Origin of the sequence: Bartonella kosoyi (genome assembly GCF_003606325.2) — a bacterium.
In the GTDB taxonomy this organism is placed as follows: Bacteria; Pseudomonadota; Alphaproteobacteria; order Rhizobiales; family Rhizobiaceae; genus Bartonella; species Bartonella kosoyi.
Genome location: NZ_CP031843.2, coordinates 519,042 through 576,712, shown reverse-complemented (window position 1 = coordinate 576,712; position 57,671 = coordinate 519,042). Strand labels below are relative to the sequence as shown.

Sequence of the window (57,671 nt, the reverse complement as noted above, 5' to 3'; positions counted from 1 at the left end):
CCAAAAATTGTTTTATAGTTTTCTAGAGCATATTCCCCAGGTAAAAGAGGAAGTGTTCCCGTATTAAATGCTGCTGAACTATGGGTTGATGCAATGATAGCAACATAAACTGGAAAACAAATAATGAGAATACCAACAATGAGAATAATATGCGTTAGAAATTTCAAAAGAGGGCGATTTTCAACCATAATTTGTTCCCTAATATTGTACACGACGCTCAATCCAGCGAAACTGGATAAACGTTAAGACAATAACCATCAACATCAATATTGTTGATTGTGCTGCTGATGTACCGATTATTTGATTTCTAAAGCCATCGTCGTATACTTTATAGACGAGAGTGCTCGTTGCACGCGCTGGGCCTCCAGAAGTTGTGTTATCAATAATACCAAAAGTATCAAACATAACATAATTGATATTGACGATAAGAAGAAAAAATGTTGTGGGTGAAATTTGTGGAAAAACAATAGTCCAAAATCGTTTAAAGGGACCAGCACCATCAATGGCTGCTGCTTCTATTTGAGAATGCGGAACGGACTGAAGACCTGTAAGAAAAAAGAGGAAATTGTAAGAAATCTGTTTCCAACTAGCTGCAATAACAATAAGTATCATCGCTTGAGTGCCATTAATACGATAATTCCATAGAACCCCTATTTTTTCGAGAAGAAAAGGGATAATCCCTACAGTGGGATGAAAGATAAACAACCATAATATACCCGCCAATACTGGAGCAACAGCATAGGGCCAGAGCAAAAGTATTGTATAAGCCTTTTTTGCACGGACCACACGATCAACACAAACAGCTAAAAGAAGTGATATTGTCATTGAAACGACAGTAACTGAGATGGAAAATACTACGGTTGTAAGAAGTGATTGCCGATAAGTAGGATCAGAAAGAACGGTGAGATAATTTTCAAGACCAATAAAAGTTGTTGTAAAGCCAAAAGGGTCTTCACGTTCAAAGGATGATTTTATGGCTTCAGCAGCTGGCCAAAAGAAAAACAAAAACGTCACAAGAAGCTGAGGAAAAAGCAGTCCATAAGAAAGCAGACTCTTTTTAAAATATGCTTGTTTTTCTTGCATTCGCAGGGCTCTTTAAATGTAGAGACTTTAAAAAGATAAACAAAAAGGACTCAACTGTTTTTGTTGAGTCTTTTATATTTAACAAAAAAACGAAATTAATGATTAGATTTTTCAAATTCACGCAAGAGTTTATTTCCACGTTCAACGGTCTCATCTAAACCATCTTTCGGTGTTTTTGAACCACTAAGAACAGCTTCCAACTCCTGATCAAGAATGGTACGGATTTGTGGTAAATTACCAAATCTTATCCCCTTCGAGTTAACTGTCGGTGGATTAAGGTTGATCTGTTTGATAGCAATATCAGCCCCTGGCGTTTTTTCATAGAAATGTTGTTTTTTGCTCAATTCATAAGTCGCTTTTGTGGTTGGAAGATAACCTGTTCCTTGATGCCATTTTGCTTGATTTTCCGTTTTTGAAAGAAACTTAAGAAAAGCTGCTGCTCCAGCATATTCCTTTGGGGTATGCCCCTTAAACGCCCAAATAGAAGCTCCCCCAATAACTGAATTTTGTGGTGCGCCTTCCGCATCCTTATAATACGGTAACATACCAACACCCACATTAAACTGAGCTTCAGAAACAATTCCAGCATGTGATCCTGAAGATTGCATAAAAATTGCACAGTTTTGTGCCATAAACATTGTTGTTGAATCTAATGCGCCTGCAGGACCACCATAGCGGAAAATACCTTGATCAGACCACCTTTTCAGGTCTGTCCACATACGTACTTGTAAAGGTCCATTAAATGTAAGCTCTGAATCAAGTCCTTTAAAGCCATTTTCTTTCGTTCCAAAAGGAACATTATGCAACGCTGAAAAATTTTCTATACCAATCCATTGTGCTGCATAAGCCATGGTAAAACCGCACGTCGCTGCTTTAGCCTCAAGGATTTTTTTAGAAAAATCTTCTATATCTTGCCATGTTTTAGGAGGCTGTTCTGGATCAAGTCCGGCTTTTTTAAAGATATCTTTATTGTAATAAAGGATTGGTGTTGAAATATTGAAGGGCATAGAGATTATATGCCCCTGTTCATCAGAGTAATAGCCGCTAATAGCAGGAAAATAATCGGTAGGATCGAATTCTTGTTTTGTATCAACCATAAGTTGATAAAATGGATAGATAGCGCCTTTTGCTGCCATCATCGTTCCAGTACCAACGTCATAAATTTGAGCGAGCACTGGCTGTTTTTTTCCACGAAATGCTGCAATCAGTGCGACCAAACCTTCTTCATACTCACCGCGAAATGAAGGCACAACTTTGTACTCAGATTGACTCGCATTAAAGTCGTTAATGAGACTTTCTGTTTGCTTGCCTAACTCACCACTCATAGAATGCCAAAAGCTGATTTTGGTCTGCGCAAAACTCGCTGTTATTCCTGCTAAAGATATTATAATAGCAACCGTAGCCGCTATGAAAAGATAAAAACGACTCATGGTTCACCCTTTCTGAAGTGATGGAATACAAACTACCCCTGAATTTATTATAGTATTACACATGAACATGCTATGACAGTTTTATTTCAGAAATACATTTCCTCATTTAAACAGGAACCACCAAAAGGTCAAATGAATTTGTTTAGGTTTATTCGTTTTCTTTTATAAGCTTTCCTATAGTTTAACGAAATACACGTTTGTAATGGGCTGAAAAAGTGAGATGACTTAAATAAGGATGATTTAAATAAGTAAGGGAATAGGTAAAAAGATATAGATCGTTAATGTCATTTAATGACTTTTGTAATATCTATAATATCTGAATTTCCTTTTTTCAAAAAAGAATTGTTTATTCTTTTGTTATTTGTCTTATAATTTTTGGCTCATAACCTTAACACGATGTTACGACTGAATTTAACGAAAAGACAAGTAGAATTTTTCTTAAAATGAAGAAAATCATTTTGAAACGTTTAAGTGTTTCCTTTCCTGTAATGGAATCACACTCCCCTCATTCAAAATAAAATGATATTGTACGATTAATTTCCATTGTGTTAAAAAAAATCTTTTAATACATCACCTTCCATTTCATGATAGCGCCTAAAAATGAGCCATAAAGACTCTCCGCTAAAGTATATAAAAATTTTTTATGACATCATTTTATACTTTATAAAAGTGCAAAACGACGCCATCATATGATGCCCCTCATCCTTCAATAAGCCTTTCTTTTAAGAAATTTTAAATGAACATTTTATTTTTTCTCAATAGCTTTTTATCACTCCACCACCCCCATTCGTAATATGCAAGCAAATGATTTTAGCTGATTCATTGTAAAAAAATTTGAAGTAAGAAAATCTCCTGATATTAAAAGCTCCCACTCAATATAAAAAGTATTTCATTATCATTAAAAATCAACGTGTTATTATTATACTGCCTGCTTTTTTTCATTCCGCTGGCTTTATGAAAGTACAGGAATTTTGTAGAAGTATATTTTTTACCTTTGTGCACGTAATTGCAATGCAAGATCAGGTTGATCTGTCGTGATATAATGTACAGGCATATTAAGCCAATGCGATAACCGAGCTTTTCCGTTGATTGTCCATACCCCTACAGTAAAACCAGCTTCAAGAGCTGCTTCAATAAAGTTCTGTGAAGCAATAGAACCATCTAAACTTAAATCAGAATAACCCAATTGTTTCCATTCAGAAAAATGACGATACATATCACCTTCAAAATTATCAACACATGGACCAGATGGTATGCCTGCTTCAATAAAAGGGCGAAGGATCAAAGGATCAAAACTAATGGCAGAAACCCGTTCTGATAAATTTCGACTTTTTATGAGTGCAAGCGCTTTTTGGGATAAGATTGTTTCACGCTCCACTTCACCACATGTTTTGATTTCAAGATGCAAACCAACATTGGTTGGTGCTAAAAGATCAAGCACCTCTTCTAGCAAAGGAGGTGCTTCTTGGCTTCCTTTCACACAGAGTTGTTTGCGTGTTTCATTATCAATATCGTGAATATATCCTTTTTTGCCAACCAATTGATCTAGACGGAAATCATGAAAAACAACCACTTCACCGCTTTTCAATAAATGAACGTCGCATTCAACTTCATCAACACCTAACGCTATGGCGTTACTAAATGCCGAAAAGGTATTTTCAGGATAAAGATGCGCTCCACCACGGTGTGCAACAATTTTTTTCTCAGACATGCAAAATTTCACACTTCTTAATCTTAAATGACATTGGTCAATTTTAAATGATATTGGCTCTAAATGATATTAACGTATAGATTTCCAGATAAAGGGCTTATATTCTATAAACGTGCACAATTATTTTTTTAAGATTTTTTCTACATTTTTCGCAATATAAAATCCTCAATCATATTTTATTCTTAAAAAGCTTATCCTTCATTTCAATTATTCCCATTCAATGGTACCAGGAGGCTTTGAAGTTACATCATAAACAACACGATTAATCCCTCTAACTTCGTTAATAATGCGTGATGCTGTTTTACTTAAAAATGCCATATCATAGGGATAAAAATCAGCAGTCATTCCATCGACAGATGTGACGGCACGAAGCGCACAAACAAATTCATACGTGCGACCATCCCCCATCACTCCAACTGTTTGAACAGGAAGAAGGACAGCAAAGGCTTGCCAAATTTCATCATAAAGACCGGCTTTACGAATTTCCTCAAGATAGATAGCATCTGCCTCACGTAAAATTTCTAATTTTTCACGGGTCACAACCCCTGGACAGCGAATTGCAAGACCGGGTCCTGGAAAAGGATGACGACCAATAAACTGTTCTGGCAATCCTAATTCTCGCCCTAGCAAACGGACCTCATCCTTAAAGAGCTCACGCAACGGTTCTACAAGTTTCATACTCATCTGTTCTGGTAACCCACCTACATTATGGTGGCTTTTAATGGTGACCGATTCACCAATAGCAGAGACACTCTCAATAACATCTGGATAGAGTGTTCCTTGTGCTAAAAACTCTGCACCTCCTATTTTTTTCGTCTCTTCTTCAAAAACTTCAATAAAAAGGCGACCTATCGTTTTGCGCTTTTTTTCTGGATCTGTCACACCTTCTAAAGCATGAAGAAATATATCGGCAGCATCAACGTGAATAAGCTCTATGTTATAGTGATCGCGGAATAATGTAACAACTTCATGCGCCTCATTCTTACGCATTAATCCATGATCGACAAAAATGCATGTCAGTTGATCTCCTATAGCTTCATGAAGAAGCACCGCGACAACAGAAGAATCCACTCCCCCTGAAAGACCACAAATCACACGACTTGTTCCAACCTTTTGTCGTATTGTCGCAATGGCCTGCTCACGATAAGACGCCATTGACCAATTGCCTTTAATCGCAGAAATCTTATGAATAAAATTTTGCAAAAGTTTTGTACCATCCGGTGTATGAACAACTTCAGGATGAAACTGTACCGCATAAAAATGTCTTTTCTCATCAGCAATAGCCGCATAGGGAGCGCCTTTTGAGGTTCCTATGACATGAAAACCTTCTGGTAAAGCTGCCACACGGTCACCGTGACTCATCCACACTTGATAATGAGAAGCTTTTTCCCACACGCCATCAAAAAGGGCACTCTCCTCTTGGATTTCCAAAAAAGCACGACCAAATTCACGCTCATGTCCAGCTTCAACCTTTCCTCCAAGCTGAACACACATGACCTGCTCCCCATAACAAATACCAAGAATCGGAATACCGGCCTCAAAAATTTCCATTGGAGCACGTGGTGAACCTTCATCAATAACAGAATAAGGGCTTCCTGATAAAATAATAGCTTTAGGTTTTACGCGGCGCACAGCTTCTAAAGCCAATTGAAAAGGGATAATTTCACAATATACCCCCATTGCTCGCACCCGTCGTGCAATAAGTTGTGTTACTTGTGAACCAAAATCAATAATAAGGACAGTGTCTAGATGTGATATGCTCATAGAAAACCAATCAACAATTGTAAAAGAGAACGTATGAGAGTTATGATTCAATCTTTCTCTTTTCACAAGCCTGTTTTCTTAGGAAAAAGATTATTCTCGTAAAATTTATGATAAAAAATGCAAAAATATCGATCAATGTTTTTTTTGCAACACAGATAAAAAGAAACCATCTGTTTGTGTTGTTGCGGGCGATAAAGTCAGTCCATAATTTGAAAAGACTGGTTGCACAGGAGAAAAACTAAAATGTGTCTGCCAAAGTGCCTGCATATCTATTGGATAAAAATGAGAATATTGTCCCAGGAAATAGGAAATTTGTTCCTCATTTTCATCTGCAAAAAGAGAACAGGTAATATAGACTAAGCGCCCATTTGGCTTAAGATAAGCTATCGCTTCATTCAAAATAGCCCTCTGTTCTGTTTGGCGTTGTTTTACCTGCTCTAATGTTAAACGCCATTTCGCATCTGGACGACGACGCCATGTTCCTGTCCCGCTACAGGGTGCATCTAACAGAACTCTATCCATCTGACCTCTTAATGACTTCAATTCTTCTTTTTGTACTCGCGTTTGTACATTACGAACACCAGCGCGTCGAAGACGATCAAAAATAGGCGCTAAGCGTGCTTTATCGGAATCATAAGCATAAATTTGCCCACGATTGTTCATATCGGAAGCTAAAGCTAATGTTTTGCCACCAGCACCTGCGCAATAATCCAATACTTGCATACTTTCTTGCGCTTCGACAAGATGAGCAACAATTTGAGATCCTAAATCCTGTATTTCAAAGTACCCTTTTTGAAACGCGGGTTCAACTTGAACATTGGGATGACGGTTAAATTTTTCAATCGGAGCAACTCTTAAAGCTTGCCGAAACCATGAAAACGATTGAATTTTGGTTTTTGCTAACTCTTTCAACACCTTTTCTGGTGTTGCCTTTAGGCTATTGACCCGTAGATCTAAAGAAGGACGCGTTGCTAACGCAGCAGCTTCCACGATCCAGTTATCACCAAATAAAGGACAAAGATGTGCTTGACACCATTGAGGAATATCACCACGAATATAGTCTGGTGCATCCACTAATTGCCGCTTTTGCCACGATTTTCGCTGTTTATCCTCTAATAACTGCGGTGCAAACCGATCTCCTTCTAACGCATTGTCAATTTGCGCCAGCGTCATTTTTCCCGTATCTAATAAGGTAGCAAAAACAATATCCCGAATATCATCACTCTCCATTCGCCATTGTAAAGAATATCGTCGTCTTAAAACATCATAAACGATTGTACCAATAGCTGCACGATCACCTGCTCCAGCAAAACGATGAGAAAGCCCCCAATCCTTTAAAGCTTCACCTACGGGACGATGCCTCATTTCTATCTCTTTGAGAACATCTATTGCTGCTTGCAAACGCCCACCTAATCGCATTCACTTCTCCCATTAAAATAATAAAATTCTAAACCGTAAAAAAATAATATTATCTTCTTATTGCCAATGAAACCTGTTTGAAGCTATCAAAAATTTACATTCACTTTTAAAATGAGCTGAGCATACTTCTTTATAAAATCCAATTGAGTGTATCTAGATTTTTCTTTTCATTTTCTGACCATTTGCTTTTTATCCTTCTAAAATACATAAAATCCTCTTACGCGAAAAGATACGCAGCCATCCATAAAGAACTGCTTTCCGCCATGCATTACGAAAGAAACAAACTCTTTATTATTTGCGTAAAATGAAATTTTTTCGATTTATATACACAATAGGAAAAATCAAATATCTTCTATCTTGAAAATATTATCCCACTGAAAAAAATAGAAAAATCTTCTCACAAAATGAGACGAGCTCATTTTCTTCTCAACAAAAAATTAACTTTTTAGAAAATGCTTGGAACCACTATCTGGCATGACCGTTTTTACTATACTGGCAACTGCCAGACAATTTAAAAGGAGAAAATAATGACTTATAATAATGGAAAAACAACTTCATCTAAAAGCCGCCATAATACAATACCCTCAAACAATGGAAAGAAATCCATCCAAGGTGATCAGACAAACACTCGCCAACGTGCGTCAAAGACGGACCGCAAGACAACAAAAAGTTAATTTTAACTTTATATAATTTACTTCACATAGTCTCAAAAGAAAGAATTGGAGTCTTAGCCTCTAATTCTTTCCTTTTCTGGATTATGATACCAAATCATAAACAAAAAAAGAACTATCTCTTCTTTTGTTCTCGGAATATTTTACATCTATGCGACCTTATGCTAGGCTCTTATTCCTTCAAATGGGTCCTCGATAATTTGGACTCTCCCGTGTGATCGAAACGTCATGCGTATGACTTTCATGGAGTCCTGCATTGGTAATACGAACAAACGTTGCTTTTTTACGAAACTCTATGAGATCTTTTGCCCCAACATAGCCCATCGAAGCACGCAGTCCACCAGCAAGCTGATGGAGAACTGATGCTATAGGTCCTTTATAAGCCACTTGCCCTTCCACACCTTCAGGAACCAGCTTCAATTCATCACGAACATCATCTTGAAAATAGCGATCTGCTGATCCGCGTGCCATAGCGCCAACAGATCCCATACCGCGATAGGCTTTAAAAGATCGACCTTGATAGAGATAAACTTCACCAGGACTTTCTTCTGTACCTGCTAAAAGAGAACCGATCATCGCTGCACAAGCCCCACCTGCTAAAGCTTTAGCAAAATCACCTGATGCTTTAATCCCACCATCTGCAATAATGGGAATACCTGCTTTTTCAGCAACTTCTGCTGCATTCATAATAGCAGCAAGTTGAGGAACACCAACACCAGCCACAATACGCGTTGTACAAATAGAGCCAGGACCAATCCCAACTTTTACCGCATCTGCTCCACTGTCAATCAATGCTTGCGTTGCTTGAGCGGTCGCGACATTCCCAGCAATAACAGCTGGTGAAGAAGCCATTTTTTTAATCCGTTCAACAGTTTCTAGCACACGCTGAGAATGTCCATGCGCTGTATCAATGACCAACACATCAACACCTGCGTCAATGAGGCGTTCAGCACGTTCAATCCCATCTTTCCCAACACTACTCGCCGCTGCGACACGCAAGCGTCCTTGAGAATCTTTAGCCGCATTTGGATTTAATTTTGCTTTTTCAATATCCTTAACTGTTATCAGACCGACACAACGATTTTGTTCATCCACAACCAATAATTTTTCAATACGGTGATGATGTAAAAGATATTTTGCTTCACTCAGTTGAACATTTTCACGCACTGTGATCAAATTCTCATGGGTCATTAATTCATAAATTTTTTGTTTTGGATCCGATGCAAAACGAACATCTCTATTGGTCAAAATGCCAACAAGCCGTCCAGCAGTCTCACCTTTAACACTATTTTCAACAACCGGAATACCTGAAATACCATGAAAACGCATTAAAGCTTTCGCTTCTTCAAGTGTTGCATCAGGTCCAATTGTAACTGGATTAACAACCATACCAGATTCAAACTTTTTTACCTGGCGAACTTCTTCTGCCTGCTCTGCAGGAGACATATTACGATGAATAACCCCAAGACCACCAGCTTGAGCCATAGCAATTGCCAAACGCGATTCTGTTACCGTATCCATTGCAGCGGAAAGCAATGGCAAATTGAGCTGAATATCGGCTGCAATGCGCGTCCTAAGATCCACTTGACTAGGCATAACAAGAGAATGACCGGGCTGTAAAAGTACATCATCAAAAGTCAGTGCCAATGCCCCTGTTCCCGTTTCAACAATTTTTGCCATAGCAAAATTCCTTTTATAATAAAATATTATAACAAAACACCGCAAGAAGCTTTAAAATACAACTGCGGTCCTCATAGGGTAGATTGGCAGAAAATTATGCCATGCTACAAACAAAATGAAAAGAAAAATAAATATTTTTTTAAAGTGTGGTTTATAAAAATTTACAATTGCGATTCAATCGGTAACCAACTTATTATTTTTGTAAATGCGCGACGCCAAAAATTGCTTTCTGGCTCATAGTCAATGCTATATTTTTTTTCATTTTCAATAAAATCCCAATAAATACGATTATTCTTACCAAGACGAAGATGATAACTCATTTCGCCCGTCGTTTCTTCGCAAAACAACAAATCTAGCCTTGCTGTAATGGGAGCACATTCAAAAAGAATGCCCATTTCTGTATTGAGTGCTGCTGATCTAGGATCAAAGTTTAAAGATCCAATAAAAGCTGTTTTACGATCAACTAAAAAAGCTTTGGCATGTAAACTTGCCTTACTCGATCGAAACAATCGTAATCCATGGGTATTGCCTTCTGCTTTTAATTCATAAAGCTTAACACCACTTTTCAACAGCGCCTTACGATACGGGACATAACCACCATGCACTAATGCTACATCGGTCGCGGCCAAAGAATTTGTGAGAATTTTGACATCAACACCTTTTGAAACTAAATCGCTAAGATTCTGCGTACCAACCTTCCCAGGAACAAAATAAGGCGATGTAATCTGAACCGTTTTTTGGGCATTTCCAATAACCTTTGAGAGTGCCTTCATAAGCCAATTGCTCGCTTTTTTACGCAATGCTTTTTCTGGAGGGTCAGAAAGAACAACAACTTTATCGGCTAAAAATAACCGCTTTCCTGTCTGGATAAAACAATCAAAGTTAATGTGCTCTTTGACATAATCTAAATAAATTTTTGCAACTTTGGAATCCCGAAATTTTCGTAATTTATCCTTCCAGGAGCTAAGATCGCTTGCGCTTTTAGGAAGAACCAAAGTATGAATTGGCAAAACAACAGCACTATTCCAAAAATCATCAAAGATACTTTCCACCTTTTTAACGGAAGGACCGATTAACATCAAATCTAAATCTCGAAAATGAGATTCTTCAGCAGCATCAAAATAAGAATCTGCAAGATTACGTCCTCCTACAAAAGCGACCCTTCCATCAACAATAAAAGCTTTATTATGCATTCTCCGTGTTACAGTAATTACCCGTAATATAATCTCTAAACCACGGCGTAAACCACCTTTACGCGATCGCCCTGGATTAAACATTCTCACCTCAATATGAGGATGTTTATCAAGCGCAATATAAGCTGGATCACGTGCCTGAGCGTTAATATCATCCAAAAGAAGCCGTACCCGAACACCCCGATCAGCTGCCTCAACTATTTCGCTTAATAATAGGCGTCCTGTTAAATCATCATCCCAAATATAATACATCAGATCAAGGCTACGCCCAGCCTCTGCCGCGCCTATTGCACGAACACAAAACGCATCCAAATTGCTGATGATAAGGGAAAGCGCATCTTTATCAACTCCCAATCCATTTTCTTTCTCAGCTAATTGACTAACGATACGATCAAGCTTGGTTTCGTCTTTCTGAATAGGCAACGCATAAGAAGATTGTCCCCTAGCACTTTTTATAAAACGCCCATAGGTATAAATTGCCAACATAGACGCAATAAAAAAAAAGAAAATAAAACCAATAAAAATCTGTAAAAAATTCAAAGAAGATAAACTTTCTATCTTTAAGATATCGCGTCACCAGTGATACGAACCTCAATACTAATACTTCATCTTAACCGTTCAGTAGATAAAATGCCACTTCTTGCTTAAAAGAGTATAAACTTAATATCCATGATGACAAAATCTTAACTGAAATATTTAAAAGCTTTAAAAAATATCTCTCGGCTTTAATAAATATCAATTTAATTAAAATTGTATAAAATGAAACAAACGATAAAATAGTCAAATAAAGCTTATACTTGATTTATAAATCTACACAATCATCCTCAATAGATAAAATTTATAATAAATGGTTATTTTCTTTTAAGTACATCCTACTGACTTTATAAAAAGCCCTTCTACTTTTTTGCAACTCATGTTGGTCATAAAAAAGATTTGTTATGAATTTTACTTTCGTTCTTGATTTCTTATCGTTCTCAATTCTTCCATTTTTCGATAAAGTGTAGAGCGACCAATATGAAGGCGGCGCGCAATCTCACTCATATGCCCTTTATAATGTTTAACTGCTTTCTCGATAATATCATGTTCCATCTCTGCAAAAGTACGTACATGCCCATCATTATTCAAAAATTGTATTGAATCTTGTTCATTATCTTCTTGCATATTACCCTCAATGATATTGGGAACACTCATTAATGAATTTCCCATCAATTGGGGAAAATCTCGAACTGTTAATAACGGTCCCTCACTGAGTAAAATCGCACGAAATAAAAAATTTTCAAGTTCATTTCTATTACCAGGCCAATCATACTGCATAAGCAAAGAAAGCGCTGATCCTGCTAAACCATGGACATGTGATCGCCCTGTTTCTGTTATGATGCGATCGATCAAACGTTGTGTGATCTCTGGAAAGTCATCCCTTAATTCTCGTAAAGCAGGAACGCTAATAGAAAGATGAGAAAATTGTTCAAACAAACTATGCAAAAAAAAGTTCTCTTTAACTAAGTCCTTTAAACGCGATGTTGAAATAGCAATGATCCGAAAAGGAAAAAGTTCTCCTTTTGTATCCCTTTCCCTTTCTTTAAGATACTGAGCAAACCGCCTTTGCTGTATGGGCTCAAGTCGATCAATATCACAAAGGCAAAGTGTCCCGTTTTCAAGTGAAGAAACCAATGGGAGAAATTCTTTAAACCAATGCTGATTTTCTTCTTCTGGATCAACAATTGCTGAACATTGAAAGCGAATAAAAACGCCCTCCGCGAATAAACCTTCATGATGAATAATCCGTGCTAAGGTCTCACGACCTGTTCCAACTTCACCTTCTATTAAAAGATTTTGTGAAGATGTTGCTGCTGTTTTCGATTGCTCTAAAACAATCTGCATCGCTCTACTTTTTATGCAAAGATCCGAAAACCGTAAATGATTCTCTTTCTTTCTTCGAATATCTTGAACCTCATGCTTCAAAGCAGAAATAAGAGCAAGAATATCCAACGTAACTCTTACGCGTAATAATGTTACTGGATGGATCCAATAATCAATGGCTCCAGCTGTTAAAGCTTTCTGGAGTAAATCTTGATTCTCTTGTTGTGCTATCACAACAAGAGGAACAGAAACACCAGCAACTCTAATCATTTTAATCAAATCGCTTACACTCAAATCACTCATAACGATATCAAGGAGTGCAAGCACAATGTTTTTACGTCTTTGTAAAAGATCAATCGTACGGAGGCCATTTTCTGCTTCAATGACACGGTAACCAAAACCTCGGAGCATAGCAGAAAGCTCTATACGTCTTCCATAATCTTCACTCGCAACAAGAATGGGACCAACCATAATGTTAATAATCTCCTTTGAGATTACTCATGAGACTATTCAGCGGCTTAATGTAAAAATTGTTGTAAACCATAAGAAATATTTCACCTCTTGTGTTTCACTTGCACATTTCATCAAGCTGTTAATTAAATACAACATTAAGGCATTTTTTTCTATTTTTTTTGCTTTTTCATTGATTTTTATCAAATTTTTCATATTGACTCATGGCATAATTTAATAATTTTATAGGGAATAGAGAGCAAAATAATCTAAATTAGAGTGAAATAAATGAAACATACCTATTACATTTTATGTCTTACAATCACTGCTTTGCTATTAAGTGCCTGTGGCTTTTCGCAATATTATAACCCCAATATGTCAACTGGAATTGATGGAAAATGGGTTGATGAGAATGGTATTATTTCTTCTTTCCACAATGGTGTTTTTGAAACGCGTGCGGCAGATACAGAAGAAAAACTATCAGAAGGGGTCTATAGTTACCTCAATGCCCAAAATATAGAAATTGAAATACGCTCTATTCTCCGTGGAACAATTTCTAGAGTCAATTGTACAATGTCATATGATGCCACACAACTTCTCTGCACCTCACATACAGGAGCACAGTTTTTCCTTAAGCGGAAATCTTCAACAGAGTAAAAGGTAAGCTTCTCTTAGTTAAGAACAGAGGGAGCACATATATCAAACAGGAGGTGATCCTTTCTCCTCCTGATAGAAAATCCTCTCTAAAATACGCAGAGAGACTGATATAATCTCTGTATCCGTGGGATTTTCTAAACATGATAAAATGCGTAAAATAATTATTTTTTCCCACAAAAGATCAGCGAAAAGTCCCTTCACAATAAAAACTTGTGACTTTGTATTGTTCCGTCTATTTTCACCTAAAATAACATTTACCTGAATAGAGAGCTTTAATCTAAGCAGCACCGATGCGCAAAAGATCATGAAAATGAACAATTCCTATCGGTTTTTTATCTTCAACCACGAAGAATGCACCAATATGATGATCATTAATAAAAGCCATTGCTGCACCAACAAGTGTATTTGGCTTTACAACTTTAGGATCCTTGGTCATCACCTCATCAACATTAAATTTTGATAAATTAAAATGAATGTTCCGTGCCAGATCACCATCGGTCACAATTCCAATAAGTTCACCTTTGGGGTTAATAACACCAACACAACCAAAATGTTTTTCTACCAAAACATTCATCGCTTCAGTCATCGCTGTTCCCTGCATAACCAAAGGAATATAATCCCCCTCATGCATTATATCACACACGTATTTAAGGCTTGCACCAAGAGAACCACCAGGATGGTATATTTTGAAATCCGTGGCGGTAAAACCACGCATTTCTAAAAGAGAAACTGCTAATGCATCTCCCATTGCCAATTGCATAATTGTTGAAGTTGTAGGTGCTAAACCATGGGGACACGCCTCTTCTATCTTGGGTAATAAGAGAACAATATCCGCTTGTCGACCTAATACAGAGTGCTCACTTGATGTCATTGCAATAAGGGGGATACGAAAACGTGCCGCATAACTCATAATGCCACTTAATTCTTGCGTTTCACCAGACCATGATAAAGCAAGAATAACATCATCAGATCCAATCATACCAAGATCACCGTGATTGGCTTCTGCAGCGTGAACAAAAAAAGCAGGCGTTCCAGTTGAAGCTAAGGTTGCTGCAATTTTTGTCCCGATATGACCACTTTTCCCAAGGCCCGTAATGACCATATGTCCGGGGGCATTTCTAATGGTTTGAACAGCCGCTTCAAAAGAAGATGAAAGACTTCCAAGAAAAGCTGCTTCAAGCGCTTCAAGCCCTTGCTTTTCACTGGCAAGTGTTTTAAGCGCCGATGCAACAGCCCCCTGCAAAGCCCTATGAGGAAATGGTATTGTCATAATCAAATTCAATCAATAAAATTACATGGGAGATCTACATCATTGTTCAACTTTAATGGTTTCTAGTAAATTTTTCAATGAGGCAGAAACATGGCTGTGCATATCAGCACGTGCCAAAGAAAAAGCAACGTTAGCTTCAATAAAACCAGCTTTAGAACCGCAATCAAAAGTGCGCCCTTCTAATTGTAAACCCCAAAAATCCTGTTCGTCCGAAAGCCTTATCATCGCATCTGTTAGCTGAACTTCATTTCCTGCTCCTCGTTCTTGAGTGGAAAGAATATTAAAAATTTCTGGCTGCAAAATATACCGTCCATTGATGTACAAATTTGATGGTGCCGTTCCAAGCGCTGGTTTTTCTACCATTTTTGTGATTTCAAAACCATTGGCAATCTGTTTGCCTTTCCCCACAATACCATATTTATGGGTTTCTCTAAGATCGCATTCCTGAACTGCTATAATATTTCCGCCCCCCGTTCTTTCATAAAGACTCATCATTTCAGAAAGACACCCCTTTTTTGCTTGTATCAACATATCAGGTAACAACAAAGCAAAAGGTTCACCTGCAACTAATTCACGCGCGCACCAAACCGCATGCCCTAACCCCAAAGGGTGCTGTTGTCGTGTGAAAGAAGTTGTCCCTGGCAACGGCTGTAAACGGTATAAATGCGCCAAATCTTCTTTTTTCCCACATTCAGCAAGTGTTGTATATAATTCAACTTGCGCATCAAAATAGTCCTCAATGACTGCTTTGTTGCGTCCAGTCACAAAAATAAAATGCTCAATGCCAGCCTCCCGCGCCTCATCTACAACATATTGAATAACAGGCTTATCAACAACTGTTAGCATTTCTTTAGGTATCGTTTTTGTCGCAGGAAGAAAACGCGTACCAAGACCTGCTACGGGAAATACTGCTTTCCGGATTTTACGCAAACCCACCCTCCTCAATGAATTCATATAACCTTTTTGTTTATCACATGTTTTTATGAAATAATAAAAAAGATATCTTATTATTTTAATTATCCTTATAATGGGCAATCACAAATGTAAAAGAGAATATGAGAATTTATTGAAAGGATTAAACAAATTATTTGTTGCAGTTTTTTCCTCTTCTTGATCATATTATCGATTAAACTAAATACAAAATAAAGTTATTGCACATCTAATAAATTGAACATTAATGGGGATTTCAAAATGCAAAAAACAGAATTGAAGACTTTCTCTTTTTTAGAGAAGTCAATAAATCGCAGAATGCTTATCACTGGCTTTCTCGTTCTTTTATCTGCTTTTTTAATGTTTTTTGTATCCTTTGCATATGCTGATAGCGGATTTAAACACTGGATTAAAGAATTTAAAAAGACAGCTATTGCTCACAATATTACCCCCTCTACGTTTCATATGGCTTTTAAAGGTGTTAATGCCATTGATCCAGAAGTTTTAAAAAGTGCCACATATCAACCGGAATTTGTTGCTCCCTCATGGAATTATTTTGATAATCGTGTCCATGATATTGCAATTGTGGAAGGACGGCGCCAAGCAAAAAAATGGAATCAATGGCTTCTTCAGATTGAAGAATGTTTTGGTGTTGACCGCAATATTCTGCTTGCTATTTGGTCAATGGAAAGCAATTATGGGAAAATTTTATCCAATAAAAGTGTCATGCGTGACACCATTCGCTCGCTTGCAACCCTAGCCTATGCTGATAAAAAACGTACAAAATATGCCCATACACAACTGATTGCGGCTATGAAAATTCTACAAAGTGGTGAGATTAAACGCTCTCAACTCACTGGATCTTGGGCCGGAGCTTTGGGACATACCCAATTTATTCCAAGTAGTTATCTCACCTACGCCGTTGATATGGACAAAGACGGACGGCGTGATATCTGGAACTCTGTTCCAGATGCTCTGGCTACTGCTGCTAATCTTCTCCACAAAAATGGCTGGCAATCACACCTTATTTGGGGAGTAGAGGTGAGAGTTCCCCAAGGAAAAAATCTTCCCAGTGGGTGGTATTCCTTTGAACAATGGAAAAAATTAGGTGTAAAATACGCCAATGGGCATTCTCTTCCCCCATTAACTGAACAAGCAATATTAAAATATCCAGATGGAGCCAAAGGACCTATATTCTTAGTCACAAAAAATTTCTTTGTTCTAAAACGTTATAATAATGCAGATCGTTATGCTTTTGCTGTTGCGCTTCTTGCTGATCGTATTGCTGGACATCCTGGATTAGTGCATGATTGGCAAAGACCTTTTCAGCCTCTTACCTTCCAAGAATGCAAAGAATTGCAATCTCGCTTAAGTGCACTGGGCTATTATAAAGGAAATATTGATGGGAAAATCGGAACAGCCTCCCGCAAAGCAATTAAAGCTTTTCAGTTGCGTCACGGTTTAAAAGCAAATGGATATCCATCGTCTCAAGTGCTTTTTCTTCTTCGTAAACAATAATGGAGCGTTAAGATTTTGTCTCTTTTTCGTCTGATATATTTGATGTTCTTGCTGTTTTCACTTTCTATTGTGGGGATCATACAACCCTCCTCAAGTCACGCAACCAACTTCTTCAAATGGTTGTCACAACAAAACAAACAGACACAACAATCACCGCAAATTATAGAACAAAAAATTAACAAGCCGCAAAGAAAAATCATAACACAAAAAAACATACAAAAGCCAAAAAACGAGAATGCAAAGCGCATTCTGGTCATAGGGGATTTTGCAGCTTCTGCTGTTGCAGATGTCCTTAAGAAGTTTTTTTCGGATAAGAGCGATATCGTTATCATAAACCATACAATGCCCGCTTCCGGTCTCGTGCGAACAGATTATTATTCTTGGCAAAGCAATATTTCTAAACTTATTGATCAAAATACCCCTGATGTTATTATCATGATGATCGGTGCAAATGACAATCAACCCATCAAAGACTCTTATAGCATCATTAACACAGATCAATCAGAATGGATGCGCATCTACAAACAAAGAATTATCGAAATTACTGAAAGTCTTCACGCCTCTGGAAAATCATGGATATGGATAGGTCAGCCTGCTTTTGGAAATGACCTTTTGACACAAAAAATGAAATTTTTTAATGCGCTCTACAAACAAGAAACAGAAAAAGCAGGAGGATATTTTCTTGATATCTGGGGTGGTTTTATTGATGAAGAAGGAAGCTTTTCTTTTTCAGGCTATGATATTCATGGAAAAATAGCCAAATTACGCACCAATAATGGCATTCATTTCACCTCTGAGGGAAAGAAAAAACTTGCCTCTTATTTAGAAAAACCATTAGAAAGTATTTTAAATTTTCATGCCTTTTCTCATGACGATCCATACTCAACCGATCAAACACTTCAAAAACTTATACAAGAATCAGAAAAACAAGAGACAAGTAAAATGATGCGTCAACCTCCGATGAGCCTCGATGATATGGCACAACAAAATACCCACCTTTTAGGCAGAAGAAAATCAAGTTTTATAAAAAAATCATGGTTTCCGCCAAATGGGCATCAAAAAGATCGCGCTGATAATTTTTCTTTCCCATAATGTCTGTTTAAGATACAAAATCTCATTTCCCCCATAAAACGAAAAGCGAATAAGATAAAAAATACTGTTTACAAAAACATAAATAAAGAGAAGATTTTCATAAATCGCAACTGCATCTTGCGGATAAGATAAAAACGGCATGGTGTTAACCATACCGTTATAGCTTATAATCCACGTTTGTTCATCATTGCCTCTGGTAAAGGCATCCGTCCCCGAAAAGCTTTATAAAGTTCCTCTGGATCGCGACTTCCCCCAGCAGAATAAATAAAACGCTTTAAAAGATCAGCAAGCTCTGAATTAAAGACATCACCAGTTTCTTCAAATGCTTGAAAAGCATCAGCATCAAGTACCTCCGACCACATATAAGAATAGTATCCAGCAGCATAACCATCCCCTGCAAACACATGCATAAAATGTGAGGGACGATGACGCATAATAATTGTATCAGGCATTTGCAACTTTTCTAATTTTTTATGTTCAAAAATTGTTGGATCCGTGACTGTTTCTCCTTTGTGAAAAGCCATATCCACGAGAGCGGATGAGATAAATTCAACCGCAGAAAATCCCGCATTAAATGTCTGTGCCGCTAAAACTTTATCGATTAACTCTTGAGAGATTGGATGCCCTGTTTTTGTATGTATAGCATAAGATTTTAAAACCTCTGGTACGGTTAACCAATGTTCATAAAGTTGAGAGGGAAGTTCAACAAAATCACGTGAAACAGATGTTCCCGCTACAGAGGGCCATGTGACATCAGAAAGCAAACCATGCAATGCATGCCCAAATTCATGGAAAAGTGTCCGTGCATCATCAAGTGATAAAAGTGCCATCTCACCTTTAGAAGGTTTAGCAAAATTACAAATATTGTAGATAACCGGTTTTTGACCGCCATCCAATTTATGTTGTGATTGCAATTGGCTCATCCAGGCACCAGAACGTTTTGAAGAGCGTGCAAAATAATCACCAATGAAATGCCCCAGTAAACTTCCATCAGATTTCTTTACTTCCCACAAACGAGCATCAGGATGCCAAAGTACAACAGCATTTTTTTCTTCAAAAGTAATGCCAAAGAGTTTTTCTGCTACTCCAAAAGCCGCTTTAATCATACGATCAAGTTGAAAATAATATTTAATTTCAGCGCTATCGAAAGAAAATTTTTCAGTGCGAAGCTTTTCAGCATAATAACGCCAATCCCAAGCAGCTAAAGATTCATTGCTTCCCTGACTGTTGGCAAAATTTTGTAATTCAATTTGCTCAGCAGAAGCCTTCGCTCTTGCGCGCTCCCATACAGGCATCAGCAAATCCATAACGGAAGCAACACTTTTAGCCATGGTATTATCGAGTTTCAAATCTGCGAAAGATTTATATCCCAATAATTTAGCCTGCTCATCTCGAAGCGCAACAATCTCTAAAATAAGGGAGCGATTATCATTCTTGTTATTATTTTCACCACGTTTAGCCCAAGCTTGGAATGCAACCTCACGCAAATCACGACGATTTGAGAATTTTAAAAAAGGTTCAACAATCGAGCGTGCTAATGTTAACGCATAGGCTTCTTTATTGCCTCTTTCACATGCAATTTCCTTCATTGAAGCAATAAGATCTTCCGGCAAACCAGATAAATCTGTTTGTGTTAAAAATAGAATCCATTCAGCTTCATCATTTAAGACGTTCTGTCCAAAAGTAGCATTTAAAAAAGCAAGTCTTTCATTAATTTCCACCAGCCGTTTCTGAGCTTTATTGTCTAGTTTTGCACCATGACAAACGAACTTTTTCCACCATAATTCAAGAACACGTGTTGTTTCACTCTCAAATATGCCCTGCTGCGACTGTTTATAAAGTGCATCTATTTTTGCAAATATCCGCGCATCCATCATCATTTTTGAAGAATAACGGGAAAGTTTTACAACAAACTCTTGTTCGAGCTGTTGAATCAACGCATTCGTATGAGCACTGGCGCGCAAGAAAAATATTGAACAGACACGATCAAGCGCTTTGCCACAAAGCTCAAAAGGTTGCAAAAAATTCTCAAGCGTTGGTGGTTCTTGCACCATCGCAATCGCCTCTAATTCTTCTTCGGCTTCTTGAAGTCCCTGTTCAAAAGCGGGTTTGAAATCTTCATCTCTTATAGAAGAAAAATCAGGAAGACCTGAAAATCCTTTCCAATCCAGCACTGCTGATTTTGTCATAATATTTTATGTCTCCATTATAAATTTTAGCTGCAACAATTATCTTTACGACACAAATTGATCAATACTCAGACTATTTCATGCCTTTCAAAATTACCTGTCAAAGCTCTATTGAATAAGGAATATCTTAGCTTCATGAAATCAATAAAAATAAGAATTTCTACAATTATCAAACAAAATCTTTGATTTATAATGATAATTTATTGTTTTTTATATTGAATGAGAAAATCGAATATCATAGGATCCTTTCATTTTAAACCATCTTATATTGAAGCAATAAAGATCATTCGCTCGCACATCATAATGAAATTGCCTATTGATAAAAAAATTTGAAGAAAGGCTTCATCTCTACTGTTTACAAAACATTTCTGTAGATTCTTTTAAAAATTGCAAAGCTGTACTAAAGAAATGATGCTAAAAATGAGAACTGATTTTTACATTTACGCCTTCATATTATCATGAAATTAGACTGTATTTTTGCTTTCAGTGATTTAAAAATTGTTTATAATTTACAATTTATCCTTGACTTTACTTAAAATATTAACAATTGGAGGTATCGTTGGGGAGGTTTTTTGCGAATCTTTCATAAACTTTTATTATTTTTTATCTCATCATCTTATCTAGATTTATAACTCTCCAATTTTTCAGGAGGTATTTTATCATGACTGAAATCAAAACAGCCTTCGACTTCAAAAATTTTTCTCCTGAAGCTCTCGCTGAAAAATTAAAAAGTCTGCATTTTGCTGACTCTATTGATATTATCAATGACCTTGATATCATGGAACGTGTCACTATTCTCAGTCTTCTGCCTCTTGAGTATGTTATCGAACTTTTTGATAAACCAGAGCTTGAACAACCTGTTGCTATTTTAGAACTTCTCCCCATAAATCGTGCAGTTGAAATTCTTGATGGTATGTCTGCAGATGCTGCTGCAGACGTCTTTCAAGAAATGGATAAAGAAACCCGCACGCGGCTTTATGCCTTGCTTAAACCCTTAACGCGCGCTGAACTTAAAAAACTCACCAGTTATCCTGATCATACAGCAGGGGCACTGATGACAACAGAGTTTATAGCGGTTCCTTCAAACTGGACCATACAAAAAACTTTGGATCACATTCGTGAAGTCGAGCGAACACGTGAAACAGTTTATACCAGCTATGTGATTGACCCCAAAAAAGGGACTCTTCTTAAAGCCGTTTCACTGCGTAACCTTATTCTTGCCTCACCTGATGAACAAATTCTTAATGTCCCTACCCATGACTCGCCCGTTACAATATCGCCTTTCACACATCATGAAGATATTGCACGCCTTTTCCAGCGCCATGACCTTCTCTCTGTGCCCGTCGTTGATGAAAATAATCATGTTATTGGCATTGTAACCGTTGACGATGTGCTTGATACTATGGTCGATGAGATGAATGAAGATGCCTATAAATTTGGGGGTATGGAAGCGCTTCATAAGCCCTATATGCAAATCAAGTTTCTTGAAATGATGAAAAAACGCGGCGGCTGGCTCGCTTTACTCTTTATCGGTGAAATGCTGACCGCAAGCGCTATGCAACATTTCGAAACAGAACTTGAAAAAGCAATTATTCTTACACTGTTTATTCCCCTCATTATGAGTTCAGGAGGAAATTCCGGTTCACAAGCGACATCCCTTATTATCCGCGCGTTGGCTTTACGTGAACTCACACTGAAAGACTGGTGGAAAGTTATCATTCGTGAAATTCCAACAGGCCTATCCCTTGGTCTCTTACTTGGAATTATTGGTGTTACGCGCATCGCTCTTTGGCAAAAACTCGGTATCTATGACTATGGACAACATTGGATTGCTGTTTCAACAACAGTAGGTGCAGCTTTAGTCGGCATCGTTACCTTCGGCTCTCTCTCTGGCTCTATGTTGCCCTTTATCCTTAAAGGTTTAAAATTTGATCCAGCAAGCGCTTCTGCTCCTTTTGTGGCAACTCTAGTCGATGTCATGGGCATTATCATCTATTTTTCTGTAGCATCCCTCATTTTGTCAGGAACTCTTCTTTAAACATGTAACGTAAAAACATACCCTTACGGAAAAATCTTGTCATCTCACTAGATTTTTCCATAAGAAAACAAGCCTATTATTTGTTTTCTATCGCACCATTTCATAGGTACCATATTTTTTTATAATGATAATCCATCGTTTTGATATTAAATAATAGCGCCGAATACCATAAAAACCCCCTCATCATAAATCTTCTCATTCTCATATTTTATCAATTAAAGTCATCCTCTTGCCGGTCACAAACGTAATGAGTTTGTAGATGGAAAATTATTCAAGAAAGGAGTAAAAGACTTCTTATGTCTTCTCTCAAAATATAAAAGCTGTCGCGATATTGACAGCTGAGAAAGAATAATTAAGGGGTCATCAATAGGCTTTATACGCTTCACAAGGGCATTTATAATACACCATTGACGTATATTATAGCATTCATTGATCTTATCATGAAATGGATGAGGATACTAGGGTACCTCTCTTTAAAAGAAGATAATAAGTGTAAGCAAGACACCAATCTTAATGGTTTAAACTGTATTTTTTGAGATACTTTTGAAAGCATAACTGTGAATTAAAAATAACGGTAAAGAAAAGAATTTTCCTTTGGTGTCTTCATACTTCTTTATAAATCGGGCTGTATTTGCATTTCATCAATCAATCAAGATCATAACTCTTTTTCTAAACTATCCTAGAAAAGTTAGTGCTTCTTATAATATTCTTAATTATCATTATCTCCATATTTATCTCAAATATGCAGTTGCATTAAATCTGGATGTTGAAAAAACTCCAGCAATTGAGCCTTTATAGAGCCTTAAAGACTTGAAAGAATCATTTTGCCATAAAAATATGGCCTCCATCTTCCAAAATTATAAAAAAACATGTAAAAGGTCTTTTTAATAGTCAGGCAAAGAACGTAAAGACTTTGCCTCAAATGAAATTTCATTAAACGAAAAGAAGAAAATTTATGCAATTGCGTAACATTGCCATCATTGCCCACGTTGACCATGGGAAAACAACGCTTGTAGATGGACTTCTCAAGCAATCAGGAAACTTCCGTGATAATCAGCGTACAAGCGAACGTATGATGGATTCAAACGATATTGAAAAAGAGCGTGGAATTACAATTCTAGCGAAAGTGACATCTGTCGTTTGGAAAGATACCCGAATTAATATTGTTGATACACCAGGACATGCCGATTTTGGTGGAGAAGTTGAGCGTATTCTAAACATGGTTGATGGAGCCATCGTACTTGTTGATGCTGCTGAAGGACCTATGCCACAAACAAAATTTGTCGTTGGTAAAGCATTAAAAGTAGGATTGCGCCCTATTGTTGCTATTAATAAAATTGACCGACCTGATGCACGCGTTGATGAAGTCATTAATGAGGTTTTTGACCTTTTTGCCGCTCTTGATGCAACCGACGAACAGCTAGATTTTCCTATTCTTTATGGATCTGGGCGCGATGGATGGATGGCTGAAGCCCCAGAAGGTCCAAAAGATCAAGGGTTGGAATCTTTATTTGATCTTGTAACGCGCCATGTTCCTTCTCCTCGTGTCGCAGAAGGACCATTTCGCATGATTGGAACTATTCTTGAAGCAGATCCATTTTTGGGACGAATTATTACAGGTCGTATTCATTCCGGCTCTCTAAAGCCCAATCAAAATGTTAAAGTCCTTGGGCAAGATGGAAAACTTTTAGAAACTGGGCGTATTTCAAAAATTTTAGCATTTCGTGGTCTAGAACGGCAACCTATTGAAGAAGGAAGTGCTGGTGATATTGTTGCGATTGCAGGTCTACAAAAAGGTACCGTTGCGGATACTTTCTGTGATCCAGCTGTTAATGAACCCTTGACTGCCCAACCCATTGATCCTCCTACTGTTACGATGAGTTTCCTTGTCAATGATAGTCCCCTTGCTGGAACGGAAGGAGATAAAGTAACAAGCCGTGTCATCCGTGACCGTTTGTTAAAAGAAGCAGAAGGCAATGTCGCGCTTAAAATTGAAGAATCAGCCGATAAAGATTCTTTCTATGTGTCAGGACGAGGAGAATTACAGCTTGCGGTTCTCATTGAAAATATGCGCCGTGAAGGATTTGAGCTTAGTGTTTCACGTCCACGTGTTGTGATGCAAAAAGATGAAAATGGAATAACTCTTGAGCCAATAGAAGAAGTTGTTATCGATGTTGATGAAGAATATTCCGGTACTGTTGTGCAAAAAATGTCTGAACGTAAAGGTGAAATGGTGGAATTGCGTCCTTCTGGAGGGAATCGTGTCCGCCTTGTTTTTTACGCGCCTACCCGAGGACTCATTGGTTATCAGTCTGAACTTTTAACAGACACCCGTGGTACAGCTATTATGAATCGCCTTTTCCATACTTATGAACCTTATAAAGGAGACATTGCTGGTCGTGTTAATGGTGTTATGATTTCAAACGACAACGGTGAATCTGTTGCTTATGCTCTTTTTAATCTTGAAGATCGCGGACCTATGATCATTGATGCAGGTGTGAAAGTCTATCAAGGGATGATTATTGGCATCCACTCACGCGATAACGACTTAGAAGTCAATGTGTTAAAAGGAAAAAAACTCACCAATATGCGTGCTTCTGGAAAAGATGAAGCCGTAAAGTTAACGCCTCCCATTAAAATGACATTAGAACGTGCCCTATCGTGGATACAAGATGATGAACTTGTGGAGGTTACCCCTAAAAATATTCGGCTCCGCAAACTTTATCTTGATCCCAATGAACGTAAACGTTTTGAAAAAACACGTGCATCAATTTCAAGCTAATTGCATAACCTCTTTGGTCAAATATTTGATTGTAAGCCTCACTTTATCCCAGAAAGGATGTCTCTATGAATATTAAAGAAATACCCGTAGGCAAAAACCCGCCAGAAGATATTAATGTTATTGTGGAAGTCTCTCTTGGTGGTCAGCCAATAAAATATGAGATGGATAAAAAGTCGGGCGCATTATTCGTTGACCGTTTTCTTCATACCTCAATGGTTTATCCTGGAAATTATGGTTTTGTCCCTCATACGCTTTCAGATGATGGTGATCCTATTGATGTGCTTATCTGTAATACCCGTCCACTTATGCCTGGTTGTGTGATCAATGTTCGCCCCATCGGGGCTCTGATGATGGAAGATGATGGTGGTAAAGATGAAAAAATTATTGCCATTCCAACGCCAAAATTAACAAAACGCTATATCAATATTCATGACTATACAGACCTGGCTGAGATTACACTCAAACAAATTGAACATTTCTTCAAGCATTATAAAGATTTGGAGCCTGGGAAATGGGCTAAAATTGAAGGGTGGCGTGATAAGAACTTCGCGCATGAACTCATTAAGCAAGCCGTTGAACGCAATAAAGAAATATAACAATTTTAATATAATAAAGCCTATTTTTGATAGGCTTTATTATTTATTTTTCTACGAGATACAATCTCCAAAGGATTGCCATATCTGCTTTAGCTCCTCTAAATGTGTTGAAAAATGAAGCCGTTTGTAGCGAGATGTTGCACCGCTTGTCAGAGAAATAGAAGAAGGTGGAATTTTCCACTGCTTCGCAAGAAATTTAATGAGAGCTTTATTTGCTTTTCCATCTTCAGGAACAGCACGAAGGCGTATAGTCAGATATTGTTTTTCACCATCCTTACTTTCAATCCCTATTATTTTGTCAACGGATGATTTGGGAATGAGATATACAAACAAAATCAAGTTATTTTTATCAACTTGATAAAACATGTATTTACCTTAAATCGTATTTCTATAGATACATGCTTGCGTAAACGCGCCACATGAAATTACGAATAAAATAAATAATAATGAACACCACAATAGGCGAAATATCAATTGTTCCCAAATTTGGTAAAATTTTCCGGATGGGGCTTAAAACGGGATTTGTAAGGCGATATAGAAAGTTTCCTATCAAAATAACAAAGCGATTGCGCGAATTTATGATATTAAAAACATAAAGCCAAGAAAAAATGACACTAGAGATTAAAATATAAATATAAAGATCAAAAATCCAATCCAGTGTTTGAAGCAATGCATAAACCATGCGTTATCCCTTTCAATCAAGGAAACAGAAAAGCGTATAGAAAACCTTTATTAAAATGAATTTGTATATTGAATAATCGTTTTATATTTCAAAATCTCATGAATAAAAAACTAAATAGTCCAAATTCTTCATCTCTCTATTTAATAATAATGAAGCTAGAAAACAAATATCAAAATTAAAAAGAGTGCAATGAAAATAGAAGAAACAGAAAATAATCTGAAAACTTTAAAAGCACGCAATTATAGGATTAATTTTAAATCTTATCGTTTTAATGTTCAGACTATACGTACAAAATAAAAGCGGACTTTTAAGGCCGCCTTTATTTTATTTTTTTAATTATTTCTGCAAAGCAGTCAAACGGTTAAGGGCATTACTAAAACCATTTAGCTGAACAAATAAATCATTCAAAGGTGGTTCACCTGCTGCAGCAATTGTCATCGCTAACTTTAATTGTTTTCCAGCACGTAAAGCTGCTACGTGATTTTTATCAAAAACAACCGGAACCATACAACCTGCTGGTACACAAGTCCGAATACCGGTTTCAATAACAGCTTTTCCTTCATCAACTTGTAAACGAACAGGCTTAGAAACCAAAATGCCAAAAGGAACTGTTAAATTACCCGATACAACACCCTCAGCATTGAGAATAAGAGTCATAGCCACAACAACACGCCCCTGCTCATTCACTTCTTGGCGGTGCATAAAGCAAACTTTTTTTCCTTCTTGTAACCCGCAATTAATGGTCCACAAGCCATAGGTTTCAGTTAAAGAAGAAGCTCCATTTGGCAATGTCGCTGCTGCCTCTTTTTCTGTAGAAGGCTTTGAATTTGTTGCAAATGCAACAGATGAAATACTCAAGAGAGTACAAACTATCAGTAAATTAAATAACTTTTTCATTTTTATATTCCTGTTCTTTACATAAAAGAGAAACATGTCTATCATCTATAAATAATATACATCATATAAAGCATCTTTATAAAAAAAGCTTTCTAATATCCATATAGCTTTTATAATAACCTAAGGCTACCTCGAAATTCGCTGACAACACTCATATAAACATGCTTTTTAAAAGGAACCGCAATCGAAGGAAGAGCTGCTAGATCTATCCATTTCCATTGATCGAATTCCGCTTTATTGCCATCTGGTGGTGGATTAATTGCAATTTCAGAAAGCTCTCCTGTAAACCGAAAAGCAAACCATTTTTGCGTTTGCCCACGATATTTGTTGCTTAATGTGCATGCAATAAGTTCTTGTGGAAAATCATAATGGAACCAATTTTGTGCTTCTTTAATCAACTTTACAGATCGAATACCCGTTTCTTCATAAAGTTCTCGATATGCTGCATCTAATGGCTTTTCATCTTCATCAATTCCTCCTTGAGGAAGCTGCCAACGATGAGATCCGTCAATATCCGCATGAGCTGGCGCCATTAAACGACGCCCAACCCAAACTTTACTCTCATGATTAAAGACAACAATTCCAACACATTTGCGATAAGGAAGATTCTTCAAATTAACATCTGCATCCATTTATATTCCTCAAAAGCGCAAGCTATCGATATCATTTCTCACTTCAATATATCCTTATTGGGATCTGGTGGAAATGCCGCATTTGCCATTTCACCCCGTAACAGTTTATAAGCCTCATTCAATTGAATATCATCCTTAGGGTCTTTCGGAACAAAAGCAGCTGAACCAGATCCTTTATTGCTTTCTCGTTTCCCTTTGATATGCCCTTTTAATGCAGACTCACCAACTTTTACATCATAGCCCTTATATTTTTCAGGAAGTGGTTGCTCTACAATAATATCAGGCGTGATCCCTGTTCCTTGAATAGAAGTGCCAGAGGGCGTGTAATAAAGTGCTGTTGTTAAGCGTAAAGCGCCATTTTCGCCCAAAGGAATAATCGTTTGGACAGACCCTTTACCAAAAGACTGCGTCCCTAAAATTGTTGCACGACGATGATCTTGTAGAGCGCCTGCAACAATTTCAGAAGCACTTGCCGAACCACCATTAATCAGCACAATGAGTGGTTTTCCATTGGTGACATCTCCAGGCTTGGCATCAAATCTCGTCACATCACTCTTTTTGCGTCCACGAGTCGACACAATTTCACCTTTATTGAGAAAAGCACTCGAAACATTAACCGCTTGATCTAAAAGTCCACCCGGATTAAGCCGCAAATCAAGAACGTAACCCTTTAGTTTATCTTCAGGAATTTTAGATTGAATATCTTTAATTGCTGCCAGAAGATTACCCAATGTCTGCTCAGAAAATTGGATAACTCTTAAATATCCAATATCACCCTCAACGCGATATTTCACTGCTTTTACCTTGATAATATCACGAATAATCTTAACTTCAAATGGCTTATCAACGCCAGAACGAATAATTGTCAAGGTAATTGGCGTTCCAGGAGCCCCGCGCATCTTATTAACAGCTTCATTCAATGTTTGACCATTCGTTTGTACATCGTCAATTTTTGAAATCAAATCTCCTGCGAGAATACCTGCTTTTGAAGCGGGGGTATCATCCATCGGCGAAACAACTTTGATTAAGTTTTTTTCCATGGTGACTTCAATACCAAGACCTCCAAATTCTCCTTTCGTAGAATCCCGCATATCTTTAGCTTCTTCAGCATTCAAATAAGATGAATGGGGGTCCAGTGATGTGAGCATACCATTGATAGCATTTTCAATAAGCTTTTTATCATCTGGAACTGTGACGTATTGCTTACGCACGCGTTCAAAAACATCGCCAAATATGGCCAACTTTTTATAGGCATTATCTTCATTATTTGCAGCAACAGACTGCACCATAATCATTGAACAGGCGCCGAGCAATACCCCAGCGACCAAAAGAATAACTTTACGAATCATTTTGGCTCCTTCTCATTTTTTCAGTCTGCCACCAAGGAGTTGGATTTACAGGCTTTCCCTGCTTTCTAAACTCAATGTAAAGCATTGGAGCAGCTTTTCCTATATCCAATGCGACACTATTTGCAATAAATTGCATCCCCATCATACCCAGAGGCTCGCCTGAAAGAACAAACTGCCCCTGTTTTACATTAATTTTCGACATTCCAGTAAGAATGATATGATAACCATTTCCAACATTGAGAATGATTAACTGTCCGTAAGAACGAAATGGCCCAGCAAAAGCAACAAAAGCATCCGCTGGCGCTATCACAATAGCCCCTGACTCTGTTTCTATTGTCTCACCAAAACGCCTAATCTGCGAATTGTTATGAGAATATCGAATCCTTTTTCCTGAAACAGGAAAAAGTAAAGAACCTTTTCGGCTCTCAAAATTGGACTGCTCTAGCAATTGTAAACTTTTCCGTATCTGTATTGATGAATCAGAGCTAAGTTTTGACTGACGGTCAAGCTCTAAAATCAATTCTTCCAAAGACTGCGCTTTTTTAGCAAGAGTAATATTTCTTTGTTGCTGTTCTGTAAGTTCTTTTTCTGATTTTTTTTGTAGTTTGTTTTTTTGGGCTAATAAAAGCTCTAGGCGTTTTCGCTGCTCTGCTTGACTTTGCAGTTTTGTCTTTAACACCGTATATTCCGTAGTAATGGAATTGCTTAAATTGGTCAATTCTTTGAGTTTCTCTGTTAAATCTCGCGTTTTCTCTTGCATCTGAGGAATGACAGTCCCTAATAATACAGAACTGCGTATAGAAGCCAACACATCCTCTGGCTGTATCATAAGAGCTGGAGGTGGATTCAATCCCATACGTTCTAAAATGGCAAGAACTTCTGCAAATTCAGCGCGACGACTTTTTAAACTTTGATAGACTTGTACCCGCTTTTCTATCATTTTCTTAAGCTTTTCTTCCCTTTCAGCAATATCATCTGCCACTTTACGTTCTTCTTTCGCTGCTTTTATAAGTGCATCATTCAAAACACTTTGATCTTTTTTTAAAAGTTCAACTTGACGCGTAAGAAAAGCAACACGCTCACGCGAAAGTGAAATATTGTGGCGAATTTCTCCCAATTCTTTATGTACTTCTGTACTCCTCATTGTATCTTCCGCATGCGATACAGAAAAGCCAAAAAACATACTCAAGAATAGGATGACAAATATCACGCATTCCCCATATAAATATCGCATCTCTTTCTATGAAGAAATTTTTTCATTTGCAAAAACCATGATACCTCATCGTATACACGAGAGATGTTTTAAGTGGTGTCAGCTAAAACTCTATTAATAAATATATAAATAAGTGCTAAAAATTGAACAAAAATATTTAAAAACGGTGATATGGATGATGATTTGCAATGGTTACAGCACGATAAAGTTGTTCTGTAAGAAGAATACGTGCAATTTGATGTGGCCACGTCATAAGACCAAAAGATAAAAGAAAATCAGCACGATTCCTTATTTGTTCACTATGTCCATCAGGTCCTCCTAAAGCAATGACAACATCGCGAACGCCTTCATCACGATAACATCCTAATTTTTCAGCAAAAGCAGCTGAAGAGATCGACTCTCCGCGCTCATCCAACACAATTAATCGACATTTTTCAGATAAAAATTCAATAAGTCTCCTTCCCTCTTCCTCCATACGTTGACATGCTGTTTGAGCGCGACTTTCTGGTATCTCCTGTAATTTTTTTAAATGAAATCCTACAGCCCCAGAACTTTTAGAAAAACGATCCAAATAATGCTGGACCAATTTTTGCTCCGCTCCACTTTTCATACGACCAACCGCAAAAATAGAAATTTGCATTTTAATGATCTCCGAAGAGAACCGATGTTGTATTGTTTAAATCTGGAGCCATCCATATTTTTTCTAAATTATAAAAAAGACGAATTTCCGGACGAAAAAGGTGAATGATAATATCACCCGTATCAATCAATATCCAATCACCTCCAGAAAGCCCTTCTACACGCGCAAAGCCCTGCCCGCTGTCTTTCCAAATGCGTAACAAATGATCAGCAATTGAAGATACATGACGCTGCGAATTTGCCGAAGCTATGACCATATAATCAGCCAAAGATGACTTCCCTTGAATATCAATAGCAACAATATCTTCTGCTTTTGTATCTTCCAGACTCTTGAGAAGAATTTCAAGACTCTCACTCACAGAAAAAACTTTTTTTTCTGTTAAGGGTATAAGATCGTAAGAGTGGTTTTGTACAACGTTTTTCAGATCAATATTCCTTTCTTATTTTTGTAGTATGTAAAAAAAGCTTTCTCTAAAGAGAAGCAGAATCTTATTAATTGTTCAAGAAAAATCATTCTTCTTCAAACGAAGGTTTGTTGAAGATTGAAAAGATAAAGGGCCATGCAAATAAGTCCAAACGGGTGGCTTTATAAAAGGTAATCGTTCACTTTCTCTTTCATCCAAACGAAACTGGCGATAAATGTGTGCCATAGGAGAAGAAAGGGCTGCCTTATTGCCTAAAGGACGATCAATAATTGCAATAGGAAGCATTGAGACAATATCACGCCATCGATACCAATGATGTATCGTTGTAAAACTATCTGCCCCTATAATCCATACAAAATTTACACCACTGTGATGGGTCAGAATATGAAAAATCGTATTGATTGATACTTTGCTTCCTATAGCCTGCTCAAAACCTGTTAAGCGAATTTTCGGATGATCAATAAGCTTAAAACTTAATCGCATTCTCTCCTCTAAAGAGAGCAACTGTGTACAATCCTTTAAAGGATTTCCTGGACTAACCATCCACCATAACTGATCAAGATGTAAACGCTGAATAGCAACTTTTGCGACAAGAAGATGCCCCGCATGCGGCGGATTAAAAGAACCACCAAAAAGACCCACAACATTGGATCTTTCAACATGTGGCATACGATCTTTCCATGGAAAAAATGGTTTTTTCAAGCTCTAACCTGACCATTTCCTCTAACATGATATTGAAATGATGTTAGTTGTTCAACACCTATGGGACCACGTGCATGCATTTTTCCTGTTGCGATACCAATTTCCATTCCAAAACCAAATTCACCTCCATCTGCAAATTGTGTGGACGCATTGTGCAATAAAATAGCTGAATCCAAATGATTAAAAAAATTCTTCACCACTTCCATATCCTCAGCAATAATCGATTCCGTATGTCCTGAGGAATAACGCTTAATATGAGCAATGGCTCCCTCAACTCCCTCAACCGTTTTAACAGAAAGAATAGCATCAAGATATTCATGTGACCAGTCTTCTTCAGAGGCTAGTTTTATATCTGGCAGAAGAAACGCAATATCTTCTGTGGCACGGATTTCACACCCCTTCTCCTGTAAAGCAGTCAAAACAGGAAGAAATTTTTTTAATGCCTCGTTGTCAATGAGAACTGTCTCAACAGCACCACATATCCCTGTCCGACGCAACTTCGCATTTAAAACAATATTGCGTGCCATATCTAAATCGGCCGATTGATCAATATAAATATGACAAAGACCCTCTAAATGGGCAAAAATTGGAACACGTGCATCAGACTGAACACGCGCAACAAGACTTTTTCCACCACGTGGCACGATCACATCAATCGCTCCATCCAATCCTTTGAGCATTTCCCCAACAGCAGAACGGTCTGTCGTTTCAACCATTTGAATTGCACTTTTTGGTAAACCAGAGCGCTCTAAACCTTGTACCAATGCACGGTGAAGAGCATGTGAAGAATGAAAACTATCCGAACCACCGCGCAAAATCGCAGCATTGCCCGATTTTAAACACAAAGAACTTGCATCAATTGTAACATTCGGGCGACTCTCATAAATAATGCCAATCACACCAAGAGGTGTCCGTACACGACTGATATGAAGCCCATTGGGGCGTGTCCACGCACTCATGACCTGCCCAACAGGATCAGATAAACGAACAACTTGGCGAACACTATCTATCATTGCAGCCAAACGCAATTCATCTAATTTGAGCCGATCAACCATAGCGGCTTTCAAATTATTCTTAGTAGCCTTCTCTAAATCCAAACAATTTGCCCGTAAAATTTCATCTGAGTGAGCCTCTAGGCTTAAAGCGATCATTTCTAATGCATTGTTCTTTTGCTCAGAAGAAGCAACAGCCAACGCTGCAGCGGCAAAGCGTGCTTTTTGCCCCATATCCTTCATTTGTTCTTCTAAAGTCATCGTATCATTCACTCTATTAAAACAATAAAACAAAAGTAACTTTTTTAAACAGAATTGGTCAAGCAGCGTAAAATCATATCATTACGATGCACCATAGCAGAGCGTGCCTCATATCCAAGAATAGATTCTATTTCTTCGCTTTTACGTCCTATAATGCGTACAGCTTCATCTTTGCCATAACTTACAAGTCCACGCGCAATCTCAACCCCATTTGTATCAACAATGGCAACCGTATCCCCACGATGAAAATTTCCCTCAACGGCAATAACCCCTGCTGCTAATAATGATTTTCCTGTTTCAAGAGCCTTAATGGCTCCTTGATCAATCGTCAAAATACCAGACGGATCTAAATGACCAGAAATCCACGTTTTCCAAGCACTAACAGATTTCTCCCCAGCCGCAAAAAAACTCTTGCGTTCACCTTTGTCAATCGCTGCAAGGGGATTCATACGTTTGCCTGAAGTAATAATCATCGCCGTTCCAGCAGCATTCGCTATCTTTCCTGCATCAAGCTTGGTCTTCATTCCTCCCCGTGAAAACTCTGAAGCAGCAACATCTGCCATTTTCTCGATATCATGTGTAATGGACGCTACAAAAGGTATAAATTCAGCCGTTGGATCGCAATGGGGAGACTTTGTATAAAGACCATCAATATCAGATAAAAGTATTAAAAGATCTGCCCCCATCATTGTTGCCACACGTGCAGCTAAGCGATCATTATCACCATAACGAATTTCATTTGTCGCAACAGTATCATTCTCATTAATAACGGGCACTGCTCCAAAACGTAAAAGTACATTAATCGTCGCACGTGCATTGAGATAACGTCTTCGCTCTTCCGTATCAAATAAAGTGAGTAAAATCTGGCCTGTTTTGAGCCCATGTTGTGCAAGCGCATCACCATAGGTTTTTGCTAATTCAATTTGTCCCAAAGCAGCACATGCCTGACTTTCTTCCAATTTCAAAGCTCCCTTAGGAAGCTGTAGTAATGTTCTTCCTAAAGCAATAGCGCCTGAAGACACCAATAATATCTCTACACCTTTTTTATGCAATTCAACAACATCATTAATCAAGCTTTTAAGCCATTCAACGCGTAAACCTGTCTGAGGATCAACCAAAAGTGCAGATCCAATTTTGACCACGATACGTTTATAGTGTGTGAGTTTTTGCAATCCAATAGCCATCTCAATCAATCCTGCTATCTCCACCGTTCTCCTCTTTGCGTGACATTTCAATAATATGTGCACCAGCACGCAGCACATTTTCTAAACCTTCGCGGCTAACCGCAGAAAACATCATAACAGGTTGCCCCGTTACTCTTCGCAAAGATTCCTGTTTTGTTTTACGCTCTTCAATCGTGAGCGTATCTATCTGGCTTAAAGCAACAATTTCAGTCTTATCACTTAGATTATTTCCATACGCCTCAAGTTCATGACGCACAATTTGATATGCTTTTGCAACATCTTCTTCTTGAGCAGAAATCAAATGAAGAAGGACACGACAACGTTCCACATGTCCTAAAAAACGGTCTCCAATTCCCACCCCTTCATGGGCTCCTTCAATCAACCCTGGAATATCAGCTAAAACAAATTCACGTCCATCAATTCGTACAACACCAAGATGAGGATGGAGAGTAGTAAAAGGATAATCTGCAACTTTTGGCTTTGCCGCCGTTACAGAAGATAAAAAAGTTGATTTTCCGGCATTAGGTAAACCAACAAGCCCCGCATCAGCAATTAGCTTCAAACGAAGCCATATTGCACGCTCTTCTCCAGCCAAGCCTGGATTTGCACGACGTGGTGCTCGATTTGTCGATGTCGTAAAATGAAGATTGCCAAAACCGCCATTTCCTCCTTTTGCAAGACGATAGCGCTGTCCCACTTCGGTTAAATCACAGATTAAGGTTGTATTATCTTCTTCAAAAATTTGCGTCCCAACCGGAACTTTAAGAATGACATCACCCCCCTTCTCACCCGTCATATTACGCCCCTTGCCATGCCCCCCTGTTTTTGCTTTAAAATGCTGTTGGTAGCGATAATCAATCAGCGTGTTGAGCCCATCAACTACAAGAGCCCAAACATCACCACCCCGTCCTCCATTTCCTCCATCAGGTCCCCCAAATTCTATGAACTTTTCACGGCGAAATGATACTGCTCCAGAACCTCCATTACCAGAACGAATATAAACTTTAGCTTGATCAAGAAATTTCATTGGAAACACTCACTGAGGAATCACTCTCTCTACCTCTATAGGCAATACATTAATTTTACCAGTTTTTCTTCATTGATAACAGAAAAACTATCACTATCGCTGATAACTCTTTGAGAAAAAAATCATCCCATTTAAAGAAGTTAAGTAAAGTTGATTCTTCTTAAAAGAAGCCGCTATTCTTGTATTTTTGTTTTTCCCTTAAATTCAAGCGCTAGAAGGTAAAGCTCCACTGATTCTGATCGGCTTGCAGGTGGTTTAACATGGTAGACTTTTTTAAAATGCTGTTTTAATATTGCGAGAAGAGTGTTTTCTGCCCCTCCTTGAAAAGCCTTTGCTAAAAAATGTCCCCCAGGCTTGAGAACCGAAAGAGCAAAATCAGCTGCAACTTCACATAAATAAATCGTTCTTAAATGATCCGTCTGACGATGACCTGTTGTTGGCGCAGCCATATCAGAAAGAACCACATCCGGTTTTGTCCCTAAAATTTCAATTAATTTCTGCGGTGCCTCTGCATGTAAAAAATCCATTTCCAACAGTGCAACTCTAGGCAATAGATCCACATGCAAATAATCAATACCAACGACACTAGGTTTTTCATCACTTGACCCTACAATACGCTCAGCGACCTGACACCATCCTCCTGGTGCTGCCCCTAGATCAATAACCTTTTGACCTTTTTTCAGAAACTTATAACGTTCATTAATTTCAATGAGTTTATAAGCCGCACGCGAACGATAACCATCTACTCTTGATTGATGAACATAAGGATCATTCAAATGCCTCTCTAACCATCGCCGTGATGAAGCTTTAATGGTTCCAGCTTTCTTTTTTACGCGCTGATATAATGCATGTGACCCTGAACCCCCATAGCCACCCGTTGGGGTTTTTGTTGTTTTTTTCATCGTTATTCATTGTCTCCACATTTAATTGTCTAACGCTTGAAATCTCTGCTCTTTCTACGACGACACCATACACCATCGCGTAACATCAGCTCTATCAAAATTCCTTCTCTTAATCCACGATCAGCAACTCTTAAACGCTGACTTGGCCAAACTTCTCGAATAACATCTAAAATTGCACAACCAGCTAAAACTAGATCTGCTCTCTCTCGCCCAATAAAAGGATTTATGACACGTTTTTCTATATCCCATGACAATAAGCGTTTTGTCATAAGTGTAATGTCTGCATCATCCATCCAAATGCCATCCACTTTTCTCCTATCATAACGCTCTAAATTCAGATACATCCCTGCTAAAGTCGTAACCGTACCAGAGGTTCCCAAAAGATGAAATTTTGATCCTTGCGCTAACGCGCCTAATTTATGACGATCTGAAAAATTATTTAACAACCCTCGCACATAACTTTTCATTTTTTCAAAATCGTCTAAACGAATATTATTCCCTCCAAAACGTTCAGCAAGCGTAACAACACCAACAGGAAGAGAAGTCCAAGCGGTAATTTGTCCCGCTAAACGAAAAGAACGCTTTTGAGAAACATCAAGAAGAACAATTTCTGATGATCCTCCTCCAATATCAAAAAGCACAATTGCCTCAGTATTTGGTTCAACAAGTGTACTACATCCTGTAACAGCAAAACGTGCTTCTGTTTGCCGATCAACAATTTCCAATTCAAGACCTGTCTCATCCAAAACACGCTGAATAAAATGTCTACCATTTTCCGCTGAACGGCAAGCTTCTGTTGCAATCAAACGATATCGCTTAATATGCCTTTGTTTTAGCTTTAAACGACAAATCTTTAAGGCTTCAATCGCACGATCCATAGCTTGTGTATTGAGCAAACCATTATTTATTAAACCTTCTCCCAATCGTACAATACGAGAAAAAGCATCAACAACACGAAAATATCCAGGTTTACTAGGAGATGCGATAAGAAGACGACAATTATTCGTTCCTAAATCAAGCGCCGCATAAAGTGGTGGAGATTTTACTCGAGAGAACCGTCGCAGAAAAGGTGCTTGATGTTTTTTTGTTTTTTGAGCATCTATTATTGTTTGACGATGAAACTCAAAAGCTGTCTCCGATTGAATCAAAACCTGTTTCTGTTCACAGTGTCTTTGTTGTCTCTTTATATCAACAAGGATAGAGCATGCCTCTGTTCGCGACAATGCAAAGCGATTATTTTTATTACTCCCACATTGCTCATACAACCGATTTGCTTTGGTATCGTGTGTTTCTCCTTGCTTTGACTCTTTTGAACCATAATGTAACGGGGTCATCTCTCTTATCCTTTGAGCGTTTCCCCCAATAAATAAACGCGAAAACTCTTCTGCTCATTCCTAAATAAAGCAACAATGCAGCATCAAATGATAAAATACAAGAAACCATTCTCTTTTTTCTTATCATCGAAACTTTCTACGCTCGTATCATTCAGATTTTGTATAATCGTTTGGTTATTACCGTAAAGTCATGCTTCTCTTTATGAACTTAAAAATATAAACTAAACGTTTACATTCACAGAAATTTTGTAAATTATGTTCTTTTATATCATTCACACACAATAACCTCTATTGTAACAAACCAGCACTATCATACTCTTTGCTAACGCTTAAGGCTGCAAAAATCTATACGTTGGCGTGATTTATCAGAAAAAATTTTCTTTTTTCCAATTACATTATCCACACATAAGCTTCATTTATTATATGCAACGAAATAGCTGTGATTATGCTAGAATACAAGCTTCATGATCAGACAAAATACACGGTAGCGTTATCTCATGAATACAAAGAGAAACTATCGTTCAAAAAATTCTCTAGGATTATAAATTTACTTGTTATTATAACATGTCAGTTGAGAAATATTATGCTTAATCAGGCCACGCTAAAAAGCCATATGAAACTTAAAAAAGAGACTATCTTGCTCCTTATTGTAAAAAAGCCATTTTTCCATTTATTTAAAATTGAGTATTTCTAATAACTTTCTATTGCTAAGAACTAACACAATGACTCTCTAAGATTCGTGAAAAACTCTAACCTAACCCTCTATTATATAAAGCATTCATGGTGACTTTAACTTCATAAAACACCCATTTTTTTGAATAAATCATCTTTCCCTTATATTACATAAAACTTCTCACTTATTTCACCTTATAATTTACATTCAAAAATATAACACAACGAATTATGAACAAATGACTCTTGTTAAAAATTCTCGATGCGTTTCTAAGGACGCAAAGAATTAAGTGCTGCGTTTAGCCCTTTAAATGGTACAGTAAAAGAAAATACCTTTCCCTCTTTAAGCTTATAGGAAATACGTACTTTATTATCTTGCTCTATTTGTTTAGTAATAACTGGCCCTACAGGTGATTGTGCCAAACAAACCGTTTCATTACACTGCGTATAATGAATAAGAACAGGTTTTTTTACACCTTTCACAAACATTTGAATCGGAACATTTATATCAGAATTTGGCAATGTTCGAAAAAGCATCACTGCTTGTCCATTTGTCGTAGAAACAAGAGACCAGCTAAAAATGGTATTTCCTTCCTGATCATGAACAGTCTGTGTCACATTACATATACCTTGCTTAAGCTTAAGCTTTTGTTTTTCATCACAAATTAAAGTCCAGTCATAAAACTGCATAATAATTCGACGTGTTTCACCTGGTTCTCCCCTAGGTATCGATAAGTGCGGTGGATGAATTGTATAAATACTATTATTCTCATTAGCAAAGCTTTCGCCCTTGCCTATTAAGGCAAGAGCAAACAGAATCTTCACTAACATACTTCTCTTTTTTATCATAATAATCATTTTTTCTATTATCATCTCAACCTCAGAGTAATCCCAGCGCCTATGCCCCAATGGCCTCCAGCACTTGTAATAGATACATTCGAGCGAATATTTCCATCTTCAGACGTATAACCAGCACCAACAGCAAAGGCAGATTGGCTGCGCCACAAACCACTACCAAATGAGACACTTACAGATCCTGGTATGTCATAGTAACGCAAGTTAGATACCGCCAAACCAATAGCCGCAGCCTGTCTTGCTTCTTTCCGGACATCCTCAACGGCATAATTTAACGTCTCAAACTTCATATCTGTATATGCTTTGGACTCACTAACACCATTGTTGACTATATCAGTAATATGATCATCCGTATACTTCTTCGCATCTTCAAGAACTATCTTCATCTGCTGTTCCGTATAATCATGCAATTGACCGCCATTGATAGCTTCCTTCGAACCACTCTCAATCCGACCTTCCGCTACATTATCTATCAATACAGGATCACTTTCATTACCTCCAACTAACGTAACTTTATTCGTCTTATTGCCATCAGCATCCTTATCGTAGTTAACAGCACCGTTCGTAACCGCACTTTCAACATCCTTAACATGTTGATCTATGCTCTCTACACGGTTTTCAACCGCAGAAACTTTCTGGTTCGTCTCCCAGAGCTGTCCCCCATTCACAACTTCTTTCGAGCCTTCCGATATGTCACCATCCGCTACATGCGTAATCTTACTGTCCTTACCATCATGACGACCATCATAGCCTCCTAACTCTTCGTTCCAACTCAAACTGTTCGACGTAACATTTTCAGCGACATTATTAATCCGATCGTTAATACCTGACAAACTTCCATTAACGCCTTCAAATGCACCGGCTACATTATCATAGCTCTTACTCTCTGAAGAACTGCCATCACTCTTGAACTGCGTTATTTGGAATTCAGGTGCTGTCCATTGTCCTCCCTGATAACGCGCTCCACCGCCTAAATAAGCCGCTAACGTCTGATTCAAATGATACAACTGGTTACCCGTAATCGCTTCTGTCGAACCCGCAGAAATATCTCCATCAACAAGATGGCTAAGCTTACTATTGTGCTTCTCTGAACCTTTGCCATGAAGTGCAACAAAGGATTCATCCGCATCACTCCACAACAACGCATTCTGCTCAACAGTCTCTGAAAGCTCATGGTGAAGCTTCGTGAATGATTGATTCACACCCGCAAAAGCTGCAGCAACATTATTATAACTCGTTTCTTCAGAACTTCCATCCTCGTTAAAGCTCAATATCTTAAAGCTTGGAGAAATCCATTGACCATTCTCAAACTTAGCTCCGCCACCAAAATAGCTCGCAAGCGTCTGATTCATCGAATATAGCTGTGATCCATTTACGGCTTCTGTTGAATCTGCTGAAAGGGTCCCTGCCTTTACACCAGAGAGACTACGTACTGCACCATCACTATTGGCTATGGTGATTTCTGTTCCCTCTTTTTCTGCACCAATCTTGATGACCTTACTCTCTTCATCCTGCTTAACAAGACTATCACTAACAACTTGGCTGATTTCATTCTTAAGCTCATTATGAAGATTGCTGAAAGATGTACCAACACTCGCAAAGGCTTTCGCTACATCATCATAGCTCTGCTCTTCAACCTTGCTACCATCAGCACTCACAGTATTAACCTTAAAGCTTGGAGAAATCCACTGACCATTCTCAAACTTAGCACCACCACCAAAATAGCTCGCAAGTGTATTGTTCATCGAATATAGCTGTGATCCATTCACCGCATCCGTGGAGTTTGCAGTAATATCTCCATTCGCAAGAGACGTGATCTTGCTATTCTTCTTCTCAGCATCAGTGCCATGGGTCGCTACAAATGCCTCTTTATCTTCACTCCATAACAACGCATCACCCTTAACTTCCTCAGTAATATCCGTGATTTGTTGAGTAAAGTCTTGCACAACATTCGTGAGATGATTGTTCACATTCTTGATATTCGTATCAAGACCAGTAAACGCAGAACCTACATCTTTAAACTCTGCCTGATGCGCTTCTCCCTTTTCATCAACCTGAGATAACTTATAGGTTGGACCTGTAAAGGTACCATCTTTAAAGGCTGTATCCCCACCTAAAAACTTAGCAACATCTTGAGAGATCGTGTTAATCTGACCGCCTGTAACCGCATCATGCGAATTCTCAGCAATTTGACCATCAGCAACATTATGCAATGCAACAGGGGCTGCATTCGAGCCTTTTCCTAGAGTTACACTCGTATAATCAGTCTCACCATTTTCCTTCTTATCGTAAAGAACAACCGCTGAATCATCTGATTGAAGACTGTTAGAAAGCTGCTCCAAACTTTGATCAAGCTGAGCTTTATTAACCGCTTCATTATCATTTTCTGCTGCCTTAACACCAGAAAGTGTACGATCCCCTTGATCCTTGTTGGCAATATTGATTTCACTGCCTGCTACTTCTTTACCAATGTTGATGAGGTTCGTTGTAGCATCCTGCTTAACAAGATTATCACTAACAACTTGGCTAATCTGATTGTTGATATTCGTAACAGCATTCGTCATCTCATTATGAAGATTGCTGAAAGATGTACCAACACTCGCAAAGGCTTTCGCTACATCATCATAGCTCTGCTCTTCAACCTTGCTACCATCAGCACTCACAGTATTAACCTTAAAGCTTGGAGAAATCCACTGACCATTCTCAAACTTAGCACCACCACCAAAATAGCTCGCAAGTGTATTGTTCATCGAATATAGCTGTGATCCATTCACCGCATCCGTGGAGTTTGCAGTAATATCTCCATTCGCAAGAGACGTGATCTTGCTAGAGGTTCTTTCTTTGCCTTCTCCATGCTGAGCGCTAAAGGCTTTCTCAGATTCACTCCATAACAACGCATTCTGCTTAATATTTTCACTAACCTCATTCGTATTCTTTGAAATCTCTTCATGAAGCTGTGTGAATGAACGATCAACACCACTAAATGCTTCCGCTACACTCTGATAACTCTTATCCTGAACCGTATAAGTCGGTGCAACACCTTTTAATACATCGGCTCCACCTCCTAAGTACTTCGAAGTATTCTCAGAAACTGTTTTAAGATCATTCCTTACTGTCGTAACATTCTGATTGGTCGCAAAAAGCTGACTACCATTGACTGCGTCTGTCGATGTTTCGGTGAGCGCTCCTGCTTTTACACCTGTGAGGCTCCGTGACGCTCCATCAGTATTCGCAAACGTAACTTCAGTTCCGCTCTTTTCACCTCCAACTGCAATAACATGGGTCTGCTCATCTTGCTTAACAAGACTGTCTCCTACAACTTGGTTAATCTCATTCTTAAGCTCTTTATGAATATTCGTGAAAGAACTTCCTACTCCAGCAAACGCTTCCGCTACTGTGTTATAGCTCTGCTCTTCAACCTTGCTACCATCAGAACTTACTGTATGAACCTTGAAGCTTGGAGCTGCCCATTTGCCTTCTTTATATTCAGCTCCACCACCTAAATAGCCCGCTAACGTATTATTCATCGAATAAAGCTGAGAGCCATTCACGGCATCGGTTGATGCTTCTGTAAGCGATCCGGCTTTCACGCCCGTAAGGGTCCGAGCGGCATCACCACTGTTGGCAATGTTAATGCTGGTACCACCTTTTTCCGCACCGATCTTGATCACCTTGCTCTCAGCATCCTGCTTAACAAGACTATCACTCACAACATTGTTAATATGATTGTTAATATCCGTAACGGCATTCGTCACTTCATTATGAAGATTCGTGAAAGAACTTCCTACTCCTTCAAAAGCTGCTGCAACACTATCATAGCTCTTCTCTTCAACCTTATCGCCAGCAGTATTCACTGTATTAACTGTGAAGCTTGGAGCTACCCAGCTGCCTTCTTTGTATTCAGCTCCACCACCCAAATAGCTCGCCAATGTATTGTTCATCGAATAAAGTTGGGAACCATTAACCGCATCCGTAGAGCCCTTAGTAACATTACCATCCAAAATGTGGGTAATCTTGCTTGCTGTTCTGTCTTTGCCTTCTCCATGTTGCGCACTAAAGGCATTGTCATCTTGGCTCCATGATAAAGAATCTTGGGCAACTCCCTCTGAGACTTCCTTAATTCGATCATTCACATTCTTGATATTCGTATCAAGACCTGCAAATGCTGAACCTACATCTTTAAACTCTGTCGATTTTACCTGACCATGTGTATCAACACTCGATAATTTATAGCTTGGTCCTGTAAAGACACCTTTCTCAAAACTTGTATCTCCACCTAAAAACTTAGCAACATCTTGAGAGATCGTGTTAATCTGACCGCCTGTAACCGCATCATGGGATTTGTCAGCAATTTGACCGTCTGCAACATTATGCAATGCAACAGGGGCTGCTTTTTGACCTTTTCCAAGCGTTACATTTGTATAATCTGTCTCACCATTTTCCTTCTTATCGTAAAGAACAACCGCTGAATCATCTGATTGAAGACTGTGAGAAAGTTTCTCCAAACTTTGATCAAGTTGCGCTTTATTAACTGCTTCATTATCTTTCTCTGCTGCCTTAATACCAGAAAGTGTACGATCCTCTCTATCCTTGTTGGCAATATTAACTTCAGTGCCGGCGACTTCTTTACCTATGGTAATCGGATCTGTTTCTTTTGCTTGCTTAACAAGGCTATCACTAACAACTTGGCTAATCTGATTGTTTACCTCATTATGAACATCTGTAATAGAAGTGCTAACACCTGCAAACGCATCCGCAACATTGTGATAGATCTGTTCTTCAGGATGACCATCCTTATTGAACTGCTTAACTTTGAAGTCTGGTGCCGTCCATACTCCATTCTCATATTTCGTACCTCCACCTAAATAGGTCGAAATCATACTGTTCAGAGAATAGAGTTGGTTACCCGTAATAGCATCCGTAGAGCCAGACGCAATATTACCATCCGCAAGAGACGTAATCCTGCTGTTTGCTTTTTTCTCTCCATGCGTTGCTACAAACGCATTATGATCATTGCTCCATAACAACGAATCCTGCGCAACTCCCTCTGAGACTTCCTTAATTCGATCATTCACATTCTTGATATTCTTATCAAGACCAGTAAACGCAGAACCTACATCAGTAAACGTCTTATCCGTTACCTTACCTTCTGTAGAAACATCAGATAATTTATAGGTTGGCTGTGTAAGACCGCCTTCTTTAAAGGATGCTTCACCTCCTAAAAACTTAGCAATACTCTCACCAATGGTATTGATCTGACCGCCCGTGATTGCATCATGGGAACCATTGGCAATCTGACCATCTGCAACATTATGAAGACCAACAGCGGTAGAATTCTTACCCTTACCTAAAGTTACACTCGTATAATCAATTTCATCTTTTTCTTTTTTATCATAATGAACAACCGCTGAATCATCTGATTGAAGATGATTAATCTGGTTGGTTATTTCATTTTTTATATTTGTGAAAGAACTACCGACGCCAGTTAAAGCTTCTGCTACATTCTTATACTCTTGTTCTTCAGATTCACCATTATCCTTAACTGTTTTAACCTTAAAGCTTGGTGCTTTCAAATTGCCTTCCTTATCATAACCAGCGCCACCACCAAAGTACTGTGCAACACTGCTACCCAAAGCATAAAGCTGAGAACCATTTACCGCTTCTGTTGATTTGGCTGAAAGATCACCTCCTTTAACTCCAGAAAGGACACGCTCTATACCATCACTGTTGGCAAAACTTACTTGTGTACCGTTCGTTTCACCACCAACTGATATGACATGTGTCTTTTCATTTTGTTTAACAAGGCTCTCCCCTACAACTTGGTTAATTTTCTCATCCACCTCATTATGAATATTCGTGAATGATTGATTCACACCTTCAAAGGCGTCAGCTACAGTTTTATATTCTTGCTCTGTTGCTTTGCCACTATCATCGAATTTCTTAACCTTAAAGACAGGAGCACTCCATTTGCCTTTCTCATCATAACCTGCTCCTCCACCTAAATAGCTCGCTAACGTATTGCTCATAGAATAAAGCTGTGAACCATTTACCGCTTCTTTTGATTTGGATGAAAGATCTCCTTCTTTAACTCCAGAAAGAACCCGTTCTGTACCATCAGTATTGGCAAAACTTACTTGAGTACCATTCGTTTCACCACCAACCGATATGACATGTGTCTTCTCATCTTGCTTAACTAGGCTGTCCCCTACAACTTGGTTAATTTTCTCATCCACCTCATTATGAATATTCGTGAATGATTGATTTACACCTTCAAAGGCGTCAGCTACAGTTTTATATTCTTGCTCTGTTGCTTTGCCACTATCATCGAACTTCTTAACCTTAAAGACAGGAGAACTCCACTTGCCTTTCTCATCATAGCCTGCTCCACCGCCAAAATATTTTGCAAACTGATCCTGTAAGGAATAAAGCTGAGAACCATTAACCGCATCCGTGGAATCCACAGTCACGTCTCCAGCCTTAAGGTGTGTAATTTTGCGATCTGCCTTTTCATCACCTTCGCCATGCTGTGCACTAAAGGCTTTGTCAGTATTGCTCCACAATAAAGCATCACCTTGAACGTGTTGTGTAACATTTGTTATGTTTTCAGTCAGTTCGTTAAACTTGTTCGTTAGATTATTATTTACTTCATTGATGTTTGTATCAAGCTGAGCTTTGTTAACAGCTTCATTATCATTGACTGCTGCCTTAACACCTGAAAGAGTGCGATCTGCTTTATCTTTGTTGGCAATATTGATTGCACCACCCTCTTTTTCTGCACCTATCTTGATAAGACCTGTCTCATCCTGCTTGACAAGACTATCACTAATAATACTGGTGATTTGGTTATTCACCTCATTATGAACATCTGTAATAGAAGTGCTAATACCTGCAAATGCATCCGCTACATTATCATAGGCAATTTCTTCAACTTCATTACTATCCTTTTTAACTGTTTTGACTTTAAAGGTAGGCGCTTTCCAGTTGCCTTCTGTATCATAGCCGGCGCCACCACCAAAATAGGTCGCAAACTTTTCGTTCATCGAATAGAGTTGTTTGCCCGTTATGGCATCCGTTGAATCTTTTGAAATAGTTCCATCTAAAAGATGTGTAAGCTTACTATTTTTCTTTTCATCATCTTTGCCATGATCAGCAACAAAAGCATTAGCTTCTTTGCTCCATAATAAGGCATCGCCTTGAACTTGTTGCGTAATATTCGTTATGTTTTGAGTAAAATCGTTGAATTTATTCGTTATATCGTTGGTAATTTTGTTTTGAACATTCGTGATAGAAGTACCAACGCCTTCAAAAGCTTCCTCTACATTTTTATAAGCCTTATTTTCTTCCTTGCCATCATTAGTTACAGTTTTAACTGTAAAAGTTGGATCGATCCAACTGCCATCTTTATAACCAGCTCCACCGCCTAAGTAAGCAGCAACCTTATTATTTGTTTCGAAAAGCTGTGAACCATTAATAGCTTCTGTTGAAGCTGCAGAAATTTCTCCAGCAGCAAGAAATTTAACTTTACTATTCGTTTTTTGACCTTCTTTTTCATGCTGAGCGACAAAAGCATTATCTTCATTGCTCCATAGCAAAGCATCGCCTTTAACTTCTTTGTTAATGTTGTCTACTTTTTTATTAAAGTCTTCAACAATGTTCGTCAGATGATTGTTTACATTTGTGAAATTTGCATCAATCCCTGCAAAGGCTGAACCAACATCATTATATGTCTTGTTTTCAACTTTCTTACCATCTTCACTGAAAGTTTGCAGCGTAAAGCTTGGAGCTGTCCAGTTTCCATCCTTATACTCAGCTCCACCACCTAAGTAAGTAGCAACCTTATTATTTGTCTCGAAAAGCTGCGAACCATTAATAGCTTCCGTCGAGTCTTTCGTAATATCTCCGGTAGCAAGGAATTTAATTTTGCTATTGGTTTTTTCTTCTTCGCCATGTTGCGCACTAAAGGCATTGACATCCTTGCTCCATGATAAAGAATCCTGTGCAACGCCTTCTGATACTTCTTTAATACGTTGATTCACATTCTTGATATTTGTATCAAGTCCTGCAAAAGCCGTTCCAACACCTTGATAAGAGCTCTTGGTTACTTTTCCATCTGTAGCAACGTAAGATAATTTATAAGTTGGACCTGTAAAGGCTCCATTATTAAAAGCTGCATTTCCACCCAAGGATTTCGCTATATCTTCGCCGATTTTGTTAATCTGACCACCATTGATTGCATCATGGGATTCTGAAGAAATCGCACCATCAGCAATATTGTGAAGCGCTGTGAGGGTCTTCTCTTTACCACCAAAAGTTACACTCGCATAATTAATGGTGCCATCTTCTTGTTTATCATAATGCACAACTGCAGAATCATCTGACTGAAGATCCTTAGAAAGACCTTTCAAACTGTCTTCGAGTTGTTTTTTATTAACTGCTTCATTATCATTGACTGCTGCCTTAACACCTGAAAGGGTACGTGCCTCATCCATGTTGTTGGCAATATTAATTTCATCGCCTACTACTTCTTTACCAATGGTAATATGTTTCGTTACAGAATCTTGTTTTACAAAACTATTGGCCGCCACTTGCTTTTCGACTTCTTGAACCTGTTTTTGTATTTGTTCTTGGACTTCTTGCTTGGTTTTATTTAATTGTCCAAAATTCACTGCATCGGTCTCGTTAGTAGCCTCTAATACTCCTGTGATCTTTTTACCACCAGCATGAATACCATCAGTCGTTATTTGAGGACCGTCCGTAATTTTCAAGCCCGTTGTATCTAAAGTATTCGTACCAGTTGTTACGCTACCCAGTGTAATGTTCTTTGCGAGATCAAATTTTACCTTATTGTCACCCTCACCTTTTGTGATTTCGAAATTTTTACTTCCAGCTGCAAAATCTACTGCATCATCTATCCCTACAGCTTTAGCATTTTTACCGTCAACAGACAGTTTCCAGCCTTGATCCACATATTTTCTCAAGTACTTCAACTGTGCAACATTCACCGCATCGGTATCTTCACTACCCGCTGCTATTCCTGTAATTTGCCGCGATTGCATTATAGAATTATCACCAAAACTAACGGCACCTAATGTACTTTTCCATTCATAACTTATTGTATCTGTTGTACTATCTGAAAAAGGGTCATAACCACCTTTAGCACCACTAATATCCGCTACAGAATACGCTCCTATAGCAATTCCTCCATTCACTTTTGCTTGCGAGTTCACCCCCAAAGCTATAGTGTTAGGAGCAGATGCAGATGTAGATGCCCCAGAGCCTATAGCAACTGAAGATTTCCCATCAGCTATAGCATCTTTAAAATCACGGCTAGCCGTATTAATTTTCCATCCTTTGGCCAATTCTTTTAGCTGTGCAAAATTTACAGCGTCGGTGCTTTTAGTACCAGCTTTTACACCAGAAAGGATTCGTGCCTTGTCCTCTCTATTGGTAATATTGATTTCATTGCCTGATACTTCTTTACCAATCGTGATGAGATTTGTTTCTTTATCTTTCTTAATAAGGCTATCACCTTGTACATTGGTAATCGCATTATTAATCTGATTGGTAATCTCCTTGGTAAATTTATTCTGAACGTTTGTAAAAGAAGTACCAACACCTTCAAAAGCAGCTGCGACATTCTTATAAGTCTTCTCTTCTTCCTCACCCTTTCCGTTAACAGTTTTCACTGTAAAAGTTGGCGCACTCCATTTGCCATCTTTATATCCAGCACCGCCACCGAAAGACTTCGCAACATTGTCACCTAAAGTATAAAGCTGGGAGCCATTGATTGCATCGGTAGAGGTAGCGTTAATATCACCTTGTGAGAGAAAGGTGATCTTGCTTGCAGTTTTTGCTTTACCTTCTTCATCTCCTGCCTTTTTATGCTTAGCTACAAAAGCTTCGGCATCATCACTCCATAACAAGGAATCGTCCTGAGCCGTTTTGACGACATCTGCTACTTTTTTATCAAAATGGTTGAGAACATTTTCAAAGCTTTGACCAATTCCTTCAAGTGCAGACGCAACAGTTTGATAGTTATCTTTGGTTATATTTCCATCAGCGTCAACACCATTAGAAGAGTAAGCGCCGCTTATAAAAATCCCATTTTCATTGATATATACATTATTACTACCAAGAGTCGCAGCAATCGAATTAGCAAGAGTGTAAAGCTGGGAGCCATTGATTACATCTTTTGAACTTGGAGAAATTTTTCCATCTGCAACAGCTGTGATTATTTTTTCTCCGGCATTAATACCATCAGTCGTTATTTGCGGACCATTCGCAATTTTGAAACCTGTTGCATCTAGAGTATTAGATCCTAGTGTTATCTTATTAAGTGTAATATCCTTCGCGAGATCAAATTTTACCTTATTGTCGCCCTCACCTTTGGTAATTTCAAAATTTTTACTTCCAGCTGCAAAATCTACCGTATCATCTATTCCCACAACCTTAGCATTTTTACCGTCAACAGATAGTTTCCAACCTTTGTCTACATAGGTTTGTAATGACTTTAGCTGCGCAACATTCACTGCATCAGTATTCGCACTACCCGCCGCGACTCCTCCAATTTGTCGTGTTTTGCCATTAGTAATATCACCAACACTCACGGCACCATAAGTACTTTTCCATGTAAAATGAGTACTTGTTGCTTGCCCTTTCAAAGAAGGAGCATAACCCGCAACACCAGCAGCAACATTTGCTATAGAATCAGCACCTAAAGCAATAGCATGATCTGTATTTGCTCTCGAATAAAACCCTATAGAAACTGCGTCTTTTTCTGTTGCATAGGCACGATGACCAACTGCCGTTGAACCATACCCAAAAGCTTTAGAAATAGCACCTACAGCTGTTGAATAATCACCCTTGGCGGTTGTATAATCTTCCTTGCCACTTGCATTATATTCGGAACCGATTGCAGTACTGCTTTTCCCCAAAGCATGTGCCATATGGCCTATGGCTATGCCGTCTTCTCTTGCCACCTGTGCCTGAGGACCAAAAGCTATAGCGTAATTTCCATTCACTTGTGTATTAGAACCTACAGCTATAGATGCCATATTATTCGTCTTAGCACGACGTCCAATAGCAATAGATTCTTCACCACCTGCTATTGTACGCGCCCCCGGAGGAAGTGGCTTGCCAATTATCCTACCTTCGCCACCTATTGCAATACTGCCTTTACCTACACTATGAGCCAAATGGCCAACCGCAACAGAAAATTCTTTTTCTGTCTCCGAACCATAACCAACTGCAACAGAGTCCACAGATTTTACTTTTACATCTATACCAACAGCAACAACATCAGTATCTACACCATTTATATGGGGAATTGTCCCATTACCAACCACAACACTTGTTCCATCTGTGTTGCGTGGCAATCCCGCATTACGCGGCATTCTCGTGATTAAATTATTTCGCGAAAAATCAGATACATCAATGACCTCTGTATCTTTATTATTATCTACAAAAGGCTGTGAACTGATAAGAGATTTCTTATATTGCTCCTCGGAATCTAATGTTTTTTCCGTTAGATTTGTACTCTCTGCTACCGAAACATTCACTTTTTCTGCTTTTACTGTATTCAGCGCCGTGAGATTATTTGCCTTGGATAAATGAGAACCATGAGAATTGCTACGACTATCATAAGCAGAAACAATCGTTTTATCCTTACCTTGAGAATAAACTGCTGTTGCTTTCTCTATACTTTGAAGGACTTGTTCTATTATATCAAAACTTTTCGCATAAACAGGTGAACTATTTGATAAAAATGTAGCTGCTGCGGCTAATGAAAGTGCTTTAACAAAAGAAAAACGAGAAACTTTGAAATGACTCGCTCTTTGTGTGGCATATAATTTTTTCATAACAAACTCTCCAATGAAAAAATCTGAAAACACATCCAAAACATAAAAAAGACATATTTTTCTGTTAGCCACTCGGTTGGATATAATTGGAAGTTGAGAGTGCCTCTTTGAATAAAGACGTTTTGAGTGTTTTGTGTGTGCTTTCTGTAATGAAGTCTAAATGAGAAGTTTGGGAAATATGTTTATAAAAACATAAAAAGGTACATTTAGATTCTAATAAAATTTAGGTTACGGTTTACTTTATGCAGTTGAAAGGAAATCTTTGAGGTTTTTAGATATTAAAAGCATTTTATTTATTAAATATTCAGTTGTTTCATGAAAATTAACAGGAGTAGTTTTATTGTTGTTTATTTTTTTTCATTAAGGAGCGCTATTTATTTAGTCTTTAGATCAATAAAAAGCCATAATATTAAAAAGAATTTAAATTCCTTAATAAAACTTATCTAGCTATTCTGTTGTTTTGTTAAATATAATGCAGCGATGTAAGTCTGGTTTTTTAATGTGTTCCAATTCTTGCGCATTACTTATCCTCCCCCTTTGAATTGTTATTTCGATCAAAATGAGTCTTACTAATGTACTTTATGTAGCCCTAAACCCCCTACAATAAAATAGCAACATAAAAATAACAATTTTTATCAATTTGAATATTTTTACAGAACTATGTGATCTTTTTTCAACAGTTTAAGTAAAAATTTCTAGAAAAATTTTGAGAGTTTATAAATAAATTTGTTGCTATAGAAAGCTTTTTGCAGACATAAAATATTCTTAATTCTTCATAAAAGAAAAATATAAATGCAAAATGCATCGACAAGATTAAATAATCCCTATCAATTCAGTTTTACTCTTAAACCCGCTCCTACCCCCCAATGACTACTAGAACTCGTAGCGGATATATTAGAACGAATTCTGCCATTTTTAGAAATATAACCTGCTCCGACGGCAAAGGCTGATTGATTGCGCCACATCCCCGTGCCTATTGATAAACTTATAGAACCAGGCGTTTCTTCATAACTCAAATTCGATACCGCTAAACTTATTGCCGCTGCCTGTCGCGATTCTTTGCGAATTTCCCTAATTTCATACCTTAATGCTTCAAACTCTTTATATCTGTATAAGATTTTACCTCATTAACAATATTATTGACAATATTGTTAAAGCATTCATCCGTATAATCATACAAAGGATCTCGAGTGAAAATAGCAACTGATAATACTTGCCCCCCTGTAGTCTAACCATTAGCAACATTATAAACAACGTACTGCATATTTTTATCAGCAAAAATTATACCCTTATGATTAAGGGCACTATTTTATTTCTTTCTTTATTATAAAGAAAATATTTGACAAAAAGACAACCTTTAAAGTTCCAAGGAATACTCTTTATACAACAATAAAAGTCAGAGAAAATACAGCATACTCAAATCGCTCCACTTTAATATGATAATTGATTTTTTCACAACGCACTTACCAGTGAAAAAGTAAAATAAGCATATCTATTGATAATACTCCTTTATTCCCTATCGGTATTCGTAAGTGTTTAAAGAAATTTCCCTTCATCTTAGTTTTAAGAGAAGGGAAATTTATTTTTGAATTTTTTACTGTTAGTTCAATGTGATCCTAAATCCAGCACCTACACCCCAATGACCTCCAGCACTCGTTGCTGACACATTAGAACGAATCTTTCCATTTTCAGACATATAACCAGCCCCAATAGCAAAGGCAGATTGGCTGCGCCACAAACCACTACCAAATGAAAAGCTTAATTTTCCTGGCGTATCATCATAACTCAAATTAGATACCGCCAAACCAATAGCCGCAGCCTGTCTTGCTTCTTTCCGGACATCCTCAACGGCATAATTTAACGTCTCAAACTTCATATCTGTATATGCTTTGGACTCACTAACACCATTGTTGACTATATCAGTAATATGATCATCCGTATACTTCTTCGCATCTTCAAGAACTATCTTCATCTGCTGTTCCGTATAATCATGCAATTGACCGCCATTGATAGCTTCCTTCGAACCACTCTCAATCCGACCTTCCGCTACATTATCTATCAATACAGGATCACTTTCATTACCTCCAACTAACGTAACTTTATTCGTCTTATTGCCATCAGCATCCTTATCGTAGTTAACAGCACCGTTCGTAACCGCACTTTCAACATCCTTAACATGTTGATCTATGCTCTCTACACGGTTTTCAACCGCAGAAACTTTCTGGTTCGTCTCCCAGAGCTGTCCCCCATTCACAACTTCTTTCGAGCCTTCCGATATGTCACCATCCGCTACATGCGTAATCTTACTGTCCTTACCATCATGACGACCATCATAGCCTCCTAACTCTTCGTTCCAACTCAAACTGTTCGACGTAACATTTTCAGCGACATTATTAATCCGATCGTTAATACCTGACAAACTTCCATTAACGCCTTCAAATGCACCGGCTACATTATCATAGCTCTTACTCTCTGAAGAACTGCCATCACTCTTGAACTGCGTTATTTGGAATTCAGGTGCTGTCCATTGTCCTCCCTGATAACGCGCTCCACCGCCTAAATAAGCCGCTAACGTCTGATTCAAATGATACAACTGGTTACCCGTAATCGCTTCTGTCGAACCCGCAGAAATATCTCCATCAACAAGATGGCTAAGCTTACTATTGTGCTTCTCTGAACCTTTGCCATGAAGTGCAACAAAGGATTCATCCGCATCACTCCACAACAACGCATTCTGCTCAACAGTCTCTGAAAGCTCATGGTGAAGCTTCGTGAATGATTGATTCACACCCGCAAAAGCTGCAGCAACATTATTATAACTCGTTTCTTCAGAACTTCCATCCTCGTTAAAGCTCAATATCTTAAAGCTTGGAGAAATCCATTGACCATTCTCAAACTTAGCTCCGCCACCAAAATAGCTCGCAAGCGTCTGATTCATCGAATATAGCTGTGATCCATTTACGGCTTCTGTTGAATCTGCTGAAAGGGTCCCTGCCTTTACACCAGAGAGACTACGTACTGCACCATCACTATTGGCTATGGTGATTTCTGTTCCCTCTTTTTCTGCACCAATCTTGATGACCTTACTCTCTTCATCCTGCTTAACAAGACTATCACTAACAACTTGGCTGATTTCATTCTTAAGCTCATTATGAAGATTGCTGAAAGATGTACCAACACTCGCAAAGGCTTTCGCTACATCATCATAGCTCTGCTCTTCAACCTTGCTACCATCAGCACTCACAGTATTAACCTTAAAGCTTGGAGAAATCCACTGACCATTCTCAAACTTAGCACCACCACCAAAATAGCTCGCAAGTGTATTGTTCATCGAATATAGCTGTGATCCATTCACCGCATCCGTGGAGTTTGCAGTAATATCTCCATTCGCAAGAGACGTGATCTTGCTATTCTTCTTCTCAGCATCAGTGCCATGGGTCGCTACAAATGCCTCTTTATCTTCACTCCATAACAACGCATCACCCTTAACTTCCTCAGTAATATCCGTGATTTGTTGAGTAAAGTCTTGCACAACATTCGTGAGATGATTGTTCACATTCTTGATATTCGTATCAAGACCAGTAAACGCAGAACCTACATCTTTAAACTCTGCCTGATGCGCTTCTCCCTTTTCATCAACCTGAGATAACTTATAGGTTGGACCTGTAAAGGTACCATCTTTAAAGGCTGTATCCCCACCTAAAAACTTAGCAACATCTTGAGAGATCGTGTTAATCTGACCGCCTGTAACCGCATCATGCGAATTCTCAGCAATTTGACCATCAGCAACATTATGCAATGCAACAGGGGCTGCATTCGAGCCTTTTCCTAGAGTTACACTCGTATAATCAGTCTCACCATTTTCCTTCTTATCGTAAAGAACAACCGCTGAATCATCTGATTGAAGACTGTTAGAAAGCTGCTCCAAACTTTGATCAAGCTGAGCTTTATTAACCGCTTCATTATCATTTTCTGCTGCCTTAACACCAGAAAGTGTACGATCCCCTTGATCCTTGTTGGCAATATTGATTTCACTGCCTGCTACTTCTTTACCAATGTTGATGAGGTTCGTTGTAGCATCCTGCTTAACAAGATTATCACTAACAACTTGGCTAATCTGATTGTTGATATTCGTAACAGCATTCGTCATCTCATTATGAAGATTGCTGAAAGATGTACCAACACTCGCAAAGGCTTTCGCTACATCATCATAGCTCTGCTCTTCAACCTTGCTACCATCAGCACTCACAGTATTAACCTTAAAGCTTGGAGAAATCCACTGACCATTCTCAAACTTAGCACCACCACCAAAATAGCTCGCAAGTGTATTGTTCATCGAATATAGCTGTGATCCATTCACCGCATCCGTGGAGTTTGCAGTAATATCTCCATTCGCAAGAGACGTGATCTTGCTAGAGGTTCTTTCTTTGCCTTCTCCATGCTGAGCGCTAAAGGCTTTCTCAGATTCACTCCATAACAACGCATTCTGCTTAATATTTTCACTAACCTCATTCGTATTCTTTGAAATCTCTTCATGAAGCTGTGTGAATGAACGATCAACACCACTAAATGCTTCCGCTACACTCTGATAACTCTTATCCTGAACCGTATAAGTCGGTGCAACACCTTTTAATACATCGGCTCCACCTCCTAAGTACTTCGAAGTATTCTCAGAAACTGTTTTAAGATCATTCCTTACTGTCGTAACATTCTGATTGGTCGCAAAAAGCTGACTACCATTGACTGCGTCTGTCGATGTTTCGGTGAGCGCTCCTGCTTTTACACCTGTGAGGCTCCGTGACGCTCCATCAGTATTCGCAAACGTAACTTCAGTTCCGCTCTTTTCACCTCCAACTGCAATAACATGGGTCTGCTCATCTTGCTTAACAAGACTGTCTCCTACAACTTGGTTAATCTCATTCTTAAGCTCTTTATGAATATTCGTGAAAGAACTTCCTACTCCAGCAAACGCTTCCGCTACTGTGTTATAGCTCTGCTCTTCAACCTTGCTACCATCAGAACTTACTGTATGAACCTTGAAGCTTGGAGCTGCCCATTTGCCTTCTTTATATTCAGCTCCACCACCTAAATAGCCCGCTAACGTATTATTCATCGAATAAAGCTGAGAGCCATTCACGGCATCGGTTGATGCTTCTGTAAGCGATCCGGCTTTCACGCCCGTAAGGGTCCGAGCGGCATCACCACTGTTGGCAATGTTAATGCTGGTACCACCTTTTTCCGCACCGATCTTGATCACCTTGCTCTCAGCATCCTGCTTAACAAGACTATCACTCACAACATTGTTAATATGATTGTTAATATCCGTAACGGCATTCGTCACTTCATTATGAAGATTCGTGAAAGAACTTCCTACTCCTTCAAAAGCTGCTGCAACACTATCATAGCTCTTCTCTTCAACCTTATCGCCAGCAGTATTCACTGTATTAACTGTGAAGCTTGGAGCTACCCAGCTGCCTTCTTTGTATTCAGCTCCACCACCCAAATAGCTCGCCAATGTATTGTTCATCGAATAAAGTTGGGAACCATTAACCGCATCCGTAGAGCCCTTAGTAACATTACCATCCAAAATGTGGGTAATCTTGCTTGCTGTTCTGTCTTTGCCTTCTCCATGTTGCGCACTAAAGGCATTGTCATCTTGGCTCCATGATAAAGAATCTTGGGCAACTCCCTCTGAGACTTCCTTAATTCGATCA

35 protein-coding genes and 3 pseudogenes (2 of these 38 cut by a window edge) are annotated in these 57,671 nt (G+C 38.4%); 7 read left to right on the top strand and 31 right to left on the bottom strand.

The genetic code is table 11. The annotated features are described in order from the left end of the window. From ugpE to D1093_RS02245, 6 genes are all read right to left on the bottom strand, one after another. On the bottom strand, positions 1-188 hold the 5' end (the start) of the coding sequence (gene ugpE / locus D1093_RS02270) for a sn-glycerol-3-phosphate ABC transporter permease UgpE (RefSeq protein ID WP_120100406.1). Its footprint begins 664 nt before the window's first position; 188 of the gene's 852 nt are visible here — the first part of the coding sequence; it begins with the start codon at positions 186-188; its stop codon lies beyond the left edge, outside the window. Between the two features lie 10 nt (positions 189-198). Beyond that, positions 199-1,083, bottom strand: a complete 885-nt coding sequence (ugpA, locus tag D1093_RS02265; RefSeq protein WP_150222261.1) for a sn-glycerol-3-phosphate ABC transporter permease UgpA — start codon at positions 1,081-1,083, stop codon at positions 199-201. A gap of 95 nt (positions 1,084-1,178) precedes the next feature. Next, a complete protein-coding gene (gene ugpB, locus D1093_RS02260; protein WP_120100403.1) occupies positions 1,179-2,513 on the bottom strand; it encodes a sn-glycerol-3-phosphate ABC transporter substrate-binding protein UgpB in 1,335 nt (444 codons plus the stop codon). A 988-nt stretch (positions 2,514-3,501) separates the two neighbouring features. Continuing rightward, the gene (locus tag D1093_RS02255) at positions 3,502-4,224 is read right to left on the bottom strand and encodes a glycerophosphodiester phosphodiesterase (protein WP_120100401.1); all 723 of its coding nucleotides are present in this window, start codon (positions 4,222-4,224) and stop codon (positions 3,502-3,504) included. Positions 4,225-4,431: 207 nt separating this feature from the next. Continuing rightward, complete coding sequence (gene guaA, locus D1093_RS02250; RefSeq protein ID WP_120102293.1) at positions 4,432-5,988, bottom strand: glutamine-hydrolyzing GMP synthase; 1,557 nt, start codon at positions 5,986-5,988, stop codon at positions 4,432-4,434. Positions 5,989-6,120: 132 nt separating this feature from the next. Further along, entirely contained in the window at positions 6,121-7,407 is a 1,287-nt protein-coding gene (locus D1093_RS02245; RefSeq protein WP_120100400.1) for an RsmB/NOP family class I SAM-dependent RNA methyltransferase, read from the bottom strand. Positions 7,408-7,934: 527 nt separating this feature from the next. Here D1093_RS02245 and D1093_RS09895 point away from each other — a divergent pair. Then, positions 7,935-8,081, top strand: coding sequence for a hypothetical protein (locus D1093_RS09895; protein WP_167309081.1), 147 nt, complete (start codon positions 7,935-7,937; stop codon positions 8,079-8,081). A 177-nt stretch (positions 8,082-8,258) separates the two neighbouring features. On the opposite strand, the gene guaB is transcribed toward D1093_RS09895, so the two are convergent. The 3 genes from guaB to D1093_RS02230 form a co-directional block, all read right to left on the bottom strand. Then, on the bottom strand, positions 8,259-9,758 hold the full coding sequence (gene guaB, locus D1093_RS02240; protein WP_120100398.1) for an IMP dehydrogenase: 1,500 nt from the start codon (positions 9,756-9,758) through the stop codon (positions 8,259-8,261). Positions 9,759-9,919: 161 nt separating this feature from the next. Then, positions 9,920-11,437, bottom strand: a complete 1,518-nt coding sequence (locus tag D1093_RS02235) for a phospholipase D family protein (protein WP_120102291.1) — start codon at positions 11,435-11,437, stop codon at positions 9,920-9,922. Positions 11,438-11,896: 459 nt separating this feature from the next. After that, on the bottom strand, positions 11,897-13,282 hold the full coding sequence (locus D1093_RS02230) for a sigma-54-dependent transcriptional regulator (RefSeq protein ID WP_120100396.1): 1,386 nt from the start codon (positions 13,280-13,282) through the stop codon (positions 11,897-11,899). A gap of 267 nt (positions 13,283-13,549) precedes the next feature. On the opposite strand from D1093_RS02230, the gene omp10 reads away from it, so the two are divergent. Beyond that, positions 13,550-13,918, top strand: coding sequence for an outer membrane lipoprotein Omp10 (gene omp10 / locus D1093_RS02225; RefSeq protein WP_120100395.1), 369 nt, complete (start codon positions 13,550-13,552; stop codon positions 13,916-13,918). Between the two features lie 277 nt (positions 13,919-14,195). Here the strand turns inward: omp10 and D1093_RS02220 are convergent, their stop codons facing one another. Both D1093_RS02220 and D1093_RS02215 read right to left on the bottom strand, forming a co-directional pair. Beyond that, a complete protein-coding gene (locus D1093_RS02220; protein WP_120100391.1) occupies positions 14,196-15,188 on the bottom strand; it encodes a KpsF/GutQ family sugar-phosphate isomerase in 993 nt (330 codons plus the stop codon). Between the two features lie 39 nt (positions 15,189-15,227). Further along, entirely contained in the window at positions 15,228-16,118 is an 891-nt protein-coding gene (locus tag D1093_RS02215; RefSeq protein ID WP_120102290.1) for a UTP--glucose-1-phosphate uridylyltransferase, read from the bottom strand. 261 nt (positions 16,119-16,379) lie between these two features. Here D1093_RS02215 and D1093_RS02210 point away from each other — a divergent pair, with 261 nt between their 5' ends. Continuing rightward, a complete protein-coding gene (locus D1093_RS02210; RefSeq protein ID WP_120100390.1) occupies positions 16,380-17,636 on the top strand; it encodes a lytic murein transglycosylase in 1,257 nt (418 codons plus the stop codon). A 15-nt stretch (positions 17,637-17,651) separates the two neighbouring features. Beyond that, positions 17,652-18,728: an SGNH/GDSL hydrolase family protein gene (locus tag D1093_RS02205; protein WP_120100388.1), complete on the top strand. Its 1,077-nt coding sequence runs from the start codon at positions 17,652-17,654 to the stop codon at positions 18,726-18,728. Between the two features lie 164 nt (positions 18,729-18,892). On the opposite strand, the gene D1093_RS02200 is transcribed toward D1093_RS02205, so the two are convergent. Next, positions 18,893-20,917 (bottom strand): M3 family metallopeptidase, encoded by a 2,025-nt coding sequence (locus D1093_RS02200; RefSeq protein ID WP_120100386.1) that lies wholly within the window; start codon positions 20,915-20,917, stop codon positions 18,893-18,895. A 661-nt stretch (positions 20,918-21,578) separates the two neighbouring features. Here D1093_RS02200 and mgtE point away from each other — a divergent pair. The 3 genes from mgtE to ppa all read left to right on the top strand — a co-directional run bounded on the left by mgtE (position 21,579) and on the right by ppa (position 26,333). Next, positions 21,579-22,955 (top strand): magnesium transporter, encoded by a 1,377-nt coding sequence (gene mgtE / locus D1093_RS02195; RefSeq protein WP_120100385.1) that lies wholly within the window; start codon positions 21,579-21,581, stop codon positions 22,953-22,955. A gap of 955 nt (positions 22,956-23,910) precedes the next feature. Next, on the top strand, positions 23,911-25,737 hold the full coding sequence (gene typA / locus D1093_RS02190; protein ID WP_120100381.1) for a translational GTPase TypA: 1,827 nt from the start codon (positions 23,911-23,913) through the stop codon (positions 25,735-25,737). A 65-nt stretch (positions 25,738-25,802) separates the two neighbouring features. Continuing rightward, positions 25,803-26,333 (top strand): inorganic diphosphatase, encoded by a 531-nt coding sequence (gene ppa, locus D1093_RS02185; RefSeq protein WP_120100380.1) that lies wholly within the window; start codon positions 25,803-25,805, stop codon positions 26,331-26,333. A gap of 51 nt (positions 26,334-26,384) precedes the next feature. Here the strand turns inward: ppa and D1093_RS02180 are convergent, their stop codons facing one another. The 19 genes and pseudogenes from D1093_RS02180 to D1093_RS10440 all read right to left on the bottom strand — a co-directional run. After that, entirely contained in the window at positions 26,385-26,699 is a 315-nt protein-coding gene (locus tag D1093_RS02180; RefSeq protein ID WP_120100378.1) for a DUF167 domain-containing protein, read from the bottom strand. Between the two features lie 22 nt (positions 26,700-26,721). Beyond that, entirely contained in the window at positions 26,722-27,015 is a 294-nt protein-coding gene (locus tag D1093_RS02175) for a YggT family protein (protein WP_120100376.1), read from the bottom strand. A gap of 336 nt (positions 27,016-27,351) precedes the next feature. Further along, positions 27,352-27,912: an invasion associated locus B family protein gene (locus D1093_RS02170; protein ID WP_120100375.1), complete on the bottom strand. Its 561-nt coding sequence runs from the start codon at positions 27,910-27,912 to the stop codon at positions 27,352-27,354. Between the two features lie 110 nt (positions 27,913-28,022). Next, positions 28,023-28,544 (bottom strand): RNA pyrophosphohydrolase, encoded by a 522-nt coding sequence (locus D1093_RS02165; RefSeq protein WP_120100373.1) that lies wholly within the window; start codon positions 28,542-28,544, stop codon positions 28,023-28,025. A 38-nt stretch (positions 28,545-28,582) separates the two neighbouring features. Then, positions 28,583-29,893 carry a S41 family peptidase gene (locus D1093_RS02160; RefSeq protein WP_120100371.1) on the bottom strand — a complete coding sequence of 437 codons (1,311 nt, stop codon included), beginning with the start codon at positions 29,891-29,893 and terminating at the stop codon, positions 28,583-28,585. Beyond that, positions 29,883-31,153: pseudogene (locus D1093_RS02155) on the bottom strand (murein hydrolase activator EnvC family protein). Before D1093_RS02155 ends, D1093_RS02160 begins: the two are co-directional and overlap by 11 nt. 110 nt (positions 31,154-31,263) lie before the next feature. Further along, complete coding sequence (rlmH, locus tag D1093_RS02150) at positions 31,264-31,746, bottom strand: 23S rRNA (pseudouridine(1915)-N(3))-methyltransferase RlmH (RefSeq protein WP_120100368.1); 483 nt, start codon at positions 31,744-31,746, stop codon at positions 31,264-31,266. A 1-nt stretch (position 31,747) separates the two neighbouring features. Continuing rightward, the gene (rsfS, locus tag D1093_RS02145; protein WP_120100366.1) at positions 31,748-32,176 is read right to left on the bottom strand and encodes a ribosome silencing factor; all 429 of its coding nucleotides are present in this window, start codon (positions 32,174-32,176) and stop codon (positions 31,748-31,750) included. 69 nt (positions 32,177-32,245) lie between these two features. Beyond that, positions 32,246-32,839 (bottom strand): nicotinate-nucleotide adenylyltransferase, encoded by a 594-nt coding sequence (locus D1093_RS02140; RefSeq protein WP_120102288.1) that lies wholly within the window; start codon positions 32,837-32,839, stop codon positions 32,246-32,248. A 29-nt stretch (positions 32,840-32,868) separates the two neighbouring features. Next, on the bottom strand, positions 32,869-34,125 hold the full coding sequence (locus D1093_RS02135) for a glutamate-5-semialdehyde dehydrogenase (protein WP_120100365.1): 1,257 nt from the start codon (positions 34,123-34,125) through the stop codon (positions 32,869-32,871). A 44-nt stretch (positions 34,126-34,169) separates the two neighbouring features. Continuing rightward, entirely contained in the window at positions 34,170-35,309 is a 1,140-nt protein-coding gene (proB, locus tag D1093_RS02130) for a glutamate 5-kinase (RefSeq protein WP_120102286.1), read from the bottom strand. 1 nt (position 35,310) lies between these two features. Then, entirely contained in the window at positions 35,311-36,336 is a 1,026-nt protein-coding gene (gene obgE / locus D1093_RS02125; RefSeq protein ID WP_120100363.1) for a GTPase ObgE, read from the bottom strand. 173 nt (positions 36,337-36,509) lie between these two features. Continuing rightward, a complete protein-coding gene (locus tag D1093_RS02120; RefSeq protein WP_120100361.1) occupies positions 36,510-37,238 on the bottom strand; it encodes an RlmE family RNA methyltransferase in 729 nt (242 codons plus the stop codon). A gap of 29 nt (positions 37,239-37,267) precedes the next feature. Next, positions 37,268-38,572 (bottom strand): Ppx/GppA phosphatase family protein, encoded by a 1,305-nt coding sequence (locus tag D1093_RS02115; protein WP_120100360.1) that lies wholly within the window; start codon positions 38,570-38,572, stop codon positions 37,268-37,270. Positions 38,573-39,514: 942 nt separating this feature from the next. After that, positions 39,515-40,117 (bottom strand): invasion associated locus B family protein, encoded by a 603-nt coding sequence (locus tag D1093_RS02110; RefSeq protein ID WP_120100356.1) that lies wholly within the window; start codon positions 40,115-40,117, stop codon positions 39,515-39,517. Then, positions 40,114-51,957, bottom strand: coding sequence for a Vomp family autotransporter (locus D1093_RS02105; protein WP_150222259.1), 11,844 nt, complete (start codon positions 51,955-51,957; stop codon positions 40,114-40,116). Before D1093_RS02105 ends, D1093_RS02110 begins: the two co-directional genes overlap by 4 nt. Positions 51,958-52,784: 827 nt before the next feature. Next, positions 52,785-52,973: a YadA-like family protein gene (locus D1093_RS10445; RefSeq protein ID WP_280178765.1), complete on the bottom strand. Its 189-nt coding sequence runs from the start codon at positions 52,971-52,973 to the stop codon at positions 52,785-52,787. Between the two features lie 584 nt (positions 52,974-53,557). Then, positions 53,558-54,667: pseudogene (locus D1093_RS10615) on the bottom strand (Vomp family autotransporter); the annotation flags it as partial. 231 nt (positions 54,668-54,898) lie between these two features. Continuing rightward, positions 54,899-57,671, bottom strand: a pseudogene (locus D1093_RS10440) (hypothetical protein) (its annotated part continues 9,032 nt past the right edge of the window); the annotation flags it as partial.

What these genes read in the sequence shown, in the direction of transcription:
- ugpA (WP_150222261.1), bottom strand. Translation starts at nt 1,083, where the DNA reads ATGCAAGAAAAACAAGCATATTTTAAAAAGAGTCTGCTTTCTTATGGA.
- ugpB (WP_120100403.1), bottom strand. Translation starts at nt 2,513, where the DNA reads ATGAGTCGTTTTTATCTTTTCATAGCGGCTACGGTTGCTATTATAATA.
- D1093_RS02255 (WP_120100401.1), bottom strand. Translation starts at nt 4,224, where the DNA reads ATGTCTGAGAAAAAAATTGTTGCACACCGTGGTGGAGCGCATCTTTAT.
- guaA (WP_120102293.1), bottom strand. Translation starts at nt 5,988, where the DNA reads ATGAGCATATCACATCTAGACACTGTCCTTATTATTGATTTTGGTTCA.
- D1093_RS02245 (WP_120100400.1), bottom strand. Translation starts at nt 7,407, where the DNA reads ATGCGATTAGGTGGGCGTTTGCAAGCAGCAATAGATGTTCTCAAAGAG.
- D1093_RS09895 (WP_167309081.1), top strand. Translation starts at nt 7,935, where the DNA reads ATGACTTATAATAATGGAAAAACAACTTCATCTAAAAGCCGCCATAAT.
- guaB (WP_120100398.1), bottom strand. Translation starts at nt 9,758, where the DNA reads ATGGCAAAAATTGTTGAAACGGGAACAGGGGCATTGGCACTGACTTTT.
- D1093_RS02235 (WP_120102291.1), bottom strand. Translation starts at nt 11,437, where the DNA reads ATGTTGGCAATTTATACCTATGGGCGTTTTATAAAAAGTGCTAGGGGA.
- D1093_RS02230 (WP_120100396.1), bottom strand. Translation starts at nt 13,282, where the DNA reads ATGGTTGGTCCCATTCTTGTTGCGAGTGAAGATTATGGAAGACGTATA.
- omp10 (WP_120100395.1), top strand. Translation starts at nt 13,550, where the DNA reads ATGAAACATACCTATTACATTTTATGTCTTACAATCACTGCTTTGCTA.
- D1093_RS02220 (WP_120100391.1), bottom strand. Translation starts at nt 15,188, where the DNA reads ATGACAATACCATTTCCTCATAGGGCTTTGCAGGGGGCTGTTGCATCG.
- D1093_RS02210 (WP_120100390.1), top strand. Translation starts at nt 16,380, where the DNA reads ATGCAAAAAACAGAATTGAAGACTTTCTCTTTTTTAGAGAAGTCAATA.
- D1093_RS02200 (WP_120100386.1), bottom strand. Translation starts at nt 20,917, where the DNA reads ATGACAAAATCAGCAGTGCTGGATTGGAAAGGATTTTCAGGTCTTCCT.
- mgtE (WP_120100385.1), top strand. Translation starts at nt 21,579, where the DNA reads ATGACTGAAATCAAAACAGCCTTCGACTTCAAAAATTTTTCTCCTGAA.
- typA (WP_120100381.1), top strand. Translation starts at nt 23,911, where the DNA reads ATGCAATTGCGTAACATTGCCATCATTGCCCACGTTGACCATGGGAAA.
- ppa (WP_120100380.1), top strand. Translation starts at nt 25,803, where the DNA reads ATGAATATTAAAGAAATACCCGTAGGCAAAAACCCGCCAGAAGATATT.
- D1093_RS02180 (WP_120100378.1), bottom strand. Translation starts at nt 26,699, where the DNA reads ATGTTTTATCAAGTTGATAAAAATAACTTGATTTTGTTTGTATATCTC.
- D1093_RS02175 (WP_120100376.1), bottom strand. Translation starts at nt 27,015, where the DNA reads ATGGTTTATGCATTGCTTCAAACACTGGATTGGATTTTTGATCTTTAT.
- D1093_RS02170 (WP_120100375.1), bottom strand. Translation starts at nt 27,912, where the DNA reads ATGAAAAAGTTATTTAATTTACTGATAGTTTGTACTCTCTTGAGTATT.
- D1093_RS02165 (WP_120100373.1), bottom strand. Translation starts at nt 28,544, where the DNA reads ATGGATGCAGATGTTAATTTGAAGAATCTTCCTTATCGCAAATGTGTT.
- D1093_RS02160 (WP_120100371.1), bottom strand. Translation starts at nt 29,893, where the DNA reads ATGATTCGTAAAGTTATTCTTTTGGTCGCTGGGGTATTGCTCGGCGCC.
- rlmH (WP_120100368.1), bottom strand. Translation starts at nt 31,746, where the DNA reads ATGCAAATTTCTATTTTTGCGGTTGGTCGTATGAAAAGTGGAGCGGAG.
- D1093_RS02140 (WP_120102288.1), bottom strand. Translation starts at nt 32,839, where the DNA reads ATGCCACATGTTGAAAGATCCAATGTTGTGGGTCTTTTTGGTGGTTCT.
- D1093_RS02135 (WP_120100365.1), bottom strand. Translation starts at nt 34,125, where the DNA reads ATGACTTTAGAAGAACAAATGAAGGATATGGGGCAAAAAGCACGCTTT.
- proB (WP_120102286.1), bottom strand. Translation starts at nt 35,309, where the DNA reads ATGGCTATTGGATTGCAAAAACTCACACACTATAAACGTATCGTGGTC.
- obgE (WP_120100363.1), bottom strand. Translation starts at nt 36,336, where the DNA reads ATGAAATTTCTTGATCAAGCTAAAGTTTATATTCGTTCTGGTAATGGA.
- D1093_RS02120 (WP_120100361.1), bottom strand. Translation starts at nt 37,238, where the DNA reads ATGAAAAAAACAACAAAAACCCCAACGGGTGGCTATGGGGGTTCAGGG.
- D1093_RS02115 (WP_120100360.1), bottom strand. Translation starts at nt 38,572, where the DNA reads ATGACCCCGTTACATTATGGTTCAAAAGAGTCAAAGCAAGGAGAAACA.
- D1093_RS02110 (WP_120100356.1), bottom strand. Translation starts at nt 40,117, where the DNA reads ATGATAATAGAAAAAATGATTATTATGATAAAAAAGAGAAGTATGTTA.
- D1093_RS02105 (WP_150222259.1), bottom strand. Translation starts at nt 51,957, where the DNA reads ATGAAAAAATTATATGCCACACAAAGAGCGAGTCATTTCAAAGTTTCT.